The organism is Aliidiomarina sanyensis (assembly GCF_003987175.1).
GTDB lineage: Bacteria > Pseudomonadota > Gammaproteobacteria > Enterobacterales > Alteromonadaceae > Aliidiomarina > Aliidiomarina sanyensis.
Genome location: NZ_PIPM01000010.1, coordinates 1 through 57,349 on the forward strand (window position 1 = coordinate 1; position 57,349 = coordinate 57,349).

At 51.7% G+C, this 57,349-nt stretch carries 55 protein-coding genes (1 of these 55 cut by a window edge); 25 read left to right on the plus strand and 30 right to left on the minus strand.

Annotated features, from left to right (window positions below; genetic code table 11):
* Window positions 1-936: 936 nt before the first annotated feature.
* The 5 genes from CWE11_RS09190 to CWE11_RS09210 all read left to right on the plus strand — a co-directional run bounded on the left by CWE11_RS09190 (window position 937) and on the right by CWE11_RS09210 (window position 5,729).
* Window positions 937-3,345 carry a TonB-dependent receptor plug domain-containing protein gene (locus CWE11_RS09190; RefSeq protein WP_126777327.1) on the plus strand — a complete coding sequence of 803 codons (2,409 nt, stop codon included), beginning with the start codon at window positions 937-939 and terminating at the stop codon, window positions 3,343-3,345.
* 145 nt (window positions 3,346-3,490) lie between these two features.
* Entirely contained in the window at window positions 3,491-4,027 is a 537-nt protein-coding gene (locus CWE11_RS09195; RefSeq protein ID WP_126777328.1) for a type III secretion system chaperone family protein, read from the plus strand.
* A 134-nt stretch (window positions 4,028-4,161) separates the two neighbouring features.
* Window positions 4,162-4,455 (plus strand): hypothetical protein, encoded by a 294-nt coding sequence (locus CWE11_RS09200; protein WP_126777329.1) that lies wholly within the window; start codon window positions 4,162-4,164, stop codon window positions 4,453-4,455.
* Window positions 4,456-4,502: 47 nt separating this feature from the next.
* Window positions 4,503-4,958, plus strand: coding sequence for a copper chaperone PCu(A)C (locus CWE11_RS09205; RefSeq protein ID WP_126777330.1), 456 nt, complete (start codon window positions 4,503-4,505; stop codon window positions 4,956-4,958).
* Window positions 4,959-5,018: 60 nt separating this feature from the next.
* A complete protein-coding gene (locus CWE11_RS09210) occupies window positions 5,019-5,729 on the plus strand; it encodes a TIGR04219 family outer membrane beta-barrel protein (RefSeq protein ID WP_157981336.1) in 711 nt (236 codons plus the stop codon).
* A gap of 83 nt (window positions 5,730-5,812) precedes the next feature.
* Here the strand turns inward: CWE11_RS09210 and CWE11_RS09215 are convergent, their stop codons facing one another.
* The 5 genes from CWE11_RS09215 to CWE11_RS09235 all read right to left on the minus strand — a co-directional run bounded on the left by CWE11_RS09215 (window position 5,813) and on the right by CWE11_RS09235 (window position 10,104).
* Window positions 5,813-6,310: a DUF3299 domain-containing protein gene (locus CWE11_RS09215; RefSeq protein ID WP_241971766.1), complete on the minus strand. Its 498-nt coding sequence runs from the start codon at window positions 6,308-6,310 to the stop codon at window positions 5,813-5,815.
* Window positions 6,311-7,714: an ABC transporter permease gene (locus CWE11_RS12220; RefSeq protein ID WP_126777332.1), complete on the minus strand. Its 1,404-nt coding sequence runs from the start codon at window positions 7,712-7,714 to the stop codon at window positions 6,311-6,313.
* Complete coding sequence (locus CWE11_RS09225; protein WP_126777333.1) at window positions 7,711-8,430, minus strand: ABC transporter ATP-binding protein; 720 nt, start codon at window positions 8,428-8,430, stop codon at window positions 7,711-7,713. The genes CWE11_RS12220 and CWE11_RS09225 overlap by 4 nt, the downstream gene beginning before the upstream one ends.
* Window positions 8,431-8,466: 36 nt before the next feature.
* A complete protein-coding gene (gene ppa / locus CWE11_RS09230; RefSeq protein WP_126777334.1) occupies window positions 8,467-9,000 on the minus strand; it encodes an inorganic diphosphatase in 534 nt (177 codons plus the stop codon).
* Window positions 9,001-9,108: 108 nt separating this feature from the next.
* Window positions 9,109-10,104 carry a class 1 fructose-bisphosphatase gene (locus tag CWE11_RS09235; protein WP_126777335.1) on the minus strand — a complete coding sequence of 332 codons (996 nt, stop codon included), beginning with the start codon at window positions 10,102-10,104 and terminating at the stop codon, window positions 9,109-9,111.
* 233 nt (window positions 10,105-10,337) lie between these two features.
* Here CWE11_RS09235 and mpl point away from each other — a divergent pair, with 233 nt between their 5' ends.
* The 6 genes from mpl to panP all read left to right on the plus strand — a co-directional run bounded on the left by mpl (window position 10,338) and on the right by panP (window position 16,673).
* Entirely contained in the window at window positions 10,338-11,807 is a 1,470-nt protein-coding gene (gene mpl / locus CWE11_RS09240) for a UDP-N-acetylmuramate:L-alanyl-gamma-D-glutamyl-meso-diaminopimelate ligase (protein ID WP_126777336.1), read from the plus strand.
* Window positions 11,808-11,869: 62 nt separating this feature from the next.
* Window positions 11,870-12,508: a flavin prenyltransferase UbiX gene (locus CWE11_RS09245; protein WP_126777337.1), complete on the plus strand. Its 639-nt coding sequence runs from the start codon at window positions 11,870-11,872 to the stop codon at window positions 12,506-12,508.
* A gap of 27 nt (window positions 12,509-12,535) precedes the next feature.
* Window positions 12,536-13,480: an ABC transporter ATP-binding protein gene (locus tag CWE11_RS09250; RefSeq protein WP_126777338.1), complete on the plus strand. Its 945-nt coding sequence runs from the start codon at window positions 12,536-12,538 to the stop codon at window positions 13,478-13,480.
* A complete protein-coding gene (locus CWE11_RS09255; protein WP_241971767.1) occupies window positions 13,470-14,255 on the plus strand; it encodes an ABC transporter permease in 786 nt (261 codons plus the stop codon). The genes CWE11_RS09250 and CWE11_RS09255 overlap by 11 nt, the downstream gene beginning before the upstream one ends.
* On the plus strand, window positions 14,255-15,043 hold the full coding sequence (gene trmB / locus CWE11_RS09260; RefSeq protein WP_126777339.1) for a tRNA (guanine(46)-N(7))-methyltransferase TrmB: 789 nt from the start codon (window positions 14,255-14,257) through the stop codon (window positions 15,041-15,043). Before CWE11_RS09255 ends, trmB begins: the two co-directional genes overlap by 1 nt.
* Window positions 15,033-16,673 (plus strand): pyridoxal-dependent aspartate 1-decarboxylase PanP, encoded by a 1,641-nt coding sequence (panP, locus tag CWE11_RS09265; RefSeq protein ID WP_275540962.1) that lies wholly within the window; start codon window positions 15,033-15,035, stop codon window positions 16,671-16,673. Before trmB ends, panP begins: the two co-directional genes overlap by 11 nt.
* A 7-nt stretch (window positions 16,674-16,680) precedes the next feature.
* Here the strand turns inward: panP and panC are convergent, their stop codons facing one another.
* From panC to sfsA, 7 genes are all read right to left on the minus strand, one after another.
* Window positions 16,681-17,526 (minus strand): pantoate--beta-alanine ligase, encoded by an 846-nt coding sequence (gene panC, locus CWE11_RS09270; RefSeq protein ID WP_126777340.1) that lies wholly within the window; start codon window positions 17,524-17,526, stop codon window positions 16,681-16,683.
* A gap of 17 nt (window positions 17,527-17,543) precedes the next feature.
* Window positions 17,544-18,338: a 3-methyl-2-oxobutanoate hydroxymethyltransferase gene (gene panB, locus CWE11_RS09275; protein WP_126777341.1), complete on the minus strand. Its 795-nt coding sequence runs from the start codon at window positions 18,336-18,338 to the stop codon at window positions 17,544-17,546.
* Window positions 18,339-18,396: 58 nt separating this feature from the next.
* On the minus strand, window positions 18,397-18,885 hold the full coding sequence (gene folK, locus CWE11_RS09280; protein ID WP_126777342.1) for a 2-amino-4-hydroxy-6-hydroxymethyldihydropteridine diphosphokinase: 489 nt from the start codon (window positions 18,883-18,885) through the stop codon (window positions 18,397-18,399).
* 6 nt (window positions 18,886-18,891) lie between these two features.
* Window positions 18,892-20,202: a polynucleotide adenylyltransferase PcnB gene (gene pcnB / locus CWE11_RS09285; RefSeq protein WP_126777386.1), complete on the minus strand. Its 1,311-nt coding sequence runs from the start codon at window positions 20,200-20,202 to the stop codon at window positions 18,892-18,894.
* A gap of 194 nt (window positions 20,203-20,396) precedes the next feature.
* Window positions 20,397-21,323, minus strand: coding sequence for a tRNA glutamyl-Q(34) synthetase GluQRS (gluQRS, locus tag CWE11_RS09290; RefSeq protein WP_126777343.1), 927 nt, complete (start codon window positions 21,321-21,323; stop codon window positions 20,397-20,399).
* 3 nt (window positions 21,324-21,326) lie between these two features.
* Window positions 21,327-21,782 carry an RNA polymerase-binding protein DksA gene (dksA, locus tag CWE11_RS09295; protein ID WP_126777344.1) on the minus strand — a complete coding sequence of 152 codons (456 nt, stop codon included), beginning with the start codon at window positions 21,780-21,782 and terminating at the stop codon, window positions 21,327-21,329.
* A 121-nt stretch (window positions 21,783-21,903) separates the two neighbouring features.
* Complete coding sequence (gene sfsA, locus CWE11_RS09300) at window positions 21,904-22,614, minus strand: DNA/RNA nuclease SfsA (protein ID WP_126777345.1); 711 nt, start codon at window positions 22,612-22,614, stop codon at window positions 21,904-21,906.
* Window positions 22,615-22,763: 149 nt separating this feature from the next.
* Between sfsA and pepB the strand changes: the two genes are divergently transcribed.
* From pepB to mrcB, 3 genes are all read left to right on the plus strand, one after another.
* A complete protein-coding gene (pepB, locus tag CWE11_RS09305; protein WP_126777346.1) occupies window positions 22,764-24,056 on the plus strand; it encodes an aminopeptidase PepB in 1,293 nt (430 codons plus the stop codon).
* A gap of 79 nt (window positions 24,057-24,135) precedes the next feature.
* Entirely contained in the window at window positions 24,136-26,706 is a 2,571-nt protein-coding gene (gene hrpB / locus CWE11_RS09310) for an ATP-dependent helicase HrpB (protein WP_157981337.1), read from the plus strand.
* Window positions 26,703-28,991, plus strand: coding sequence for a penicillin-binding protein 1B (mrcB, locus tag CWE11_RS09315; protein WP_126777348.1), 2,289 nt, complete (start codon window positions 26,703-26,705; stop codon window positions 28,989-28,991). The genes hrpB and mrcB overlap by 4 nt, the downstream gene beginning before the upstream one ends.
* A 9-nt stretch (window positions 28,992-29,000) precedes the next feature.
* Here the strand turns inward: mrcB and CWE11_RS09320 are convergent, their stop codons facing one another.
* The 4 genes from CWE11_RS09320 to CWE11_RS09335 form a co-directional block, all read right to left on the minus strand.
* A complete protein-coding gene (locus tag CWE11_RS09320; RefSeq protein WP_126777349.1) occupies window positions 29,001-30,695 on the minus strand; it encodes an NAD-dependent malic enzyme in 1,695 nt (564 codons plus the stop codon).
* A gap of 159 nt (window positions 30,696-30,854) precedes the next feature.
* Complete coding sequence (gene hemL / locus CWE11_RS09325) at window positions 30,855-32,138, minus strand: glutamate-1-semialdehyde 2,1-aminomutase (RefSeq protein ID WP_126777350.1); 1,284 nt, start codon at window positions 32,136-32,138, stop codon at window positions 30,855-30,857.
* A gap of 14 nt (window positions 32,139-32,152) precedes the next feature.
* Window positions 32,153-33,166, minus strand: a complete 1,014-nt coding sequence (locus CWE11_RS09330; RefSeq protein WP_126777387.1) for an aspartate carbamoyltransferase — start codon at window positions 33,164-33,166, stop codon at window positions 32,153-32,155.
* An 87-nt stretch (window positions 33,167-33,253) separates the two neighbouring features.
* Entirely contained in the window at window positions 33,254-33,691 is a 438-nt protein-coding gene (locus CWE11_RS09335; protein WP_198675631.1) for a CopD family protein, read from the minus strand.
* A gap of 116 nt (window positions 33,692-33,807) precedes the next feature.
* On the opposite strand from CWE11_RS09335, the gene CWE11_RS09340 reads away from it, so the two are divergent.
* From CWE11_RS09340 to pepQ, 4 genes are all read left to right on the plus strand, one after another.
* Complete coding sequence (locus tag CWE11_RS09340; RefSeq protein ID WP_126777351.1) at window positions 33,808-34,518, plus strand: DUF6776 family protein; 711 nt, start codon at window positions 33,808-33,810, stop codon at window positions 34,516-34,518.
* Window positions 34,519-34,609: 91 nt separating this feature from the next.
* A complete protein-coding gene (erpA, locus tag CWE11_RS09345) occupies window positions 34,610-34,957 on the plus strand; it encodes an iron-sulfur cluster insertion protein ErpA (protein ID WP_126777352.1) in 348 nt (115 codons plus the stop codon).
* A 259-nt stretch (window positions 34,958-35,216) separates the two neighbouring features.
* Entirely contained in the window at window positions 35,217-35,621 is a 405-nt protein-coding gene (locus CWE11_RS09350; protein ID WP_126777353.1) for a DUF3718 domain-containing protein, read from the plus strand.
* Between the two features lie 108 nt (window positions 35,622-35,729).
* Window positions 35,730-37,034, plus strand: a complete 1,305-nt coding sequence (gene pepQ, locus CWE11_RS09355) for a Xaa-Pro dipeptidase (protein ID WP_126777354.1) — start codon at window positions 35,730-35,732, stop codon at window positions 37,032-37,034.
* Window positions 37,035-37,037: 3 nt separating this feature from the next.
* Here pepQ and CWE11_RS09360 read toward each other — a convergent pair whose 3' ends face one another.
* On the minus strand, window positions 37,038-38,162 hold the full coding sequence (locus CWE11_RS09360; RefSeq protein ID WP_126777355.1) for an anhydro-N-acetylmuramic acid kinase: 1,125 nt from the start codon (window positions 38,160-38,162) through the stop codon (window positions 37,038-37,040).
* A gap of 7 nt (window positions 38,163-38,169) precedes the next feature.
* Window positions 38,170-39,477: a peptidoglycan DD-metalloendopeptidase family protein gene (locus CWE11_RS09365; protein WP_126777356.1), complete on the minus strand. Its 1,308-nt coding sequence runs from the start codon at window positions 39,475-39,477 to the stop codon at window positions 38,170-38,172.
* 139 nt (window positions 39,478-39,616) lie between these two features.
* On the opposite strand from CWE11_RS09365, the gene tyrS reads away from it, so the two are divergent.
* Window positions 39,617-40,816, plus strand: a complete 1,200-nt coding sequence (gene tyrS / locus CWE11_RS09370) for a tyrosine--tRNA ligase (RefSeq protein WP_126777357.1) — start codon at window positions 39,617-39,619, stop codon at window positions 40,814-40,816.
* Window positions 40,817-40,830: 14 nt separating this feature from the next.
* On the opposite strand, the gene CWE11_RS09375 is transcribed toward tyrS, so the two are convergent.
* From CWE11_RS09375 to CWE11_RS09400, 6 genes are all read right to left on the minus strand, one after another.
* Window positions 40,831-41,643, minus strand: coding sequence for a symmetrical bis(5'-nucleosyl)-tetraphosphatase (locus CWE11_RS09375; RefSeq protein WP_126777358.1), 813 nt, complete (start codon window positions 41,641-41,643; stop codon window positions 40,831-40,833).
* Window positions 41,644-41,673: 30 nt separating this feature from the next.
* Window positions 41,674-42,048 (minus strand): Co2+/Mg2+ efflux protein ApaG, encoded by a 375-nt coding sequence (gene apaG / locus CWE11_RS09380; protein ID WP_126777359.1) that lies wholly within the window; start codon window positions 42,046-42,048, stop codon window positions 41,674-41,676.
* The gene (gene rsmA / locus CWE11_RS09385; RefSeq protein WP_126777360.1) at window positions 42,045-42,857 is read right to left on the minus strand and encodes a 16S rRNA (adenine(1518)-N(6)/adenine(1519)-N(6))-dimethyltransferase RsmA; all 813 of its coding nucleotides are present in this window, start codon (window positions 42,855-42,857) and stop codon (window positions 42,045-42,047) included. Before rsmA ends, apaG begins: the two co-directional genes overlap by 4 nt.
* Window positions 42,850-43,860: a 4-hydroxythreonine-4-phosphate dehydrogenase PdxA gene (pdxA, locus tag CWE11_RS09390; protein WP_126777361.1), complete on the minus strand. Its 1,011-nt coding sequence runs from the start codon at window positions 43,858-43,860 to the stop codon at window positions 42,850-42,852. The genes rsmA and pdxA overlap by 8 nt, the downstream gene beginning before the upstream one ends.
* Complete coding sequence (gene surA / locus CWE11_RS09395; RefSeq protein WP_126777362.1) at window positions 43,857-45,143, minus strand: peptidylprolyl isomerase SurA; 1,287 nt, start codon at window positions 45,141-45,143, stop codon at window positions 43,857-43,859. The genes pdxA and surA overlap by 4 nt, the downstream gene beginning before the upstream one ends.
* A 187-nt stretch (window positions 45,144-45,330) precedes the next feature.
* Window positions 45,331-47,706 carry an LPS-assembly protein LptD gene (locus CWE11_RS09400; protein ID WP_126777363.1) on the minus strand — a complete coding sequence of 792 codons (2,376 nt, stop codon included), beginning with the start codon at window positions 47,704-47,706 and terminating at the stop codon, window positions 45,331-45,333.
* 140 nt (window positions 47,707-47,846) lie between these two features.
* Between CWE11_RS09400 and CWE11_RS09405 the strand changes: the two genes are divergently transcribed.
* From CWE11_RS09405 to CWE11_RS09415, 3 genes are read left to right on the plus strand one after another with little or no spacing between them, the layout of a single operon-like run.
* Window positions 47,847-48,899 carry an aminoglycoside phosphotransferase family protein gene (locus CWE11_RS09405; protein ID WP_126777364.1) on the plus strand — a complete coding sequence of 351 codons (1,053 nt, stop codon included), beginning with the start codon at window positions 47,847-47,849 and terminating at the stop codon, window positions 48,897-48,899.
* Between the two features lies 1 nt (window position 48,900).
* On the plus strand, window positions 48,901-49,575 hold the full coding sequence (gene murU, locus CWE11_RS09410) for an N-acetylmuramate alpha-1-phosphate uridylyltransferase MurU (protein ID WP_126777365.1): 675 nt from the start codon (window positions 48,901-48,903) through the stop codon (window positions 49,573-49,575).
* Window positions 49,575-49,973 (plus strand): J domain-containing protein, encoded by a 399-nt coding sequence (locus CWE11_RS09415; protein ID WP_126777366.1) that lies wholly within the window; start codon window positions 49,575-49,577, stop codon window positions 49,971-49,973. Before murU ends, CWE11_RS09415 begins: the two co-directional genes overlap by 1 nt.
* Here CWE11_RS09415 and rluA read toward each other — a convergent pair.
* The gene (gene rluA / locus CWE11_RS09420) at window positions 49,952-50,602 is read right to left on the minus strand and encodes a bifunctional tRNA pseudouridine(32) synthase/23S rRNA pseudouridine(746) synthase RluA (protein WP_126777367.1); all 651 of its coding nucleotides are present in this window, start codon (window positions 50,600-50,602) and stop codon (window positions 49,952-49,954) included. The genes CWE11_RS09415 and rluA overlap by 22 nt on opposite strands.
* Before the next feature lie 187 nt (window positions 50,603-50,789).
* Between rluA and CWE11_RS09425 the strand changes: the two genes are divergently transcribed.
* Entirely contained in the window at window positions 50,790-52,175 is a 1,386-nt protein-coding gene (locus CWE11_RS09425) for a PhoH family protein (RefSeq protein ID WP_126777368.1), read from the plus strand.
* A 59-nt stretch (window positions 52,176-52,234) separates the two neighbouring features.
* Here CWE11_RS09425 and ruvX read toward each other — a convergent pair whose 3' ends face one another.
* From ruvX to CWE11_RS09445, 4 genes are read right to left on the minus strand one after another with little or no spacing between them, the layout of a single operon-like run.
* Window positions 52,235-52,645 carry a Holliday junction resolvase RuvX gene (gene ruvX / locus CWE11_RS09430; protein ID WP_126777369.1) on the minus strand — a complete coding sequence of 137 codons (411 nt, stop codon included), beginning with the start codon at window positions 52,643-52,645 and terminating at the stop codon, window positions 52,235-52,237.
* The gene (locus tag CWE11_RS09435; protein ID WP_126777370.1) at window positions 52,645-53,238 is read right to left on the minus strand and encodes a YqgE/AlgH family protein; all 594 of its coding nucleotides are present in this window, start codon (window positions 53,236-53,238) and stop codon (window positions 52,645-52,647) included. The genes ruvX and CWE11_RS09435 overlap by 1 nt, the downstream gene beginning before the upstream one ends.
* Window positions 53,239-53,253: 15 nt before the next feature.
* Window positions 53,254-54,207, minus strand: coding sequence for a glutathione synthase (gene gshB / locus CWE11_RS09440; protein WP_126777389.1), 954 nt, complete (start codon window positions 54,205-54,207; stop codon window positions 53,254-53,256).
* Between the two features lie 12 nt (window positions 54,208-54,219).
* On the minus strand, window positions 54,220-54,945 hold the full coding sequence (locus CWE11_RS09445) for a 16S rRNA (uracil(1498)-N(3))-methyltransferase (RefSeq protein ID WP_126777371.1): 726 nt from the start codon (window positions 54,943-54,945) through the stop codon (window positions 54,220-54,222).
* 81 nt (window positions 54,946-55,026) lie between these two features.
* Here CWE11_RS09445 and CWE11_RS09450 point away from each other — a divergent pair, with 81 nt between their 5' ends.
* Both CWE11_RS09450 and CWE11_RS09455 read left to right on the plus strand, forming a co-directional pair.
* Window positions 55,027-55,917 carry an ABC transporter ATP-binding protein gene (locus CWE11_RS09450; protein WP_241971768.1) on the plus strand — a complete coding sequence of 297 codons (891 nt, stop codon included), beginning with the start codon at window positions 55,027-55,029 and terminating at the stop codon, window positions 55,915-55,917.
* Window positions 55,914-56,921, plus strand: coding sequence for an ABC transporter permease (locus CWE11_RS09455; protein WP_241971769.1), 1,008 nt, complete (start codon window positions 55,914-55,916; stop codon window positions 56,919-56,921). Before CWE11_RS09450 ends, CWE11_RS09455 begins: the two co-directional genes overlap by 4 nt.
* Window positions 56,922-57,025: 104 nt before the next feature.
* Here CWE11_RS09455 and metK read toward each other — a convergent pair whose 3' ends face one another.
* Window positions 57,026-57,349, minus strand: the 3' portion of a protein-coding gene (gene metK, locus CWE11_RS09460) for a methionine adenosyltransferase (protein WP_126777373.1). Its footprint extends 822 nt past the window's final position; the window shows 324 of its 1,146 coding nt (coding positions 823-1,146); the start codon falls outside the window, past its right edge — the gene reads right to left on this strand; it ends in the stop codon at window positions 57,026-57,028.

Consider the following 57,349-nt stretch of genomic DNA (forward strand, 5'->3'; position numbering starts at 1 on the left):
AGAAGTGAAACATGTCAGCGCCGATGGTAGTGTGGGGCCTCCCCATGTGAGAGTAGGACACCGCCAGGCATCCAAATAAAATAGCCCTTCGCGAAAGCGAGGGGCTTTTTTATTTGTTTCACATCTGAGTGTCCTACTCTCGAGTAGGGCGGAGCAGGTTCTTGGTGAAGCCAACAGTTTGGCTTCACCCTGCGTAGCGGGGCGAGCTCTGCGAGTCCCTGGCAAACTGCCAGGCATCCAAATAAAATAGCCCTTCGCGAAAGCGAGGGGCTTTTTTATTTGTTTCACATCTGAGTGTCCTACCGTAGCCAACGCACGTTCCGTAACGGTGCGTTGGGCCAGACCTTCCAAAGCCCCGTTATGGACCATGCGTTGGTTACATCAATGCAATGCATAAGTCTTGGTGGTGTATTTAATTACGCTCCCAACGCGGTGCGTTGGTTACATCAATTCAATACATAAGTCTTGGTGGTGTATTTAATTACGCTCCCAACGCGGTGCGTTGGTTACATCAATTCAATACATAAGTCTTGGTGGTGTATTCAATTGCGCCCCCAACGCGGTGCGTTGGCTACGTCAATGCAATGCATAAGTCTTGGTGGTGTATTTAATTACGCTCCCAACGCGGTGCGTTGGCTACGTCAATTCAATACATAAGTCTTGGTGGTGTATTTAATTACGTCCCAACGCGGTGCGTTGGCTACGTCAATTCAATACATAAGTCTTGGTGGTGTATTTAATTGCGCCCCAACGCGGTGCGTTGGCTACGTGATACTTGGCTCCCAACGCGGTGCGTTGGCTACGTCACTTCATGTGAATGCGTTGGGTGCATGAAAAATACGGGGTTAGAAGTTATAACTTGTAGCGTTTTGATATTGGGACGGGAGCAGAGAAGTGGTAATGTTTTTCCAATAATAAATGAAAAAGGGAAAACATATGAAACGAACGTCACTCTCGCTCGCTTTAGCTTCTGTGTTTGCTGTTCCCATGACCGGCTTTGCGCAAAGTGGAAGCACAGGGGAATCGGAAGTTAGCACAGCGGATCGCATCCAAGTGATTGGCTCTCGATTGAGTTTGCGAACCGCTACGGAAAGCTCCGCTCCGGTGGATATTATTACCGGAGAAGAACTCTTAGCGGCTGGTTTTACTGAGACCGGAAGAGCACTCCAATATGCAATTCCAAGCTATAACTTCCCAACATCCTCTATCACCGATGGCAGCGATGCGGTGCGCCCTGCCTCTTTACGTGGATTATCTCCGGACCATACCTTAGTCCTGATTAATGGAAAGCGCCGTCATACCAGTGCTTTGGTTCACTTAAATGGAACGACAGGACGCGGAAGTTCAAATGCAGATTTAAACGCAATTCCTATTTCAGCGATCAAACGCATTGAAGTTCTACGCGACGGTGCTGCAGCCCAATATGGGTCGGATGCCATCGCAGGCGTTATTAATATTGTCTTGCGGGATCAGACCGAAGGAGGGCACTTTGGTGTCTCTTATGGGCAAACCTATCAGGGCGATGGGGAACAGATAAAATTGCAGGGATCGTTGGGAATTAATCTCTTTGATCAAGGCGGTCTTACGCTCTCGTTTGAATATCAGGATCGGAACCGTACAAACCGCGCAGGCTTAGATCCGCGTCAGCAGTATCCCCTGCTGGAAGATGGTTCTCTTGATCCACGGGAAGAAGAATTTAACCGCCGTAGTCATCATGTAGGTGATGCTGAATATACGAATTCGTCCCTGTTTTTTAATACCTTCTACCAATTGGAACATGGTGAGCTATACGGCTTTGGTGGGTGGAGCGCGCGGACGACTGAATCGGGCGCATTCTATCGGCGCGCCCTTGATGAACGAAACTTGATTGAGGTTTACCCAGACGGTTTTTTGCCGATTCTTCAACCAGATGTGAATGATGCTTCCGTTGCCGCCGGTTACCGCTTCGACTTGGGGGATTGGCATGCTGATGCGAGTGTGGTGTATGGGGAAAGTGAGTTTATCTACAATGTGAAAAATACACTAAATGCTTCCCTAGGTCCGGACTCTCCGACAGAATTTAATGCAGGGACCTTGGTTGCTGATGAATTCACGGCAAACTTCGAGATTTCACGTTCTTACCCATTTGCGAACTACTCAGAGCTTTCAGTCGCCTTGGGGACGAGTTACCGTCGCAATAGCTACAAGATCATCGCAGGCGAAGAAGAAAGCTACCTGGACGGTGGATTTGAGGATCGTCCTGCAGGAAGTCAGGGCTTTACCGGGTTTAGTCCTGATTCGGAGATTCGCCAGTCCCGGGATAATATTGGCGTCTTTGCTGAAGTGGAAAACCAATTGACCGATCAGTTCCGTTGGGGTGCAGCCCTTCGATTTGAGGATTACTCGGATTTTGGCAGCCATACGAGCTGGAAACTCTCGGGTCGATATGATGTGACCGATCAACTCGCTTTTCGTGCAACGACCAACACAGGCTTCCGGGCTCCGAGCGTGCAGCAGCTGTACTTCACGAATATCTCGACCTTGTTTGTGAATCGCGATGGTGAGCTTGTGCCTGAACAGTCAGGAACATTTAATAACGTCAGTGCGGTTGCCCGAGAATTGGAAATTGGTAACCTTCAGCCAGAAGAGTCACGCAGTTTAAGTGTCGGTGCGGTATGGAACGGCGACAATGGTTTGTCTGTTTCAGTGGATGCTTTCCAGATACAGATCGATGATCGCATTATTCTCTCAAGCTCCCTCATTCCGAGTGATTCCGAAGCGGTTGCTTCGGCTCTTGCGGCAGCTGGGGCCGATAACGCTCGCTTCTTTGTTAATGCGGTGGATACGACCACGCGCGGCATCGATGTTGTTGTAGCGCAACAGTATGATCTTGGTGCGTGGGGTCGCTTACGGGCACAGGCTGCTTACGGCTACAATGAAACAGAGATAGACCGCATTACCGTGCCGGAAATTCTGGGTGGTCTTGAGTCACGTTTGTTCGATAATGTTGAGCGGACTCGAATGACAGAAAGTGTCCCTCGCCATACTGGGAGCTTGAGTTTCAACCATCAGTTGAACGCTTGGACGACGCATCTCGGCTTCACTTACTTCGGTGACTATACCTTGGAAAACAATCAAGGCTTGCGAACTACATTCAGTGGCAAGTGGATTACCGATCTGAGTTTTCAATATCAGGTGTCTGAACGTTTGACCGCGAAGTTTGGTGCGCAAAACCTATTTGATGTATATCCGGATAAGCAGCGGCCAGAGAATCAATTCAATGGCATTTTCTTGTACCCAAATACCAATGCGCCTTTTGGGTTTAATGGCGGCTATTACTATGCAGAGCTCCGTTATCGATTCTAGTACTAGCTTGACGCCACGTGATAACAGCCAATAAGCCAAACCCCTCAAGTACTGAGGGGTTTTTTTGATGGCGAATCTATTCAAGGCCGATTTTTTGACTTATATAAGAAGAGAGTCATGGTGACTCTATTTAGAGAAGCTTCTTATGCAAACAATAATCAATCCCCTTCTCCTTCTTGCTGCCCTCAGCATGATGGCAATACCAACTATTTCGACCGCACAAACAGCGTCAGACGATAGCAAGGGATCGCGGCTTTATACGCGCGCTGATCAAGCGCTCGCTAGGCAGCTTATTCACGAGTTCGGTGCAACTGTGGTGGAGTCCACGGCTACGGATGATAGCTTTCAAATGCGTGCAAATGATAGCGAAGGCTTTATTTTTGAAGTGATCGGCAAGATTTGCTCCGAAGGAGAGTGTCTCGGATTAGTATTTTCTGTCACATACGAGATGGATGGAATGGTCGATTACGGGCGACTGAACACCACAAACCTTCGATGGGCGGCTGCTAAAATCGTGATTGACGAGGATGACTTTATCGTGACCCGTTACGAGATCATGGATTATGGCCAAACATATGACAATCTTGTGGCTTCACTGGACAACACGCTTGCGATAGCCAAAGCATCCGCCGAGTATTACTTCTCCGCATGGGATGACGACGATGCTTACGACTGGTGGTAAGAATTACGAACGGTTGGTGGTTTTTCCCACTTACTGTCGAGTGTTTTTTATTTAAATTATGTATTATCAGTCACTTAAATAATTGGCACTGTTTTTGAATGTTCTCCTGTATAACTTTGAAAGGAGATCACTCAATGCGTACTTTACTGATTATCTTGACCGTCGTTTTGGCACTCGCGCTGTTTGGACCAGCAATTTTCACCTTGGCGGTGGAAGGTGTCCTCGCGCTTCTTGTCCCAGTTCTCGTGGTTGCTTTGCTTGCTGGCGTTGGCTTCTTTGTCGGTGCTGTCCTCCTGGGCAGTACGGTCATTGGGGGGCTGATTGTCCTTGGGGTTTTGCTGATGGTGGGTTTCTCGGTATTCTGGCCACTGCTTCTGATTCTGTTTGTTGCATGGCTTTTCACTCGAAGCCGTACACAACAAGCGTAATTTGGGATAGAGTATTTTCCTCAATAACAATAATGAGGAAATAAACCATGAAGTGGGCTCTTCTCTTACTGGCAAGTTTGGTCGGATTCACAGCCGTTGCGCAATCGGTCCAAGTGGATGCTGATGATCTATGGCTTCGTCAGTCGATTCCGGGGCAAGCGAATGGTGCTGGATTTGGAACCATTCGTAACCTAGGCGATGAGGACCTCTTGCTCATTGGTGGAAGCATTGCCATCGCAGAGGATGTCGAAGTACATCGTCATGTTCGTGAGGGCGACCAAATGCGGATGGAAGCCATGGATGCTTTAACCATTCCTGCAGGCTCATCAGTGGAACTACAACCCGGTGGGTACCACCTTATGTTGATGGGATTGAGCGAGCCTTTGGTCGTGGATACCGATCATGATCTCACGCTGGTCTTCAGCGATGGTTCTACGCACACAGTTAAAGTTCCCGTAAAGGAACTCGTGCAGCGCCAACATCAGGGGCACCATGGACATTAAGGATACCTGTAAGTGTGGTATGCTTAGTTCACCCCCCAGATGACAAAAAGGTGTTCCCTTATGAGATTAACGCTTCCCGCTGCACTTGTTTTAGCGAGCACGGTTGTATTTCCTGCCCATGCCGACCTCTTCTCGATCGAAGCAGAGGCGCAGTATTGGAATCCAGATGGTTCGGGATCGGACTCGTTGACGGATATGGGCGAAGAGATGTTCCCTGCTAATTGGGATCGCAATGGGCAGTTGCGTCTTTCAGCTTCTTTTCAGCATTTTATCCCCTTGATCCCAAATGTTCGATTGGAAACGCAGGAACTGGAATTCACCGGATCATCCAGTGGTTTCGACGGTCGTCTGGACTTGGGGCATGATACCTTCACATTGTTTTATGCGCCGTTAGATAACGATCTGACCCGGCTACATTTTGGTGTCAGCTTAAAGCGGGTACGCGGTTACTTGGAGCGCGACATTGTCGATGGACCAACGACCCGTGATGACATCGATGCAGATATCCCGATGGTATATTTGTTGCTTGAGACTTCACTTCCATTTACTGGACTCTCGGTGCAAGGCTCAGGTCACTTTTTCTCATTTGACGACAACGAAGTTCAGGATATTGAGGCAGCTATTCGCTATCGTTTTCTTGATAATCGGATGTTCGAGGGATACATCAGCGCCGGCTACCGGAGTCTGAACTTTAAAATTGATGAAGGGCAGCGTCTGCAAGCAGATTATGATTTCCGCGGCCCCTTTGTTGCGGTGAACTTGCGGTTCTAAACACGCACTTCAAATCACTTGAGCATAAATAAAGCCAACACGGGTTCACCGGGTTGGCTTTTTTGTGACCATAAGGCAGCGTCTTAGAAGTAAGAAATGACTTCTGCGGCTTCCATTTGATAACCGACGAGAGCGATGTCTGCATCTAGGTGCTCAACTTTCATAGTCCCCGTAACCCACACGGCGTCATATGTAACTGGGTAGGGCACACCCTCAGGAAAGCGAACGTGGATGATTTGATTCGGTGGCGGTGGTGGAACATGAATGCAGGCACCGAAGTAAGGAACGAGTAAGAACTCAGTGACCCGGCGGTCATCGCCTTCCAGTTGCACCACATACCCAGGAATTTTAACCTTTTGTCCGTCCAGCTCGGGAACCAGAGGTGCGTCCAAGTTTGTCTGGACCTGAGCTTCAGGGTTCATTTCATAGTACATGGGGTCACGGACTGGAGGCGGTGTCCAATCCGCTGGGCGTAATTCGCGCCAATCTAACTGCCGGACGTCGGCCATGGCTGCGGAACTCATGAGTCCGAAAGCAACCCAAATGCCCATGCAAGTCACTAGATGTACAACTTTTTTCATTTAAAGCCTCACTGATAAACCATCGGTCAACGAGTTGCGATACGCACGCCAAGCCGGTACGAAACTGATCACTAATCCAGCAACCAAGACGATCCCCATGCGCACCCACTCAGGGAAACTCAGGCCACTGACCGCAAGGACGATACCAAATGACTGCTGAACCCATGGTGCAAGAACCAACAAGGCCCCGTACAAGAGTGCAACGCCGAGGACGATTCCCGCAAGGGTCAACGCGACCGCTTCACTGACCAATAAGGTGAACACCGTACCTGGGCCTGCACCAATGGAACGTAAGACCGCCATCTCACGTCGTCGTTCCCGTAGACTGGCCAACAACATAGTGAGCATCCCGATTAACCCCGTCAGTAGGACGAACGCTGAAACAACTGTCAACGCGCGCTCAAAGCCACTCAAAGTGCGCCAGAGATCTTGTAATGTCGTTCCGGGCATAATGGCTGTCAGCGGTTCATCACGATAGGTATTGATTTCTCGTTGCAAGAATATAGCCCGCGGACGTGAGTCCAACCCGACTAAAAATGCACTGATTCCGGGGATTGGGGGTGGCGCATGGGCTTGTTCTTCATGGGAGTGTGCTTCGCCATGTTGCCCGTGATGCGCGTGAGCCTCATGGGAATCACCAGTATGCGTGTGATCTCCGTGACCATGGCTATGACCATGTTCGTGATCTCCGTGGTCATGGCTTTCATGGTTATGCCCCTCGTGGCCTGAATGCTCATGCGCTTCATGACCATGCTCGTGATCGTGAGAATGTCCTCCATGCATCATGTCTAAATCACGCAAGTGAATATACACGGCTTGATCCACCGGCGTTCCGGTGCGAGCGAGGACGCCACTGATCACAAGTGGGTGATCATCATGTTCGTGAAAGCTGACAGAGCCGGTTCCATGGGCGACCACCAGTTCGCTGCCGAGTTCAAGGCCGAGCCGCCGAGCAACTTCTGCGCCAATCACGGCTTCGCCAATTTCGAAGGGACCACCATGCTCAAAGGCGAGGTTTTGTTGGCGACCGTAACGGAAGTGTTCAAAGTAACGTTGGTCTGTCCCCACGACTGGGAAGCCTCGGACACTATCACCGAGTGCGATAGGGACGGTCCAAGCGATATGTCGGTTGTTGTCCCAGTGCTGATAGGTTTGCCACGTGATGTTATTGGTTGGATTGCCAATATGGAAAACCGAGAACAAGAGAAGATTTGTTGAGCCGCTGCGAGCGCCGACGATCAAGTCTGTCCCAGAAATTGTATTGGCAAATCCTGCGCGAGTTTCCTGACTTACACGTTCTACACCGAGTAGGAGGGTGACGGAAATGGCAATGGCAAACACGGTGAGGAACGCATTGCTGGCTCGACTCTTTAAACTTGCGAGGGCGAGGCGAATTAAGTTCATACTTTCACCTCCGATGCACCGGGATGGCCCAGGTTGATTTGATGAAGCTCAATCACGCGATCAAAGTGTTTGCTCAACGTGGCATCATGCGTGACAAAAAGCAGTGTGATTTTCGCTCGCTCACACTCCGCCTTCAATAAGGCGAGGAAGTTATCGCGTGCATCGGTATCAAGCGCTGAGGTGGGTTCGTCAGCGATCAATAATTCGGGTTGTCCAATCAATGCGCGTGCGGCAGCAACTCGCTGCTGTTGCCCCACACTGAGTTGACTAGCGGGCTTCTCCCACAACTCTTGTGGGATTCCCAGTGCCGTTAGCAAGCGCTCACACTCGGCTTGAGCCCCTGTGTTTAAAGATTGTAATCGTGCGCGGCGGGCCTTGGAAAACTCAAGTGCTAAGAGGACATTGCGAGTGACGGATAGAAATGGCAACAAATTGAATTGTTGAAAGATGTAGCCGATATGATCGGCACGGAACCGGTCACGGCGCCGGCTTGATAAAGTCTTCAATGAGGTACCGAGTACCTGGAGCTCGCCTTTTTGCACGTCATGTACGCCGGCAAGCAATGACAGCAAGGTTGATTTTCCACTTCCGCTTGGGCCACGCAATAAAACGCGCTCTCCGCGCTGAATGGTGAGTGCCGGGATGTTTAGTGTCGATTGATGTTGCCCAGGCCACGTAAATACGAGGTCCTGGGCAGAAATGCAAACGTCTGTCATGGAACCAATGTCCTCAAGTTGACGTTGGGTGAGCGTTTACTTTTGCTCTTGCGCGCGCTGATAGGAAGACAAAATTTCTGCTTTTGCTGCGGCAGCATTTGCCCATCCTTCAACTTTGACCCACTTGCCTTTTTCAAGCTCTTTGTAGCGCTCAAAGAAGTGAGTGATTTGCGCTTTTAACAGCTCCGGTAAATCGTTCACATCTTGAATATGATCATACTCTTTGCTGAGCTTGCTGATTGGAACGGCAACAACTTTTGCGTCTTCGCCGGACTCATCGCTCATGTTCAGTACACCGACTGGACGGCAGCGGATCACAGAACCAGGCAGGAGTGGGTATGGCGTGGGGACGAGCACGTCGACTGGGTCGCCATCGAGCGATAGGGTGTCGTTCACGTAGCCATAGTTGCATGGATAAAACATCGGTGCCGACATGAAGCGATCAACCCAAACCGTGCCGGTGTCTTTATCTACTTCGTACTTGATCGGATCCGCATTTGCTGGGATCTCGATGATGACATTTACTTCTTCTGGCAGGTTCTTGCCTGCAGGTACAGCGTTCAGACTCATGGTCTTGTTCCTTTCAAGTTCGCTAAATTTTTCATAACCGCGCAAGTATACCGAATCTGGGGGCATAAGCTCAAAAGGATTCCGGTGAATGGCGCGAATATGCGGTATTTATATACTGTCGGGTCGAGTGCAGGGATGTTGTTTAAAGTATCCCAAACAGGTATCGACCTCGTTGCGCGAGCCCATAATCACGGAGACGCGTTGATGAATGTGGGTTGGCTGAATCGACATAATGCGCTCATAGCCTGTAGAAGACCGCCCGCCCGCTTGTTCCATGAGGAAGCTCATCGGCATGGCTTCGTAGAGTAGCCTCAGCTTGCAGGGCTTCTTGGGGTCTTTGTAATCCATTGGATAACTAAAAATTCCACTGCGCGTTAGAATTCGATGGACATCGGACACCATGGCCGCGTTCCACCGCATATTGAAATCTTTCTTGCGCGGGCCGGTGCTGCCTGCCAACAGATCAGCAATGTACTGCTGCATTGGCGGGAGCCAGAACCGCTGGTTTGACATATTGATGCCAAACTCTTGAGTATCTTGTGGAATGGTGATCTTATCGACGGTAAGGAGGAATTCGCCAACCGTGTGGTCGAGCGTAAAGACGCGCACGCCACGCCCGGTCGTCATCACAAGCAAGGTGCTTGGACCATAGAGGATATAACCGGCCGCTAGCTGCTCATCGCCGGTTTGCAGGAACAACTCGGTGCCCTCTGCAGGATGATCTGGTTTTTCAAGAATGGTGAAGATAGTCCCAACCGCGCCATTAATATCAATGTTTGAGCTGCCATCGAGTGGATCGTATGCCACCAAATATTTTGCGTCGGGGTTGCCCATCACGACGTCGTCTTCTTCTTCAGAAGCGACCGCGTGGACAAGCCCGGTTTCAAGGAGCATATTCTTGATGAGCTGATTGGACACCACATCCAGTTTCTTCTGGACTTCGCCTTGAATATTCGCGTCGAGGGTTGACCCGAGCGTTCCTGCGAGACTTCCTTGATGGAGGCGGTGAGAGATTTCTTTTGCAGCGGTGAGCAAAGTGTTGATCACGGAAATTAAGTGTAAGGGTACGTGATCACTATTCAGAACGGGAATCAGGCGTTGCATGATTAGCCTCGGGTCCTTGTGTCGTTTTTAGGTCATTGCCGGAAACGCCCGCTAGTGTACCTGAAATCCCTTCCAGATGCTCCCTTTTTGCGCACATGGAATGCGGATGAATCGGTCTAGATGTAGTGATACAATGGGCGGTTACTATTTAAAAGTTAGACGCCGAACAGCGTGATGCCCCGTCACAAGACCATGAAGCAAGTTAATTTGTTGAAAGGAATGCCGAAATAATCATGTCGAACGAGTCATCATTACAGGATGGGGCGGAGAGCCGCCGAATCGTTACACCGTCCACGAAAGGTCATCTTCATATTCTTGGCATTTGTGGCACCTTTATGGGCGGTATTGCCGCGCTTGCGAAGGCGCTTGGCTATCGGGTGACAGGTTCTGATAAAAATGTGTATCCCCCGATGAGCACGCAACTTGAAAAACTCGGGATTGCATTGCACCAGGACGATGACCTCACACAGCTTGAACCTGCTCCGGATCAGGTCATTATCGGCAATGCATTAAGCCGCGGGCATCCGCTGGTTGAAGCGGTGTTGCAACGTCGAATTCCATACATCTCGGGGCCACAATGGTTGGGTGAAACCTTGTTGCGCCAAAAACATGTTTTGGCGATCGCAGGAACGCATGGCAAAACCACAACGGCTTCGATGCTGACATGGATTCTGGAGCAAGCTGGAAAATCACCGAGCTTTTTGATCGGTGGGGTGGTTCAACCTTTTGGGCAAACGGCGCGGTTGACCGACAGTGACTACTTCGTGATTGAAGCCGACGAATATGACACGGCGTTTTTTGATAAACGCTCCAAGTTTTTGCATTATTTCGCTGATACCTTTGTGGTGAATAATCTGGAATTCGATCATGCGGATATTTTTGCTGATCTCGCGGCGATCCAACAGCAGTTCAAGTATGCGTTGCGAACAGTGCCACAAGATGGGCATGTGTTATATCCCATTGATGAGCCTGCAGTAGCACCAGTGGTGGCTTCGGCATCCTGGGTCGAATGTCAGGGGGTTGGCCCTGGGGCGGCTTGGGATTTTGAACTCAATGCAGATGATGGAAGCCACTTTCACATCATTCAAAATGGTGAGCGTGTTGCGCAGGTCCAATGGAGTCTGATTGGCGTACATAACGTTCGCAATGCTTTAATGGCGATAGCAGCCGCGGCATCGGTGGGAGTGTTGCCGCAGGTTGCGGCTCAGGCGCTTGCCAGTTTCGAAGCGCCAGCGCGCCGTTTGCAATTGCGCGGCCAAGGATGTGGTGTAGCTGTGTTTGATGATTTCGCACATCACCCAACCGCCATTCGCACCACACTCGAAGCAATGCGTGCGCGCGTTGATTCCCAACGGGTGGTTGCGATTTTTGAACCACGTTCAAACACCATGAAAGCGGGTGTGCATGCGCAAACACTAGGGCCGGCGTTTCGTGAAGCCGACGCTATTTATGCGCTACAACCGGACGGTGTTGATTGGCCTTTGGCCGCTCAACTCGAGGCGAGTGGAAAACCGGTATATGTCTGCGCCTCCGTTGCAGCGTTGGTTGAGTGTCTGTTTGCGAATGAGGCGCCTTATTTGGGGGCTCAGGATGCATCGATCGCTAATCATTGGGTGGTCATGAGCAATGGTGGTTTTGGTGGCATCCATGACCAGCTGCTCAACGGTATCATGGCAAACGACCCGGTTCCTACCGACGGGTAACACACGAGTTGTCGTTTGGGCTCTCACCAGCGCGAACTCACCAGAATAGAGGATTGAGTGGAATGACACATCAGTCACAACAAGACGGGCGTATTACACTGGCGATCACCGGCGCATCAGGGGCTCCCTATGCGCTTCGTTTGCTCGAGTGTCTCTTGGAACAAGATCAGCAAGTCTCGTTGCTGATTTCAAGTGCAGCCCGAGTGGTTTTTGCTACGGAAGAAAATATGAAGTTACCGGGCTCTCCTGAGAGTATCCAGGCGTTCTTCTGTGAACGATTTGAGGTGACCTCAGAGCAATTGCGAGTGTATGGCCGTGAAGAGTGGTTTTCACCGGTGGCTTCAGGGTCAGCTGCGCCCAAACGTATGGTGGTTTGTCCGTGTTCAACAGGAACCCTCTCTGCGATCGCGACGGGAGCCAGCGACAATTTAATTGAGCGTGCAGCGGACGTGGTTCTCAAAGAGCGGGGACAGTTGATTCTGGTCCCGCGCGAAATGCCATTGCATGCAATTCATCTGGAACACATGCTGAATCTTTCTCGGCTGGGGGCGACCATTATGCCTGCAGCACCAGGTTTTTATCATGCGCCAAAACAAATCTCAGACTTGGTCGACTTTGTGGTCGCACGCATCCTTGATCACTTGGGGCTTGACCAAAATATTATGCAGCGGTGGGGTTATCAGCCCGACGACAAAGGCTAAACTGCTGCGCAGTGATTGGAGTCATACATGACATTTGCACTTGAAATAACAGGCTTAAGAAAAGTCTATCGGGGTGGTTTAGAAGCCCTGAAAGGATTAGATTTGACGGTTCGTGAAGGCGATTTTTACGCGCTACTTGGACCAAATGGGGCAGGGAAGTCGACAACAATCGGTATCATTTCTTCGTTAGTGAACAAAACCGAGGGGCAGGTTCGGGTCTTTGGGTACGACCTAGACACGCAAATCAACGAAGTGAAACAGCATATTGGACTGGTTCCACAAGAGTTCAATTTCAATCAATTCGAAACCGTGCTCCAGATTGTGGTGAATCAAGCTGGATACTACGGCGTTCCGCGGGATCTAGCGAAAGAGCGGGCCAAAAAGTATTTGACGCAATTAGGTCTATGGGAAAAGCGCAATGACCGCGCACGAACCCTGTCCGGTGGGATGAAGCGGCGCCTGATGATTGCGCGCGCGCTTCTACATGAACCCAAACTCCTCATCTTAGATGAGCCAACCGCGGGTGTAGATATTGAATTACGCCGCTCGATGTGGGATTTCCTAACACGCATCAACAAAGAAGGCGTCACCATTATTTTGACCACACATTATCTCGAAGAAGCAGAGATGCTTTGTCGTCACATCGGGATTATCGACAAAGGTCAGATTATCGAAAACACCACCATGAAGAGCTTACTCAGTAAGCTCAACATTGAAACCTTTGTGCTCGATTTAGCGCCCGTTGAAAAGATACCAGCGATCACCAGTGCGACGATGCGGGTCATTGATGATCACACCCTTGAAGTGGATGTAGCCAAATCGGCTGGGTTGAACTCGGTGTTTTCCGAGCTCACCGAGCAAGGCTGCAAGGTGCTCTCAATGCGCAATAAAGCGAATCGTTTAGAAGAGTTGTTTGTTACCTTGGTTGAACAGGGTCGTGACCGCAAGGAGTCTGTTACCCATGGCGCATAAGATGCAAAACCCGATTCACTTCACCGCGTTAAAGACCATCTGGATTAAGGAGTGCACACGCTTTTTGCGTATTTGGGTGCAAACTCTGGTGCCGCCCGCTATCACGATGACCCTCTACTTCATCATTTTCGGCAGCTTGATTGGGAGCCGAATTGGTGAGATGGGGGGAGTAAGTTACATGGAGTTTATCGTACCAGGCTTGATCATGATGTCGGTGATCACCAATGCTTACTCGAATGTCGCATCGAGTTTTTTCAGTGCCAAGTTTCAGCGGAACCTTGAGGAAATGTTGGTAGCGCCGGTCTCAAATATCACGATAATTCTGGGATATGTTGGAGGTGGTGTGGCCCGTGCCCTTCTGGTGGCGGTTATCGTCACCTTGGTTTCTGGCTTCTTTGTCGATCTTTCGATTCAAAGCTTCGGGTTGATCCTGTTGACGGTATTGTTGACCGCGACATTGTTCGCAATGGGCGGTCTACTCAATGCCATGTTTGCAAAAACCTTTGATGACATTTCAATCATTCCGACCTTCGTGCTGACTCCCTTGACGTACTTAGGCGGGGTTTTCTACTCGATCAGTCTTTTGCCGCAGTTCTGGCAAACCGTGTCACAATTCAATCCGATTATTTATATGGTCAATGGCTTCCGCTATGGCTTTATTGGGGTGTCCGACATTGCCCCTGCGGTTGCGATTACCGTTCTGCTTGCCTTCAATGTCGCATTCTTTTTGCTGGCCTGGTGGCTCTTGAAGCGCGGCACAGGAACACGGACCTAATGTCCGAGGCTAGATCACGTCGTATTACGAGCAATCAAAGCGGTCCTCATGAAGAGGTTCCCGCGTTGGTTGCTCGTTATTGGCAGAGCGAATTCAAAAAGCCTGTGGCTGATCATAGTCGTGAGGCGTTTGCACAGGTCGCTCAGCGTGTCCAAGAATGGGATGGTCCCCTGATCATGGATTCGTGCTGTGGTGTGGGCGAGAGTTCGTTGCGTATTGCCGAGGAACATCCGGATGCCTTGGTCATTGGGGTGGATAAATCAGCCCATCGAATCGGTAAGTTTACCGGCATGGAACCGCACCACGAACCGACGAACCTGATCATTGTGCGGGCGGATCTCAATGATTTTTGGCGTCTGGCTGAGGGAGCAGGCTGGCGCCTCGCCCATCACTATTTACTCTATCCGAACCCGTGGCCGAAGAAGAAACACGTGGGGCGTCGCTGGCATGGCGCGCCAGTTTTTCCCGCGTTGGTAAACTTGGGCGGTCAGCTGCATATGCGAACCAATTGGCCTTTGTACTTGCAAGAGATGCAAATTGCGTTACGGACACTGCAGATTGACAGTGAGATTGTTGCGCTTGCGTTCCAAGCGCATCCGTTTACGCCATTTGAGCGTAAATACCAAGCCAGCGGACAGCCACTTTGGGCGCTCAACGCACGTTTAGATCACCCAAAACTTGCGTCGATCGAACAGCGAGAAGCGCTCAGAAAACTAGCCGAATCAACCGGGGATATGCTAAAGTCCCCGGCTCGCAAAAACAGGCCAGGAGAATCGTGTGGGGCCTAAACTCACCGCAGAAGTCAGTATGGAATCACTCTTTCGGATCTTCACTGTTCCGGAAGCGCCTGACTCTACCCTTGGGAAAATTGAACGGCATTTGTCAGAGAATCTAGAGGATTTTCTGTCGTCGCACATTGTCGCGCAAGAGCGCCCATTGCATGAAATCGAACAAGACTTTGCAGCGAGTGGCATCCCTGAGCAGCCTGAGTTTGTCTCGACTCACACGGAAAAACTCCTCCACACCTTAGTGGCGCAATCGGTTCACACGGCATCTCCTCGTTTTATCGGCCACATGACGTCGGCTTTACCTTATTTCTTGCTGCCATTAGCGAAGCTGATGGTTGGCTTGAACCAGAACCTTGTGAAGATCGAGACGTCGAAAGCATTTACGCCGTTAGAACGTCAAGTGCTCGGTATGATGCATCATTTGGTGTACGGTGAAAGCGAGGCGTTTTATACCCGTTGGATGCATAACGCCGACCATTCATTGGGTGCATTTTGCTCCGGCGGTACGATTGCCAACATCACTGCGCTCTGGGTGGCTCGCAACAATTTGCTTGCCCCATCGGACCAGTTTGCGGGCGTCTCAGCCGAAGGTTTGCCGGCCGGTTTACAATATTATGGTTATAACCGATTGGTAATCTTAGTCTCTGAGCGCGGACACTACTCATTAAGCAAAGCGGCTGATGTGCTTGGTATTGGTCGGAAGAACATTATCGCTGTCCCCACAGACGCAGAGAACCGTATTCAAATAGATGCGCTACGCCGCATAGCGGATGAAGTCGAGCAAGGGGGTGGTCGGGTGATGGCCATTGTCGGCATTGCCGGCACGACTGAAACTGGCCATGTGGATCCGCTCAATGAAATGGCTGACATAGCTCAGTCGCTCGAAGCGCATTTTCATGTGGATGCTGCTTGGGGCGGCGCCACCCTGATGTCTGAAAAACACCGCCCTTTATTGCACGGAATTGAACGTGCGGACAGTGTGACCATTGATGCACACAAGCAAATGTATGTGCCTATGGGGGCAGGCATGGTGTTGTTTAAAGATCCGGCGTTGGTGAACGCCATTGAGCACCATGCGGAATATGTGATTCGTCGGGGCTCAAAAGATTTAGGAAGCCACACCATTGAGGGTTCGCGGCCCGGCATGGCCATGCTTGTTTATTCAGCGTTGCATGTGATGGGACGGCGTGGATACGAGCTCTTGATCAATACGAGTATTGATAAGGCCCACTTTTTTGCAGGATTCATTGAGCGACAGCCGGATTTTGAGGTGGTTACCCATCCGGAACTGTGCCTACTCACCTACCGGTACATTCCTCGCTCGTTGAAAAAGCGACTGCAAGCAGCGACACCCGAGCAAATTGCCCAAGTGACGCCTAGCTTAAATGTGCTGACCAAATATATTCAAAAAACCCAGCGTGAGAATGGACGCTCGTTTGTTTCTCGAACGAAGCTAACCCCTGCACAGTATCATCGGGAACCAACCCTTGTGTTCCGAACCGTGCTAGCAAACCCGCTGACGAGCGAGAAGATGCTCGCCGAGATTATCGAAGAGCAACGGACTATTGCGGAAAGTGCGCCAAGTTTGTTGCAGCGCGTAATGGACGCAGCGACTGAAGCAGGACTTTAAGTGGCGCTTAGCGCCACACTTCCAAGTTATCAATAAGTCGGGTTTTCCCCAGATAGGCAGCAACAAGAATCACTAAGGCTTCATCGCTCGCTTCTGCCGGTTGTAAATCAGCTTGACGTCGAATTGCGACATAATCTGGTTTAAATCCCGCATCAACCAACGCTTGTTGACCGCGTACCTCGAGTTCTGCAATTGCCTGGCCGGCTTGCACACCGGCCGCAAGCGCCTGCATAACCTGATAGATTTGTATCGCCTGCGCCCGCTCTTCCGCGCTCAGATAGCCATTGCGTGAACTTAAAGCCAAACCATCATGGGCACGTTCTGTGTCGACGCCGTGAATCGCAATAGGAAGGGACAAATCTTCTGTCATTAAGCGAATGACTTTTAGCTGTTGATAGTCTTTTTTACCAAACACTGCATGCTCGGGCTGCACCATATTGAAGAGTTTGCAGACGATAGTCGCCACGCCACGAAAATGACCGGGACGAGCGGCGCCACATAGAATCTGACTAATCTCTGGAACCTCGACGAAAGTTTGTGCGGCAAGCCCTTTGGGGTACACGAGCGCAGAGGTTGGAGTAAACACGCCATCAACACCTCGAGCTTGGAGTGCTTCACAGTCGGCTGCGAGCGTACGCGGGTAGGCATCCAAGTCTTCGTTCTGACCAAACTGCATGGGGTTCACAAAAATACTAACGATAACCCGGTCTGCGAGCGTCTTCGCATGGTCTACCAAACGGAGATGGCCTTCGTGTAGATTACCCATTGTGGGGACGAATGCGACGCTCTCGCCCAGCTGACGGTATCGTTGGCGAAGGTTGCGAAGTGCCTCTAACGTCTCAAGATGCTGCATAGCCAGTTCAATCCTGCTTAATTAAACGTATGTTCTGGGCCAGGGAACTCACCCGAGCGCACTTCGGCAACGTAGGCGCGGATCGCTGCATCAAGGCTGTCACTGCCTTGCAGAAAGTTCTTGGTGAACTTGGGTAGGTAATCGGCATTCAGACCAAGCATATCGTGCATGACCAGAATCTGACCATCCGTCTGATTCCCAGCACCGATGCCGATCACTGGAATAGTGAGTGATGCGGACACACGGGCGCCGAGTGTTGCGGGAATGCATTCCACGACTAAAAGCTGCGCACCGGCCGCTTCAAGCGCCTTGGCGTGGGCGATCATTTGATCTGCTGCCGCCTCTTCCCGACCTTGGATTTTGTATCCGCCAATCACATTGACCGATTGAGGAAGTAAACCAAGATGAGCACATACTGGAATTCCTTGGCGGGTGAGTGCTTCGACTATCGGGACCAGCCAGGTCTCCCCTTCGAGTTTCACCATGTTGGCGCCTGCTCGCATGAGCTCAGCGGCATGCTCACACGCGCTCGCGACGTCCGGATAGCTCATAAACGGCATATCTGCGATAACGAACGCTTCAGGAGCGCCAGCACGCACACAACGGGTATGGTAGGCTACATCGGCCACGGTGACAGGAAGCGTGGAGTCATGGCCTTGCAATACCATACCAAGTGAATCGCCAACGAGCATGACATCCACACCGGCTTCTGCGATTAGTTTGGCAAAGCTGGCATCATAAGCGGTGAGAGCGGTGATTTTAACGCCCTCGCGTTTCATCTTCATGAGTGCTGCGGTACGGATACGGCTCATCGATTGAATCCTGTGTCATGCGGCGAATGTATCGAACTGATGTGTGTACACAGTGCGCTTAGGGCGCGGGTGCAATTTTCACCAATCCATTTAATGGAATGCGTTCAGCCAGAGACTTTACTGATTTACCCGAGGGCAGATCAAGTGTTGGAGCTATTTCAGCGAGAGGAATCAGAACAAACTCGCGAAGCTCAAGCCCCACGTGAGGGATATTTAACCGCTCTGTGGCAATCTGCTGCTCACCATAGAGTAGTATATCGATATCTAGTGTGCGCGCTCCCCAGCGTTCTTTTCGAACACGTCCATGGGCGTGTTCTATTTGTTGCACGACATCCAAGAGCGCCTCTGGGGGCAACGATGTGTATCCTCTGACGACGGCATTTACATAATCGGGTTGGTCTTGCGGCCCCATGGGTTTACTCGCGTACAGCGCTGAACAGGTGACGTTGTGCAAACCAGGTGCGGCGCGTAACGCCGCAACAGCACGATGGAGCGTCTCGATTGGATCCCCAAGGTTGGCGCCTAGTCCAAGGTACACTGGGCTCATTTGAGCTTACCCGTTGTTACTGCTAGGTTTGCGGCGACGCGGGCGGCGACCACGGCGAGTTCCGCTCCGCGAGCGTTTGTCCTGAGGTGCACTCTCGAGTGCTTGCGGGTGCTCTTTTTGCAGGTCGGTCCAGAATTTACCCAAGTCACGTAATGAGGGGTGGTTCTCTACACGGGCACGGAGTAAAAGGAAGTCGTAACCTGCCCGGAATTTCGGATGCGAAAGTAACCGGATGGCACGACGTGGTTGCTTCTGACGTAACCGAAGTTGCAACATCCAGATGTCCCGCATGGGCAAACTAAACCGCTTCGGAATGGCGATACTACGCACTTGTCGACCAACCACGTCGGCCGCGGAGATCGCAAAGGCATCAAATTCCGCCAAGCCGCCTTCGGCCATAATTTCTTCTGCGTGAGCTTGCACTGGGTACCACAAAAGAGCAGCAAAAAGGTAAGCAGGGTTGACTCCCTTATCTTCGCGAAGGCGCGCATCTGTGTCCGCAAAGACCTGTTGAGTCATGCGGTATTCAAAACTCTCAGGCTGCTTGAGCGCTGATTTCAGCATCGGGAATAATTTAGTAAACAGGCCGTATTCGTGCAACAACTCAAAATTTGCTTCAGCGCGCTGGTGTAAGGTGAGTTTCAAGAACTCCTCAAACAAGCGTGCTGGTGGAATATTTTCCAGCAGGGGGGCTAAGGTTTTGATTGGTGCTGCAGTCTGCTCTTCGATGCGTAACCCTAATTTGGTTGCAAAACGGACAGCCCGTAACATGCGAACCGGATCCTCGCGGTAGCGCTGTTCTGGGTCGCCAATGAGGCGCAGTCGTCCCGCTTCGAGATCAGCAATACCATTTGCGAAATCGTAAATGGCGAAGTCAGCAATGGAGTAGTAAAGCGCATTGACGGTGAAATCGCGGCGTTGTGCATCTTCATCAATGGTTCCGTACACATTGTCGCGTAATAACAGCCCCTGATCGTTCTGCTTGGCATGCGGTTGCACACTGCGCCCTGAGTCATCTTCATCTTCTGGGTGATGTCCGCGGAAGGTGGCTACTTCAATAATATCTTTGCCGTAGACAATGTGCGCAAGCCGGAACCGTCGGCCGATCAAACGGCAGTTGCGAAACAGGCCTTTGATTTGCTCTGGACTGGCATTGGTTGCCACATCGAAGTCTTTTGGCGTCACGCCAAGGAGTAAGTCACGGACGCAGCCACCCACTAAATAGGCTTCAAATCCGGCTTTGTGCAAGCGGTACAACACCTTTAACGCGTTCTCGGGAATATCATCGCGGGAGATGGGGTGTTCCGAGCGCGGGATCACGGTGGGTTTTGGTAAGGTGCGCGCAGGCGTGTTTTCCTGCTTGGAAGGCAGGACTCGCTTGGCGAATGAGGCTAAACGCTTGATAATTGCCGAACTCCTTGTCAGTTCACGCGGCTAAATGAGGCGCAATTTTAACCTAGTTTTTCGCTTCCTGCCACGCCTCAATACAAACCGTTCCCGTGGGAGACCTGTTATCCCTGCTGCGTTTTGTTTTCTGTTGTCTTAGTCTGGCTCCAGAGGGCCTGAGCGTGAGTTAAAAGTTCATCAATATCCGAGTAGGCATGCAGTGGCTCGGGGACCAGTCTGAGCGCTTGTACGGCATAATAGAGATTTTCTAATGGTTTGGTTTCATCCAGCGCGGGCGCGTGGTTCTGTTTGCTCAATTTGCGTCCATCAGGACCATAAACTAACGGCAGGTGTGCAAGGTGCGGTAAGGGAACCGTGCTTGCTCCCAGAGCATTCAACTGGCGCCATAAGGTTAGTTGCCAGGCACTGGCATGTAATAGGTCTTCACCGCGGACCAGATGAGTGATTCCCTCGGCTCGATCGTCAGCGACAACCGCCAATTGGTACGCCCACAAGCCATCGCGGCGCCTTAACACAAAATCTTCGTGGGCGAGGGCGGTCTCGCAGATCACCTCACCATGAAAACGATCCTGAAACGATGTGACTGGCTGCGTATTGTGTAATCGCAAAGCAAAACGACGGGACGAGGTCAGCACGCTAGACTGACGGGTGCGGCAAAAACCGTCATAGTGGGGTGCTCGGGCTTTAATCTCTGCCCGGGTGCAGTGACAGCGATACACGAATTCGTGTTGCGTCAGTTGCTCGAGGACTGCTTGGTAACGCGCACCGTGTTGGTGTTGCCAAGTGACCTGCCCATCCCAATGCAATCCATGGTTCTCTAGTTGCCGTAAGATTGTGTCCGCCGCACCTGCCACCTCGCGTGGAGGATCGATATCTTCTATCCGCACCAACCAAGTGCCGGCGTGAGCACGGGCATCGAGGTAACTCCCGAGGGCCGCAACGAGCGAGCCCGCGTGAAGCGGGCCCGATGGACTCGGGGCAAATCTGCCCCGATAGTCAGATAAAGATTCAGCAGCAGGCTGCACCGCCATGCACTACGAACCTTTCATTTGCTTCTCACGGATTTCTGCAAGGCTCTTACAGTCAATGCATAAATCTGCGGTTGGACGCGCTTCAAGGCGACGAATTCCAATTTCAATTCCGCATGAGTCACAAAAACCGAAGTCGTCACGCTCAATAGCTTCGAGAGTTTTCTCAATTTTCTTAATCAGTTTGCGCTCGCGGTCACGTGTCCGTAACTCAATAGCGAACTCTTCTTCTTGTGCTGCGCGATCCACTGGATCCGCATAGTTCGAAGCCTCTTCTTTGAGGTGGCCGACCGTCCGGTCAACTTCTTCACGCAGCTGCGCACGCCAAGCTTCCAGAATACGTTTGAAGTGAGCTCGTTGGTGCTCATTCATGTATTCTTCGCCATCCTTTTCCTGATAGGGCGCAAGCTCTGCTAGCGCCAAAATCCCGTGCGCTTTTCTTTCCTTAGTCGCATCCGTCATAACGTTTTCCTCCAGGAGGCAAATGAACCCGTCCCATAAAAAAGAGGGGTATGTATATCAGAATAAAATTTCCTGCGCAATTCGCGTACCGGGCGGTTTATATGGGCGATTGTCCTCGAAATCAAGTGTTTTTCTTCAAGTTCGTACGGGGATTAGAGATTTCGTGCGGAGAAAGCGTGAAAAACAGCTCGATGACCTCAACGCCCTGCTGTTTGGCATCCTCGAACAACGCGGCATACCGACCGTCGATATGTACAGCCGGCGCCACGTTTTGGATCTCTGAGTGGAGGACGGCGTAGATTAAAATTGCGCGATATCCTTGTGAGCGAACCGTTGCGAGCTCGGTTAAATGTTTCTGCCCACGAGCGGATACTGCATCCGGAAAGTACCCTTGTCCAGCTTCATTCAAGGTGACGGACTTTACTTCAATGTATGCGTCGGGTGCTCCATCAGACGCATCACTGAGTAAAAAATCGATGCGTGAACCTTCACCGTACTTCTGCTCTGCTCGGATTGTTTGATATGAGGCGAGGGATGAAATGGCACCCTTGTGCAATGCCTCCCCGACCAATTGATTGGCTCGACCTGTGTTGACACAAATCGTTGCGCCCGATTGAGTTTGCGTGAACTCCCACGTATGCGCATATTTGCGTTTGGGATTGTCTGATGTGCTATACCAGACGGTATCGCTAGGTTCTGCGCAGCCGGTCATGGCACCGGTGTTTGGGCAATGAATTGTTAATTCATGGCCATCTGCAGTTTTAATATCTGCTAAGAAACGCTTGTAGCGTCGGAGCAAGGTGCCCTGTTCGAGCGGGGGAGAAAATTTCATCTGCAATAGCCCTGTAATGGATGGAAACCAAAATCAGTCGCTCAGATTTTCTAATCTGGACTGCTTCCTGATACACTAAGAGGTCTTCATCTATTGTTCTGGTCACGGAATGTTCCGTGGCGCCAACACCTTACGAAAAGAGGAATATCATGTCCAGTGCAGTCAAGGTATACCTAACTGAGCAGGCCGCGCCTGAGTCTTTCAAAGGCAACACGCGTCATTATATGAATGAGGCGGGCATGCAGATTGTGTTGCAAAATGACGAAGCGAGCCTTTTGCGGACGATTCAACAGGCCGGTCGCAAGCTCGATCAACTCGGTGTGCGTCTTATTACCCCAGCGGGCGATGGATGGTCGCGGGATCGCCAATGGGCGCTGTCACTTGGTTTCACGGACACGCTGAGTACCAATCAAGTTCAGTTTACTGGAGATGACAAACAAGCCCTCGACATTTATGCCGATGCATTTCGTTGGACCCGGCAACTGATTAATTTGCCCTCGTCAGAAATCTATCCAGAGTCATTGTGTGATCGCGTTGCAGAAAAGCTGCAAGACGTCGCAGGCGACCAGGTCTCCTGGCGTGTTGTGGCAGGTGACGAACTTCTAAAAGAAGGCCGGATGGGAATTCATACGGTCGGTCGTGCCAGTGCCAAACGACCGGCTTTGCTGGAGCTCGACTTCAATCCTACCGGAGCAGATGATACGCCAATTCATTATGCGTTGATTGGCAAAGGCATCACGTTTGATACCGGCGGTTACAGTATCAAGAGCAGTGAAGGCATGGTGGCGATGAAGTGCGACATGGGCGGTGCTGCTACCGTTGCGGGCGCACTCTTGGTAGCGATTCGGATGGGTTTGAAGAAGCGCGTAAAACTCCTGCTCTGCTGTGCGGAGAACATGATAGATGGAACCGCTTATAAAAACGGAGATATCATCACGTACAAAGACGGTCAGACCGTTGAGATCGTAAATACCGACGCTGAAGGTCGGCTTGTGCTGGCGGATGGACTGCTTCGTGCAGGTGAGCTCGGTGCAGAGAAAATTATTGATGCGGCCACCCTGACGGGCGCAGCGCAAGTGGCGGTTGGTACCGAATACAACGCGTTGTTTAGCGTGGATGATGAGGCAGCGCAGGCGGCATTGCAATCTGCGGCTGACGAATCCGAGCCGTTGTGGCGTCTGCCGCTCGCGGCGTTCCATAAAGATAATTGCCCATCACCGTTTGCGGATACCGCGAATAGTCGGCCGGTTAAAGGGGGTGGCGCAGGTGGCGCAAGTAACGCTGCTGGATTCCTGCTTCGCTTTGCACCGAATGGCGGTAAAGGCTGGACTCACTTTGATCTAGCAGCGGCTTATCAAACCCAAAACAACGCCTTATGGCCGGCGGGAGCAACAGCTTTAGGCGTTCGTTCCATTGCACGAATGATGCTGGCGGGCCGGTAAACGAAGCAAGCGTTAATCTTCAGTAAATAAGCCGCAGGTTAAATACGGGCCTGCGGCTTTTTTGTGGCATCATATGAACATGAATTCAGAACTCCCCGTGATGCAATTACTTCCAGCCGTGCGCGCTGCTTTGCCCGCACGCATGGTGGTATTGCAAGCGCCGCCTGGTGCAGGGAAATCCACGGCTTTGCCACTGGCATTACTCACGGAAGGGGCGTTTTCAAAACAAATTATTTTGATCCAGCCGCGTCGCGTTGCGGCGCTTAACATCGCACGTTATCTCGCTCAACAACTGAACGAACCCGTCGGTGAAACCGTCGGTTATTGGGTTCGTCAGGACCGGAAGGCCACTGAAAATACGCGCTTATTGGTTGTTACCGATGGCATGTTCACGCAAATGATCCAAGGTGATCCCAGTCTTTCGAATGTTGACTTGATTATTTTTGATGAATTTCATGAGCGTAATTTAGCCTGCGATTTGGGGCTGGCATTGGCGCTGGAAGCCCGGGAGTTGCGGGATGATCTGGGTGTTCTTGTGATGTCTGCGACCATCCCCGCCGATGCCTTGGCAACCTGGTTGCAAGGACCGGATTCAGACGAACCCTGTGAAGTATTGGTCAGTGAAGGACGTACTTTCCCGGTGTCGATTCATTACCGTCCCGCACTTCAGATGCAGCGGTGGTTTGATGCTTTGTCATCGGTCCTTGAAGAGGCCTGTCAGTGCGCGACACAAGGCGTCCTGGTGTTTTTGCCAGGCATCCGTGAAATCAATGGATTAAGACAGCGGCTTGAATCGAGTGCATGGCTGCAAACCGATTCTTGGCGCATCATGGAACTCCATGGTCGTCTCCCACTATCGCAACAAGCTCAGGTCCTCGCGCCCCTCGGACACAAGAGTCAGCGGAAATTAGTGTTGGCGACTAACTTGGCTGAGACCAGTGTCACCATTCCGGATATCGATGTTGTGGTGGATAGTGGAAGGGAGCGGCAGGCGCGGTATCTGGATAAGTATCTGCAAACCCAATTGCAGACACGAATGATTTCGCTCGCCTCCGCTGAGCAGCGCGCCGGACGTGCGGGACGAGTCCAAGCGGGACATTGCTTCCGTCTGTGGAGCGAAAGCCAATCTCAAGGAATGGCAAAATTTTCCTCTCCGGCCCTCGCGTTGAGCGATCTCACACCGATTATTCTTGAGGCAGCGGTTTGGGGTGTCGGCCTTGAACAATTGCGTTGGTTTTCTGCGCCGCCAGCAACGTCGATTCGACGGGGTGTTGAACAACTCCAGCGGCTCGGTCTGATTGATGCGCCTGATCCCGCTGTGCTGGCTGGGAAAAAAGCACCAAATCTGACCGCAAAGGGACGTCGCGCCCAGCAATTTGGCACTGAGATTCATGTTGCCGCATTGCTTGCCGAGGTTCAAATCACCGACGATCCTGCATTAAAAATGCATGCGGCATTGCTTGCTGCGCATCTGGACGAAAATGAGTGGCAACGAGGTGTCGATGTATTGGTGGGCCTACATGCGATCCTGACACAACCCAAAGTTTATCCCCGGAGCACGCGTCGTTTTCACTACTGGTGTCACCGACTCCAAATAGAGCCAAAAGGTAACTTTGACTCCCGTTATGTGCAAACCCTTGCACTGCAGTTAGAGCCTTTGTGGTTAGCCCGTGCTGCCATAGGCACTGACGGATCTCCTCAACCTCGGTTCCAACTCGCTACAGGGCTCGCCGCAGAAGCTAGCGCTGAGTTAGTGAGTGCGAGTGCACTCAGCAACCATCGAGCCGACAAATCCCGAAATGCATGGGTGGTGGTTACGCAGCTGACATTGCAAGAGGACCAAGCAAACGCAATGATTCGTCAAGGGATCCCTTTGCAAGAAGCGCAACAATTTGACCAACTTCTGGCCTCTGCGCAGAAACAAGAGCACTGGCAGTGGCAAGGCAGCCAAGGCCGGTTGGTGTGTACTACGCGCTATCAAATCGGCGCGCTCACCGTGCATGTAGACCCGAAAGAGCGGGCTGCCACAGCGGAGGAACGGGAGCATGCACTGGTGTCAGCGATGCAAGACGACCCAGGATTGGCGCTTTTTGCCTCTGAGCATGTGACTCAGTTTTTGCGTCGGGTTGGCTTGGCAGCGCAGCATTTGGGAATTGACCCGGCAGATTGGCAACCACCAAAATTACTGGCGGAACTTCCCGCTTGGGCAGCGCTCTATTTGCGAGATTGTTCGACCTTGCGAGCCGCCCGAGCGTGGGACCCGTTACCGGCACTCCAAGCATTACTTGGGTACGACGAGCAGCAACAGCTCAACCATTTACTGCCCATCCGTTGGCAGGCACCTAGCGGTCGTTCCCACGCAGTTGCTTACGACGAGCATGGCGCCGCGGTTGTGCGCTTGAAGTTGCAGGAAGTCTTTGGCGAACCCAATACGCCAATGCTCCTTGCGGGGACACTACCGATGACGTTTGAACTTTTATCTCCGGCTGGACGCCCTTTGCAGCGGACTCAAAATCTCGCCTCGTTTTGGCAGGATGGGTACCCTCACGTGCGCAAAGAGATGCGTGGCCGGTATCCGAAACATCCATGGCCTGAGGATCCGCTCCAAGCACTCCCTAGCCACAAAACGAAACGAGCGTTAGAACCGTGAACCGAGTTGGCCATTTATTGAATCTTTTTGCAAAGCTTGCGCTAATTGGCGGCGTAACGCTGCTATTTTACGTGATCTACCTCGATTCCGTCGTAACGAAGCGTTTTACAGAAGCGCGTTATGAAGCGCCGGCTTTGTTGTACAGCCGAGCCCTTGAATTGCGCGTTGATTATGGTGTCTCCCGGGAAGAGGTTCTCCGTGAGCTCCATGCGCTTGATTACCGAGAAACCCGCTATGCACGCAACCCTGGGGAATTTCAACAGCAAGGGCAGCATCTACTATTGCATCGGCGAGCGTTTGATTTTCCGGACCAATATGAGCATGCCCAGCGCGTCCGGCTAACTTTCGATGCCGACGGGTTTATCCAAGAGTTGGTGCAGTGGCCTACACAAGAGCCGGCACCTCCTTTGCGCCTTGAGCCTCAGTTGATCGGCCGATTTGCCTCGGATAATAACGAGGACCGATTGCTTGTTGGGCTCGAGCAGGTCCCCGTGCTGATGCAGCAGACTTTGTTGTTAGTCGAAGATAGGGAGTTTTATCACCATCATGGGGTGCGTCCGAGTGCAATTCTCCGCGCAGCGATGGCAAATCTGCGGGCCGGACGCACGGTACAGGGTGGCAGTACCATTACCCAGCAGCTCGTGAAAAATATGTTTTTGTCCATGGATCAACGCATGACGCGCAAGATCAATGAAGCGATTATGGCGTTGAGCTTGGATTATCGCTTCAGCAAGGACGAGATTCTCGAAGCGTATTTTAATGAGGTATTCTTTGGCCAAGATCGAGGCCACGCAATTCATGGTGTGGGATTGGGCAGTCAATTTTATTTTGGCAAAGCGCCGGAAGATTTGAATCCTGCAGAGATTGCTCAACTGATCGGCATGATTCGGGGCCCAAGTTTATACAATCCATTCCGACACGCGGAGCGGGCGCGCGAGCGCCGTGATCTGGTGCTTCGTCTGATGTTTAGCCATGATTTAATCAGTCAAACTCAGTATCTTGCAGCGCTCGAAGCACCAGTCGTAGGGCGCCAGAATACGCGCTTGATGGCGATGAGTCGCCCCGACTACGTGGATCTGGTGCAACATGAGTTACGCCGCCTGATCCCGGGTCGTGATTGGCAAGAAACTGGCTTGCGAGTCTTCACCTATTTTGACCCTTATCTGCAACAGCAGGCAGAAGATGCGGTGACCGAGCGGATGCATGAATTTCCAGATACCGCAATTCAGACCGCTGTCGTGATCAGTGATTATCGCGATGGGACGGTACGGGCTTTGATTGGTGGGCGTAGCCGAGTCAACGCAGGATTTAACCGTGCGTTCCAAGCGCGTCGGCAGATCGGCTCGTTGATGAAGCCCTTCGTGTATACTTTGGCCCTCGAGAACGAGCGAGCATTTACTTTAGGATCGGTTCTGATGGATGAACCGCTGAGTTTGCGCAACGAACGTGGCCAGCTATGGGAACCAAAAAACTTTGATGATGAATTTGTTGGGCCGGTCACCCTCTACCGGAGCTGGGTCGACTCGCGGAATATTCCTGCGATTCAAGTGGGCCTCACCGTTGAGCCACAGCGGATTCGTAGTCAGCTGCAACAGATGGGAATGACCGGAACCATTCACCCGTATCCATCGATTGCGCTCGGCACCGTTGAATTGACGCCACTGCAGATCACGCATTTGTATTCCTATCTAGCGAACCAAGGGAAGGCTTACGCGCCGACAACGATTGCAGGAATTACCACGCATCGCGGTGATCATCTGTATGTCCGGGAGCCTCGTGCAGTGCGCGGCTTCTCAGAGGAAGCGGCGTATCTGGCGCGCTATGCAAGTCATGGGGTCATGCAAGAGGGTACGGGCCGACAGATGCAGCGCATGATTGGCAATTCCGCCCAGGGCCTTGCAGGAAAAACGGGGTCAACCAATGACTTACGGGACAGTTGGTTTGTTGCCTTTGACGAGCGTTATGTGATGACTACTTGGATGGGCCGAGATGACAATCAGCCGATTGGATTGACCGGGAGCCGTGGTGCTTTGGTTACCAGTGCGGGAATTTGGCGGGAAACAGGTGTCGTGCCGCTTGATTTGGAACCTCCGGCTGGAGTCCAGACGCTCTATTGGCACCGCGAAACAGGCGCGCCGATGGGTGCCAATTGTCCGGACACCCTGGCATTTCCAGGCAAAGCGATTTCCGCAGCGCAATTGACCCCCTGTGCTGAACCATCACGCGATGCGGAAGAGGATAGCGAACCACGGCGACGCCCATGGTGGCGTCGCGTGTTCAATTGAGCGGGTTGACTAGATCGAAACGCGCTTGTACTGACGGTACTGGGGTTTCCAGAATTGATCATCGATGCGCTGTTCAAGCACATCATCGGGCAACTCGAGTGCATGGCCTTGCTCTTGCGCCACTTTTCCAACAGCAAATGCAATGCGTTTGCTTAGGGCAGCAATCTCAGTGATTGCAGGTAGTAAGTGTTCACTCTCGCCTGCCGCGAGTGGTGAGCTCTCTGCCAGCATTCGGCTAGCCGCCATCAACATCTCTTCTGTAATGCGATTTGCTTTGACCGCTAGCACGCCTAAACCAATGCCCGGAAAAATGTAACTATTGTTGCACTGAGCAATGGGATAGGTCGTGCCCTGATATTGGACAGGGCTAAATGGCGAGCCGGTCGCAACAATCGCTTTTCCTTGGGTCCAGCGAATCACATCGGTGGGAGTGGCCTCAACTCGCTTAGATGGATTCGACAGCGGGAAGATAATCGGCTCTGGGGTGTACTGCTGCATAGCGTGTACGACTTGCTCGGTAAATAATCCTGGTTGACCTGAAACACCGATCAAGACGGTCGGTTGAGCACAATGCATCACATCCAACAACGAAGCGAAATCACCACTAAAGGTCCATTCCGCGACCACCGATTTGGGTTGAACGAGCGCTTGTTGGAAGTCTCGTAGATCGGCCATGCCCTCAGTTAACAAACCGAATCGGTCGACCATGAAAATTTTTGCTTTGGCTTGCTCTCGAGTCAAACCCTCCGCGCACATGTGCGAGATAATGTGTTCTGCAATCCCACACCCTGCTGACCCAGATCCGACGAAGACAATGCGTTGCTCAGAGAGTTTTTGTCCTTTTGTTTTACAGGCAGCTATCAGGGTTCCTGCCGTGACCGCCGCAGTCCCTTGAATGTCGTCGTTAAAGCAGCAAATTTCGTCTTGATATCGCTTTAGAATGGGCATTGCCGTTTGCTGCGCAAAGTCTTCAAATTGAATCATGGCGTTGGGCCAACGACGCTTTACTGCTTGGATAAAGGTTTCAATGAACTCGTCGTACTCCTTGCCGGTTACGCGCTTGTGGCGCGCCCCCATGTACATGGGATCATTCAATAGCTTCTCATTGTTGGTTCCCACATCCAGCATAACGGGTAAGGTATAGGCCGGGCTTATACCGCCACAGGCCGTGTACAATGAGAGTTTTCCAATGGGAATGCCCATGCCGCCAATCCCCTGATCACCAAGACCAAGAATTCGCTCCCCATCGGTGACCACAATGACTTTCACATTGCGTTTGGTGGCGTTGCGCAAAATATCATCCATTTGGTCGCGCTCGGCATAGGACAAGAATAAGCCACGAGAACTCCGGTAAATATCGGAAAACTTCTCACATGCGTCACCCACGGTTGGCGTGTAGATGATCGGCATCATTTCTTCGAGGTGATCGGAAACGAGCCGGTGAAACAAAGTTTCATTGTTGTCTTGAATAGCGCGTAAGTAGATGTGCTTGTTAAGTGCCGTATCGAAACTTTGGTACTGCATGTACGCCCGTGAAACCTGCTCTTCAATGGTTTCGTAGCGTGGCGGAAGCAACCCCGTCAGGTTGAACATAATCCGCTCTTCACGGGTGAATGCACTGCCTTTATTGAGCAACGGGGTTTCCAACAGGGAAGGACCTGCATGGGGAATATATAAAGGGGCTTTGGTTCGCACGTTACTCATGGCTGCTCCGTCATGTTGGACTACTGCTTTGCTCGCGTTGTGTGGCAAAAAGTCATACGCGACTCACACTAAGAATTCATATCAATAAAAACGGCCCGTTCGGCTTCTCTCGCTCATGCGACAGGAAAACCGAACGGGCCGTATAGTGTACCTTAAACCTTAGAGAGAATTAAATGCGTGCTCAGCGACTTGCAGAGTCTCTTCTATATCCCGCTCGGAGTGTGCATATGACATAAATCCAGCTTCGTATGCGCTCGGAGCTAGGTACACACCGCGCTTCAACATCTCATGATAGAACTTTTTAAAATGTTCCATATTACAATGAGTTGCTTGCTCGTAGGTGGTGACCTTTGGCGCGTCCGTGAAGAAGAATCCAAACATACCACCCGCTTGTGCAGTCGTCATCGGAATCCCCTTGCGTTCGGCAAGCTCACATAAACCAGTGGTCAGCTCAGTGACCCGTGCTTCGAGTTGGGTATACAGTCCCGGGGTATCGAGTAAATTAAGCGCAGCGAGACCCGCGGCCATCGCAACCGGATTGCCCGAAAGTGTTCCCGCCTGATAAACGGGCCCAGTTGGAGCAATATAATCCATAATCTCGCGCTTTCCGCCGAATGCGCCCACCGGCATACCACCACCGATCACTTTTCCAAGGCAGGTGAGATCAGGTTTTACCCCAAAGAATTCTTGAGCACCGCCTCGTGCAACGCGGAACCCCGTCATGACCTCATCGAAGATCAGCACACTGCCGTACGCGTCACAAATTGCGCGCAAACCTTCCAGGAATCCCGGTTCGGGCAAGATGCAGTTCATATTTCCAGCGACTGGCTCCACGATAATACAGGCAATATCCTCTCCGACTTCAGAGAATACCTGCTTCACCTCGTCTAGCTTATTAAAACCAACGGTTAATGTGTGCTTGGCGAAATCTTCTGGGATCCCTGGAGAATTTGGAACTCCGAGGGTCAGCGCTCCTGAGCCTGCTTTCACCAACAGGGCATCCGCGTGGCCATGGTAACACCCTTCGAACTTGAGGATTTTATCACGCTTGGTGTAACCACGGGCGAGGCGGATTGCACTCATGGTTGCTTCCGTTCCGCTGTTGACCATGCGTACTTTTTCGATTGAAGGTACCATCGAGATGACTTTCTCGGCCATGGTGATTTCTGCCGCAGTGGGGGTCCCAAAACTGAGTCCGCGTTCAGCTGCTTCAATCGCTGCATCACGAATATCTGGGTGGTTGTGACCTAAAATCATCGGGCCCCAGGAACCGATGTAATCGATGTAGCGGTTGCCATCGACGTCAAACAGATACGCGCCTTGCGCACGCTCAATAAAAATCGGGTGTCCACCGACGCCTTTGAATGCGCGAACCGGTGAGTTTACACCGCCAGGAATGGAGCGTTGGGCAGCCTCAAATAACTGCGCGGAACGAGATGCCATAGTTACAACCTCTATTAACTGTTTGCTTTGTCACTGTACCAAATCACATCGGTATCGTAGCGACTGACTAAATGCTCAACCCCTAACGTGAGCGCGAAGAGCGCCATACGAATCAACACGCCGTTGTCAGCCTGGCGGAAGATCGCCAGGTTTGGGTTCTGATTAAGATCATTATCAAGCTCGTTCGCTTCCGCGCGAGAATCACGGGGAAGCGGATGCATGATCACGGTATTTGGCTTGTAGTGCCGAGTATAAATTTCACTGTTGAGTCGGAAACGCCCGCGGTATTGGGCTGCCTCTTCTTGGCTTGCGAACCGCTCTTGCTGAATGCGCGTCTGATACACGATGTCGGCATCCAACGATCCGTTTAAGGCCTCGACCCGATCCACGCGGTGCCCTGCACGCTCCAATGCATCGACGATGCTATCTGGCATAGCGAGTTCAGGAGGGGATACGAAGGTGAAACGAATTTGGTTGAACATACAAAGCAATTTTGACAAGGAGTGGACGGTTCGTCCGTATTTCAGGTCGCCAATCATGCAGATATGCATTCCGTCAACGCTGCGTCCATGATGGGACAGCTCTTTTTCAATTGTATATAAATCGAGGAGTGCTTGTGTGGGGTGTTCGTTGGCCCCATCGCCGCCATTAATCACTGGAACCCGGCTTCCTTCGGCAAACTCGGCGACACTGCCGGCTTTCGGATGGCGCATGGCGATTATATCGCTGTAACTCGATAACACGCGCGCCGTGTCATACAGCGATTCGCCTTTCGCAAGTGCCGAGCTTTCCATGCCGGTCGTCTCACGGACCTCGCCGCCAAGCAAATTAAAGGCGGTACCAAAACTCACTCGTGTGCGGGTCGAGGGTTCAAAAAAGAGGTTTCCGAGGATAGCGCCATCAAGAACGCGGGTCCGTTTCCGGCGATGCGCGTAGGGTTCCATGATATCGGCAATCCGAAAAACGTGCTCGATTGCATCTCGATCAAACTGATCGACCGAAAGAACATGGGAACCGATAAATTTCATCATGTGCGCTTATCCAACGTGGTGAGGTGTTGGGATGGAATGATAACAGATGCAAGGCCGGCGCTGAATATATCCGGCCAGTTTGTTTTAGGGTTTGAGCACGGCCAGAATCACAATGGCAAATAGCAAAATGACAGGTGCTTCATTAAACACGCGAAACCAACGCCCTGACCGAGTGTTACGATCGGCTTTGAAATCTGCCAGGAGCTTGAAGCAATACAGGTGATACCCCACGAGGAGCAACACAAGTGCGATTTTTATGTGTAACCAGGTGCTCAAACGGAACCAATCCATTCCGTAGATGCCAATTATGGCAACACCGAAGACAATCGTCAGCACCGCGAACGGGGTGACAAAATACAGCAATCGCCGTTCCATCACTTTCAACTGTGCGTGCACAATGGGCTCGTTCGATTCCGCGTGGTAGACAAAAATGCGCGGTAGGTAAAAAATTCCTGCAAACCAAGCCACCATAAAGGCGATATGCAGCGCCGTGAGCCATTGCAACAAAAGCAGTTCGTTCATTTCTAAACCCTGAAGGTGAAGGCTGCGGACGCAGCGAAAAAATTCGGTTACACTGCGCTACTATATCGCCATTTGTGGCTTTGCTAAATAGTTAACGAACGGATTGGGAGACCTTCATGACCGCCACGCCAGAGCAAGGACGTTTTTATCAGTTTCTGCGATACGCGGGCGTTGCCGTGGTGTTTGTTATTCTCGGTTTTTTTGGTGGAAATGCGCGGCTGAATTACCTTGAGCAAAGCACGCGCTTACAAGAAAATCAGCGCCAGACGCTCCACCAGCGTGTTGATCGCTTGGAGTATCGAAACAATATTCTACAGGTAGAGTTGGATGTTGAGCGTGCGGCGAATCGTGCATTGCAAAACGAAATTCGCGAAGCATTGGATGAGAATGCCTCGATTCGGCGGGAGCTCGCTTTTTATCAACGGGTGATGGCCCCCGAGTTGGATGCCGATGGTGTGACCATTGATTCGTTCCATATCAGCCCAATTAGCGCAGATCGCGGGTTCTATTTCCGGCTTATCTTATTGCAGTTGGAACGAATCGAACAGTTGATGACGGGGACCATTGTGGTAACCGTGCGCGGGCACCAAGGCAATCAGCGCCGTGACTTAAATCTACTGGAGCTCGCGGGGCTTGAGGGAGATGCGAATCGGTTTGCGATGAATTATTTTGCTTTGACCGAAGGAAGTTTTGTTCTGCCCGAAGGTTTTGTTCCGGATACGGTACAGGTCCAAGTTCGTGCCCGAGGCGGACGGCAGACCGAGCGATATTTCCCATGGGACGATCTGATTTCTGAGAGTCTACTCCCCGAATCACCGGAAAGTTGATTGTCACGCTCGGTTAAGCGAAAATAAGGAATCGAAATACACGGTGTTATTCCCGTGTAGATGTCACACGTGATGTAAATGAGAGTCTGGAATGAGTGCAGTAGAACAGGCAATGCCGATTGAGTTTAGCGAAGCTGCGGCAAAACGCGTCCTCGAATTGATCACGGAAGAAGAAAACGCTGAACTGAAACTTCGTGTTTTTGTTACGGGTGGGGGATGCTCAGGGTTTCAGTATGGCTTTACCTTCGATGAGAAAGTAAATCCCGATGACATGCAGATTGCGAAACAAGGCGTTACCCTTGTTGTGGATCCCATGAGTTTGCAGTATCTCGTAGGTGGTGTCGTTGATTACGAAGAAGGCTTACAAGGTGCGCGTTTCTTCGTGAATAATCCAAATGCAACGACCACATGTGGTTGCGGAGCCTCCTTTGCGGTGTAGCCGCAGTGCATGGGTGTATACCCCTGTTGATTTTTTGTGCACTCCGTAAGCGCCACACGGATAGCCCCTCCCGAAGACGAGGGGCTTTTTTGTGGGCAAAATAAAGCGTGATTGCATAGTTTCAACTCATTGAAATTTAACAAAATGGTTACATGAAATTGCTTGCTTTCAGTCGCTTAAATCTCAAAAATAAGGACGCTCAAAGAGTGCGAAGGCCGTTTCCTCGCACGAACGCAGGTAGACTGGAGTAGCTGTATTGATGGCACGAAGCTTGGTGAAAGGATGGATTGGACTGACCGCGATTGTATTCGCAAGTCTTACGCCGTCGAGCCAAAGTTTGGCGCAAGGGGAAGATATTGCGCGCGCGATTTGTTACGAAATTAGTAGTGACAATTTGCGGGAGTTGAGTGCCATTATTAATCGTCACAACCTGCGTCTGCGCAACCTCTACAGCTCAGTACGGTGCAATGGTTATTCGATGCTGCAATTCGCGATTACCGCAGAAGCCGAAGACGTCGGTCGAATGCTCACTCGGTCACTCCCAGCGCGTATGATTCAAAACGATGATGTGGACGGGGTTCCTTTGCTTCGTTGGGCCGATGCGACGGGCTACAATTCATCGCCGATTGTTGAAGCAGTGCGTCGCCGCCTCGGCGAAATCTAGTCATACTCAATCCGATCTCATTTCTTCGGGCGTCTATCGCACCGGATTTCTTCGGTTCCGTAAGTTTGCTACACTAGCGTCCATTTCTTGCTCAGCAAAGAGGACGTTATGAGTCAATATGTCGACCACCTTCAGGTGGTGCAAAAGCGGTTTGACGAGGCCCTTGAGGCCAACGGTTTTGACAGCGTATTAATTTATGCAGGTCACCCTCGTTATGCATTCCTAGATGACAACCCGTATTCATATCGGGTGAATCCTATGTTTAAGTACTGGATTCCCGTCACCGAGAGCCCCAAAAGTTTTATCTTTTACCGCCGTGGCGAAACGCCGCGGGTTTTCCTCTACCAAGCCCGTGATTTTTGGCATGCTCAGCCCCAATTGCCTCCGGGAGAGTGGCAGGAAAAGTGTGATGTAACCTTAATTGACAATATTGATCAGGTGCGCGCAGCACTTACTGATGAACTGCCGCACGCCGCCTTGATCAGTGAGCCGCTTGAGCCACTTGATCGCTGGAATGTAAAAGCACTTAATCCACAAGGGTTGATTGATCACCTGCATTATCAACGGGCGAACAAAACAGCGTGGGAAATGGCCAATATGCGCAAGGCAAATCTTCTTGCAGCACGGGGGCATGAAGCGGCAAAAGCAGCATTCTTCGCGGGAAAATCGGAACTTGAAATTAGCCATGCGTATTATGGCGCAATGAAATTCCGGGAAAGCCAGGCGCCGTATAACAGTATTATTGGTCTGAACGAGCACGCAGCCGTACTCCATTATGATGTGTATGAAACCGAAGCCCCGGCTGAGCATCGTTCGTTCTTAATCGATGCCGGTGCCTATTACAACGGATATTGTGCTGACATCACGCGAACTTACGCAGCAAAACCAGGTTTCTTCGCTGAACTCGTTGAGGCCGTGGACCGTGCAGAGCAGGAAATTATTGCCCTGATTAAGCCGGGCGTGCAGTACTATGATTTGCATGTGGAAACCCACCGGAAGATCGCTGCTATTTTACATGAATTCGGTTTCTTTAAAGTGGATGCGAATACCATTTATGAGCGCGGTTACACCAGCGCATTCTTCCCGCATGGATTGGGTCACTACATTGGCTTGCAGGTTCATGATGTGGGTGGTTATTTGAAAAACCCGAAGGGCGAGAGCTTTGAGCGTGATGCACGTCATCCATTCTTGCGCCTGCGCCGAGAGGTGGAAGAAGGGAATGTTTTCACCATTGAACCGGGTCTGTATGTCGTGGATCAATTACTGGAAGCGTTTGATGGCAACGAAGATTTCAACTGGCAACGTGTCGCTGAGTTGCGGCCGTTCGGTGGTGTTCGAATTGAAGACAGCGTGATTGTGACCAAAGACGGTAGCGAAAACATCACGCGAGATGCATTTGCAGCCCTGAACTAAATCTCAATCTTTTGGAAAGTAAGCACCGAGGCGAGCCGGCCGGCTCGCTCCGGTGACCGCGGTTAGATCCAATGTAAGTCCTTGCACATAAGCCCACGCAAGCCACGCAAACAAAGTTCCCTCCACCCAATCTACGTTAACGCCCAATGTATCGGTGGTCTGCAGCGACACATCCGGCAACAGTGCTTTGCAGCGCGTGATGAGCTCACTGTTGTGCGCGCCTCCACCGCAGATATAGACGGTCATTTGGGAATCGCTCAGGTGGCTTTGAATGGCCGTGGTGAGGCTCTGCGCGGTTAACTCGAGTAGGGTCGCTTGAACATCCGCTGGTGCAATCGACTCAAAGCGTTCTAAGCGCTGGTGAAGCCAGTTCGACGTGAAATATTCGCGCCCGGTGCTTTTAGGTGCGGATCGGGCAAAATAGGGATCACTGAGCAAGGTCGCCAATAACCCCTCGTGGACGGTGCCACTCGCAGCCCAACGGCCTCCGACGTCGTAATGTTGTTGATGGTGATGCTGGACCCAATGATCGAGCAGGGTGTTGCCCGGGCCTGTATCGTAACCGAGGATGGGCGTATCGGAGGTTTTTGGCGGCAGTACACTGATATTCGCAATACCACCAATATTCGCCACAATGCGCGTCTCGCATGTGTCAGCAAACACCCAATGATGAAAGACCGGTGCGAGTGGCGCCCCTTCACCACCAAGCGCAATATCTTTTTGACGAAACTGACCGATCACATCAATTCCAGTCTTCGCTGCAAGGGTATGACTGCAGCCGATTTGCAGACTGAAGCCTGGATCAAGCTCAGGATGGTGACGAATGGTCTGCCCATGATGACCGATTGCTCGGATGGCACTGGCATCGAGCGCGTTGCGCTCCAGAAGTGTCTGAACACCCTGCGCCACGGCTTCGGCAAAGCGCCGGTCCGCTTGCCCGAGGTGGATGATTTCATCCGAACCGGGTGTGCACAGACGCTTTAAACTGTTTCGGAGGTGCTCTGGGAATGATGCATTGAAGGCATCAAGTTGCCGAATCTCGCCTTGCGCGGAAATCTCAGTAAGGACCAAATCAATCCCATCCAGACTGGTCCCTGAGAGTGCACCGATAAAGCGTTCGGCCGCCATGATTCTGCTATTCGCCGTTCATCGCCAAGAAGAACCGCTTGCGGCCTTCGATCATTGCGAGCTTTTCTTCGGCGATTTTTTTAAATACGGCCATTTGTGCTTCTGGTAATGGCTCCGCTTTCGGAAGCTCCACGGTGCGTGGGTTCCGGTGTACGCCATCGACCAAAAATTCATAATGTAAGTGCGGACCCGTTACGCGGCCGGTCGCTCCGACTTGACCAATCACTTGCCCTTGACGCACGCGCTCTCCTTGTTGAACGCTCCGGCGATGCAGGTGCAAGTATTTTGTCATGTAGCGCTCACCATGCTGTATGAAAATGTAATGACCATTTAAGTTGTTGTAAGCACTGCGAACCACACGACCATCGCCGGAAGCCATGACTGGGGTTCCAACCGGGGCCGCGTAATCGATTCCACGGTGCGGCGCCACGCGGCCTGTGACCGGATGCATCCGGCGCGGGTTAAATTCGCTTGAGACCCGGTTGAAGGCAACTGGTGCGCGCAAGAAGGTTTGTCGGAGGCTTCGACCTGCTTCTGTGTAGTAACGTCCATCCTCGTGACGCACGGCAGTGAAGCGCTCCCCTTGGTTGTAAAATTCGGCGGCGACAATGCGCCCGAAGCCAACAAACTGCCCATCGATGTAGTTACGCTCATACAATACGCTGAATTGGTCACCCGCTCGGATATCAAGGGCGAAGTCGATATCCCATCCAAACAGCTCGGCAAGACTCATAATCAAGCCTTGCGTGAGGCCTGCACTGACGCCTGCATTCCAGAAGTTATTGCGAATTTCCGCATGAGCAAATTCGAGCCGAGTATCAATGACCTTTTCTTCCCGATCACTGATGTAGCGTCCTTCATCGTCGCGTTCAATGATGAGGGTCTCGGTATCATTGAGTCGGTAATGAAGGGCGATCAAATTATTGTCTTCGTCGCGCGCAAAGCGCAGGGTGTCGCCTGGGTGAATCCGACGCAATACGTTTGCATCGGGAGCTTGTGTGAGGTCATGAAGTTGACGCGCCGAGAAACCGACCCGTTGGAAAATGCGGGCCATGCTATCGCCTGAGCGCACTTCGTATTCAATCCAAGTGAGTTCTTCACCATCATCGCTGAACGATGAGGATTCGCCGAGGTAAAGTTCGAGATCGTAGCGGACGCCTGGCTCAAGTGGTTCATAGGCCGCCATGTCGCGGGACGCGCTGGCTTTTTCTGATGGCCATACCAGCAGCACGAGCATTAAAATACTCACGGAAATAATAATAAGTTGGTGTCGTTTCGGGAGCTGTTGCAAGAAACGTTGTATCGGTTCGACCATAAAACCAAGAGCCCTCTGTACTTCTTTGTGTTATATCATAGCATTTTCTTTGTGCAAGCATAAACAGCGCGCTTAAAAGCGGCCGCTGAATCAAGTAGAATGCTGCTTGGCAAAAAAGTTCAGTCATTGTGGAGTAAAGATGAGTAAAGGCGTAAAAGATGCACTCGAGCTAATTACGCGGGGTGTCGATGAGGTTCTGCTTGAGCAGGAATTAAAAGACAAACTAGCGGAAGGGCGACCCTTGGTGGTCAAAGCTGGCTTCGATCCGACCGCCCCTGATCTCCACTTAGGCCATACAGTGCTGATCAATAAACTCCGTGTGTTCCAAGAGTTGGGGCATACCGTGGTCTTTTTGATTGGTGATTTCACGGGCATGATTGGCGACCCCACCGGGAAGAACGTGACACGTAAGCCGCTCAGCCGCGAAGACGTTCTCGCGAACGCAGAAACCTATAAAGAGCAAGTATTCAAAATTCTGGATCCAAGTAAAACGCAGGTTCGCTTTAACAGCGAATGGATGAACACACTCGGCGCCGCGGGTATGATCAAACTCGCAGCACGGCAAACCGTGGCTCGGATGCTCGAGCGGGATGACTTTAAAAAGCGCTATCAAGGTGGGCAACCGATTGCCATTCACGAATTTATCTATCCGCTCGTGCAAGGGTGGGACTCGGTTGAACTGAAAGCTGATATCGAGATGGGCGGAACCGATCAAAAATTTAATCTGTTGATGGGGCGTGAACTGCAAAAAGAAGAAGGGCAGCGTCCACAAACCGTCATCACGGTTCCGTTGCTTGAGGGGCTCGATGGTGTGCAGAAAATGTCCAAGTCACTCGGTAACTACGTTGGGATTACCGACGCGCCGAATGACATGTTTGGCAAGATCATGTCGATTTCTGATGAGTTGATGTGGAAATATTTTGATTTGCTAAGCTTCCGCCCAACGGAAGAACTCACTGCGCTGAAAGCTGCGGTGGAAGCTGGCGCCAATCCACGCGATGCGAAAGTCGCGCTGGCGAAAGAAATCATTGCACGGTTCCATGATCAAGCAGCAGCAGATGCGGCTGAGCAGGACTTTGTTCAGCGGTTCCAGAAGAACGCGATTCCAGATGATATGCCGGAATTGACCCTCACGCTACCTGCTGATCAACGGGGTCTCGCAAATGTCCTCAAAGAAGCTGGACTCGTCGCCTCAACGTCTGAAGCGATGCGGATGGTTAAGCAGAATGCAGTGCGGATTGATGGCGAAAAGGTCACGGATGCTCGCATCGATTGCGCAGCGGGCCCTGCAGTATATCAGGTCGGAAAACGCAAATTCGCGCGGATTACTTTGGTGTAAGGCGTTCCGACCGATTAAGTCGAGCGAGCCGTTTGGACGATTCGCTCACCGGATTCAACATTGATCATGGTGAGCGCTTCGCCCCACACACAACCGGTATCAAGCCCAATGATATCAGGCCGCCCGGTTTCGCCCATTAATGTCGCCCAATGGCCAAAAAATAACGTCCAGCCGCGCGCAGACCATTGCTCATACCAAGGAATAAATACTTGTCTATCGACGTCTTGCGGATGCGCTTTCTGACTGAAGTCGAGCGCCCCATCGGGCGTTAGATAACGCATACGGGTGAAGGTGTTAATAATAAAGCGGTCGCGTTCAATGCCAAAAAGTTCATCACGCCAACGGGTCGGCTCGTTTCCATACATTTCCTCCAGCAGACGCACATAATGGGGCCCAACGAGCTTCGCCTCGACTTCGTGAGCATACTGGGATGCTTCGTCAATGGTCCACGCCGGGTGGACGCCTGCATGAGAGACCACGTGTCCAAGCTGCGGATCAACGAGCATCAGGGGCTGTTTGCGTAGCCAATCAATCCAGCGGTCCCGATGTTTACTTTGCAACAGCTCGAGCGTGTTGTCTTTGTTATGCGGGGCGCGAACCTCACACAACACCGCGAGGGTATGAAGATCATGGTTACCGAGGGTGCACTGAAATGCGGGTCCGAGGTCTGCGAGGAATTCCAATGTTGCCAAAGGCTGAGGACCGCGACCTATCAAATCACCCACCGACCAAAGTTGGTCGTGGCGAGGATTAAAGTCGACTTGCTGTAACAATGCTTTGAGGTCGCTGAGGCAAGCATGGATGTCACCAACAATGTACCGAGCCAAAAGTGCCTCCTGCGTTCTCGTCGATTGGAATTAATGGAGGATATTGGGTTTTGCAAGGCGGAAAACGGGAATAGAAAGCTGCCACTTCGTGCCATCCTCATTCACCATGGCGTATGAACCTTCCATGAGACCAAGCGGCGTTTTAAGAACGGTACCGCTGGTGTACTTAAAGGTTTTCCCGGGTTCAATTCGAGGCTGTTTACCCACAACCCCTTCGCCCATCACTTCGGTTACCTTGCCATTGGCATCCGTAATAATCCATTTGCGGCTAAGGAGCTGAACCGGTTGGTCACCTTTATTTGAAATGGTGATGGTGTAGGAGAATACAAATTGCTCCTGATCCGGCTCAGATTGGTCGGTCAGGTACTGTGTTTCAACGTCGAGTGCGACATCTGTACGGCTCATAGTGTCCTCTCGTGTTCGGTAACCCAATTCGCGATGCGAACGAAATCTCCTACATTTAACGTTTCGGGACGGGCGGCTGGATCAATACCAATTGATTCGAGCTCATCGGCGGACATCAGCTTCTTCATGTTGTTACGCAGGGTCTTCCGTCGTTGATGAAAGGCCATGTGACATACATGGTTTAGGGTAGCGCGATCTTTCACAGGCCAGGGAGACTCAGAATAGGGGACTAATCGTGCAACGGCTGAATCGACCTTAGGGGCAGGATCGAATGCCTCTGGCGGAACTTCGAGAACTGGGAGCACCTGACATGCTTGTTGCACCATGACGGTTAGGCGACCAAAAGCTTTCGAGCCTGGCTCGGCCGCCATCCGTTGAATCACTTCTTTTTGCAGCATAAAGTGCATGTCACTGATGGTATTCACTTGGGACAGTAAGTGAAAAATGAGTGGGGTCGAAATGTTGTATGGCAAGTTGCCAAAAACCCGAAGGGGCTTGCCCTCGGTCGCGGCGAGTTCGGAAAAATTAAACTTGAGGGCGTCAGCGCGGTGAACCGTCAACTTCCCTTGGAACTCAGTGGCGTTCTCGAGCCGCGTGGCAAGATCTCGGTCAAGCTCGACCACATGAAGATGGCCGGCCCGCTGCACCACAGGGCGGGTTAGAGCGGCTAGTCCTGGGCCAATCTCGACGAGCGGCTGACCGGGTTCGGGCGCGATTGCATCGACGATAGCATCAATGACGGTTTCGTCTTGCAAGAAATTTTGGCCAAACCGTTTGCGCGCGCGGTGCCCTTGTAACGCTTTACTCATGAAATTCTTTCTGTCCTTGTGCTTGTTGCGTCGCCATGTGAATCGCCTGTTGTAGTGCGATTTTCAGACTGCCAGTGTCGGCTTGTCCGGTGCCAGCGAGATCGAGCGCCGTCCCATGATCGACGGATGTACGAATAAATGGGAGGCCCAGGGTAATGTTTACCGCATCGCCAAACCCCTTGTATTTTAACACGGGAAGCCCTTGATCATGGTACATGGCGAGAATAACGTCAGCATGCTGCAGATATTTCGGTTGAAAAATTGTGTCGGCGGGCAGCGGACCCATCAACTGCCAGCCATGCTCTGTGCGCAGTTTCTCGAGCACCGGCTGGATGACGGTGATTTCTTCATGGCCTAAATGCCCACCTTCACCTGCATGTGGGTTGAGTCCGCACACATAAATTCGTGGGCGTTCAATACCGAACTTCTGCACCAAGTCATCATGCAAAATGCTGATTACTCGCTCCAAACGAGCCGGTGTCAGAGCCTTAGAAACATACGCCAAGGGGATATGGGTGGTGACCAATGCGACGCGCAACCCGGTGGTCGCGAGCATCATCACCACGTCTTTACAGTTCGCCTGCTGAGCGAAATACTCGGTATGGCCGCTGAACGCAACGCCCGCTTGGTTAATGATTCCCTTATGCACCGGTCCGGTCACAATGGCTGCAAACTCACCGTCAAGATTTCCTTGGCTGGCGCGGCGTAATGTTTCAACGACATAATGCCCGTTGGCTTCGTTCAACACACCGGGCTCAACGTCAGCTTCCACTGGGATATGACATACCTTCAGTGTACCCGGCTGATGCGCGTGAGCCGGCTGCTCAGGGTCATAAGGATGCAGGTGCAGAGGGAGATTTAATTGCTGTGCACGTGCTTTCAGTACGTTTTGATCGGCACATACAACGAGCTCAGCAGGCCAAGCCTGCTGAGCGATTTGAATAATCAGATCGGGACCAATGCCCGCCGGCTCACCGGGTGTCACCGCGATGCGTGGGATCATTGCAAACGATATTCGACATAAGCGTTATCGCGAATCTCTTGCAACCACACCGCCAATTCTTCTTGGAACTTCCGGCGATACAAAATGTTTTGAGCTTGCTCGCGTAAACGTTGGTCCGTGATGTCTTGCTGGCGACGGTCAAGAACTTCTAAAATGTGCCAACCAAACTCCGTGCGGAAAGGCTCAGAAATAACACCTTTTTCAATGCGGTTTACCACGGACCGGAATTCCGGTACGAACATATCCGGTGGCATCCAGTCCATTTTTCCGCCATCGGCTGCAGAGCCAGTATCGCTTGAGTGCTGACGGGCAACTTCTTCGAAGGTTTTCTCGCCACTTTGGATTTGTTGGCGGAACTCCCGCAACATTTGCTGAGCGCGGTTATCTGACAAAATCACCGAAGGACGGATTAAGACGTGGCGGACCATCACTTCATCTTCAACAGCACGTTGAATACCACGAATCTCATGAACTTTTAGAATATGGAAGCCGAGGCCGCTGCGCAGAGGGCCAATAACGGAGCCTTCTTGCTGGTCTCGGACATTCGCAGCAAACAAAGTCGGCATTGCGTTCAGTGACATGAAGCCCATATCACCCCCTTCAAGGGCGTTCGCCGCAGCCGATGCACTGATGGCAAGCTGTGCAAAGTCATCGCCCGCGTCAAGCCGTGCAATAACATCGCCTGCACGCTCCCGCGCAAGGGTTTCATTCTCGCGGCCTTGCTCGTCCTGTAAGCTAATCAAGATATGACCAACGCGATACTCGGTATCCTGCGCGCCTTGTTGTTTGATCAGGTCAACCAACAAATTAATTTCTTGTGGGCTCATGTACAAACGGCGTTGCACCGAGGCACGTTGAACTTCTGAAACAATAATTTGTGTTCGGATTTCTTCACGGTAATCGGCCCAACTCTGGCCTTCTCCTGCGATTTGAGCCCGAAGCCCTTCGACGGTCATATTATTATCGGAGGCGATGGATGCAATGGCTTGGTCGAGCATGGCATCGTTAATCCGAATCCCCATGCGTTCGCCCATTTGTTTTTGCAGTGTCTGCAAAATGAGGCGCTCAGCAACCTGCGTTTGGAGCGCGCTGTCAGAAGGCATCTGCCCACCATTTTGTGCTAAGTCTCGGCGCACATTCGTGAGCATGCTGTCCATTTCGCTTTGCAGGACAACTTTATCGTTAACCACGATCGCAACCCGGTCGAGCAATTGCTCTGCAGTTGCAGCGGTGCTTGCCAGCATGGCAACAACCCCAAAAGCCAAGCTTGTAATTTTTCTCATAGAACGTCCAATCATTGTGTATTTCGGAGGCTTTAATGAGCCTCTGTGTGATATTTAATGGTTGAGCCGCTTGCTCTTCTTGATGCTTCAAGTTTACAGCGTGTCTGTGGCGGCACTGCACGGCGTGTTCATATTGAGTCCAAAATGAGGAAAAAATTCCGCTCTCGCGCGGAATTATTCCGTTTCATTAATTATTCAAATAAAACGGCCGGCGATATCCAAAGATACTTTGTTGCAACATGTCGAGCATTTGAGGACCAGAGCCGCCCAATCCCGATAGGATAAACTGCAGACTAACACCATTGTCGAACTCAGCTTCAGGAAGTGGCTCACCGGGGATCGCAAATTCGTAATTCCGATTCACGCGCCGGTACGCGCTGACGCGAATGGACCAACAGCATCGATCATATTGCACGCCGAACATGGCGTCCATAGTCCGGTTTGAATTCAAATCTTGATACCAATGGCTTGCGAATCGCCAGTTCTGCGCCATTTCCCATGATGCAATCAGCCCCGCTTGTTCCACCTCCTGCTCGGCAGCCAACAGGCCTCGAACGCGACGGTGATTTAACTGTATCAAGTTCCCGTCACTTTGACGATACTCCAATGCTGCACGACTCTTTCGTACTAAACTCAAATCCGTATCGTATTGCAAAGCGGAGCTTGCGAACCAACGGCTACTCAGTCTGAAATCAAGCTCTGCCGCGAGCTCCGAATTGTTGCCTGTGATCCGGCTTGTCTCATCAAATAGCTGGGTCCGACTTTCATCAAGGTAGATGATCTGACCCAAGCTAAGCCGCATCCGCTCTTCAGCTTGCGAGTCAAAAAAGCTTGTACTCCCACCAATGGTGACTTGGTGCGCGTCTGCGATACGATCTAAGCCGGTAAACCGACGAGGCCGGAACAGACTGTGGTAATCATCTTGCATCAAGATGGTGTCATAGATGCCTATCCGGCTTTGATCGCGAAACGGCACATAGAGATATTGGATCTGTGGCGTGAGAGTTTGAAACCCATCGCTATTTTGGAATTGCCGCTCCAGGTGAATTTGGCCATGCCACCGATATTGTGGCAGGAAGCGGCTAACTGACGAATCAACTTCGGGCCGATCAGATTGTTCGTAATAGGTCATCAAATAACGGACATCAGCCGTCCAATCCCAGGCCGGTCGAACCATTCTATATTGCAGTCCGGGTTCGATATGGGTACGGGTTGCATGGTCAAAGCTATTGTCGGGCCGGCGAAAATGGGTGAACTCTGATTCCACCGAAAACTCGAGATTTGTGGCCAAGGGCTGCACATGATGAATCGCAATGCGTGGGAGTGTCCGGTATGGCGTTTGGAATGGCCCCAACATTTGAAAATCTTCAAATTGAATGCGCGCGCGGGTTTGCTCCGCACGGTAATCGAATTGCGCTCTGCGGTAGAGGTTTGAATCGGCTCGGTTCGCAAAGGGGGCTCCAAAATCATTGATGTACGAGACATCGCTGACTTGCGCGAAATCGACATAGCCAGTCCAGCGATCCGACAACGTCGAGCGCTGCTCCACCCGCATTAACGAGCGGCTGTTGTCTGCCGCGAGACTGCGGTCATTATGCAAATACTCGACGTAGGCGGTTCCTTGATGATTTTCCGTGAGGTAACGCCCCTCGGTCATGGCCATGATACCGCGTTCGGTTAAAAGTCTCGGCGTCAGAGTGAGATCATAGTTGGGTGCGAGGTTAAAGTAGTAGGGGACCTCAAGTTCAACACCATTGCGCGACGAACTGCGAATGGTCGGATACAGCAGGCCTGATTTCCGCTCGTCGGTGAGCGGGAAGCTAAAGCGTGGAATGTAAACCACGGGGACATCAAAGATACGGAATTGGGCATGATGGGCGGTGCCCCAACTCTCATTTTCATTGACCGTAATTTTATTCGCTTGAATCATCCACGCCGGGCGCTCACCGGGACATGTGGTAAAGGTTCCACGATGCAAAGTAACTTCGCGTTCCCCCGTAGCTGCTAGAATATCAATCTGCCCAGCCCGTCCGATAGCTCCGGTGGGAATGAGAACATACTCCGATTCCAAGATGGTGATCGCGTGATTCAGTTGATCCGCATTGATTTCATTGGCACGAACCGCGATATATCCGTCGCTGTAGGTTAGGCCGCCCGAGGCATTTACTTGCCCAGTTTGTTGATCGACTTCTGCTCGGTCAGTGCGAAGAATTTGTCCCCCTTGAAACAGATTTACGTTCCCAGTGAGGTACGCAAATCCGCGACCATCAAGCTGGGCAAAGTCAGCACGGGCTCGTATTTCATCTGGGTCGTCGGTGGGAGTACCGTTGTACTCTGGGAGGTCGAGCAACCAGGCTGGGAGCACGCGGCATTGCGCATTAGCAAGCGGGTTACTGTCTTCACTTTCAGCTTGTAATCCTGAATCCGTTGCCCCGGGTGGAACGCTCGACGAAGGCTCTTGTGCTCCGATCGATGAACTCCACGCACCCGCCCCCGCAAGCGTCACTGCGAGTGAAATTGCGAGTAGCGAACGGCGGTGCGATGGCAAAAGCGAAAACGTCATGTAAACAAGCTTACATCCAAGCGGGTGATTGTGGATTGTATGATAAAGCAATTTCCTTCCTTGGGCTATTTGCTAAGATGGGTTCTTCACGATTTAGGTTCGAATTTATCGGTTCGAGCACGTTCCGGAGTTTTTCGAGAATGACACGATTGCAAACGCTCACTCGATGGGCGGAAACGGTATTGGCACGTACGGATATTGAAGTCCAACCCCTGGCTGGAGATGCGAGCTTCCGTCGATATTTTCGAGTGTGGTCTCATAAGCAAGACGCATCATGGGTTCTCGTGGATGCCCCACCACCTGAATCACTTGAGCCTTTTGTTTCGCTCGCCCTTGCCTACCGAGAGCAGGGAGTTCACGTCCCGGCGATTATTGGGACGCATCATGAGCTAGGCTCCATGTTACTGGAGGATTTTGGCGATGCACTCTTCCATAGTGCGTTGAATCCTCAAACGGCACCGTCTCTTTATGCGAGAGCCTTGGGAGAGTTGCCAGCCATCATGCAGGTGGTGACGCATCGAAATGGCAAAATCCCGCCTTATGATCGTGCACTTTTAGAACGCGAAAATAGCTTATTTCGTGATTGGTTGTTGGGCACCCATTTGCAACTCTCCGTGACACCCGGAGAAGAAAAACTGTGGCAGTCGGTATCTGAACGGTTGATTCAGCAGGCTCTTGCGCAGCCGCAAGTGGGCGTCCATCGGGACTATCACAGCCGTAACCTAATGCTGACCGAGCAGCAGACAATCGGGGTTATCGATTTCCAAGATGCAGTGCGCGGACCCATTACCTATGACGCCGTCTCTCTGTTACGCGATTGTTATGTGCAGTGGCCTTCTGAGTTTGTTCAAAAACTATCGCAACAGTGCCGAGAACTCCTCCAAGCCCGTGGGCTCCTCGCTGCGTCAGTCAGTGCAGATGAATGGCAAGTGTGGTTTGACTGGATGGGACTGCAACGTCACACCAAGGCCAGCGGGATTTTTGCACGACTCTATCACCGGGATGGGAAAGCCGGCTACTTAAACGATATTCCAAATACCGTGGGCTATCTTGAATCGGTGGCGGCCACTTACCCCGAACTGGCGTCATATCGTGATTGGCTCGTGGAACGGATTATCCCTGCCATTCTTGCGAAACATGAGAGGCTGGAGAACGCGCAGCCTGGAGCTAAACCCATTCCAACAGGAGCCTAGTATGCGGGCGATGATATTGGCGGCAGGTCGAGGGAAGCGGATGCGCCCTTTGACTGATCACACTCCGAAGCCGCTCCTTTCGGTTGGTGGGATGCCGCTCCTTGCTTGGCATCTGGAAAAGCTTCGCAACGCAGGTGTGACCGACATCGTCATTAATACCGCATGGCTCGGAGCACAGCTCGAGGCGTATTTTGGTGATGGTGCGGAATTCGGTGTATCGATTCGATGGTCTCATGAACCACCCGGAGGCCTTGAGACGGCTGGAGGGATTATTCAGGCACTTCCATTGCTGACAGATGGCCTTTCGTCAGAACAACCGTTTTGGGTTATCAATGGGGATATTTGGACGGATTATGATATGAATCGCCTTCCGCGTGATCTACGCGGAGATCTGGCGCATTTAGTGTTAGTGGATAACCCAAAACATCACCCGCACGGTGATTTTGCCCTTCGTGGTCAACGAGTTGTTGCTGAGCCAGGGCTTACATTTAGTGGCGTGAGTGTGCTCTCTCCTGAGCTTTTCGCCGGTGTCGCGGTAGATTTTTTGCCGCTCCGACCGTTTTTTGAACGCGCCATCGCGCAAGGACGAGTAGCAGGGGAGCATCATGTGGGGCACTGGACCGATGTGGGTACGCCAGAACGACTTGCGCGATTAGAAGAGGAGTTAAGGCAATAATGTTTGGTCGATTACTCGGCGCGTTGTTTGGTTTTGCCGTAGGCCGTGTGTTTGGCGCGATTTTAGGATTTCTCATGGGTTGGTGGTTTGATGCCTTAGCCAATGAGCGCGCGCAAGCGCACCGAGCAGATAAGGCGAAGCGTACGGAGAAAACTGCCCAGAATGCTAAATCTGTTCGAACCATTGACGAAATCTACGAGTTTTTTGATGTGCGACCCGATGATACCGATCGTGCGATCAAAAAAGCCTACCACCGAAAAATGAAAGCGTGTCATCCGGACCGAGTGGCCGCTCAAGGCGAGGCGGCGCGTCAGGCCGCAAAAGAAGCGAGTCAGGAAGTGCAGGACTTGTACGAAAAACTCATGCGTCACCGGGCTCAAAATGGCGCGGGGCAGTGAATTTCAATGCGAGTTTGTGTGCGTGGATGTGTAAACGCTATCCATTCCGCGTGCAACAATAAACGGGGTGCTGCGCTCGTACTTTCGTGCGTTCCGTAGAGGCGATCGCCAAGGATTGGGTGACCCAACGAAAGCATGTGGACGCGCAATTGATGCGACCGGCCTGTGATTGGATAAAGCGCTACATCGGAGCTGTTTTCCGTCGCTTCAAGGCGCTCGTAACGAGTTTGTGCAGCTTTCCCGTGCTCAAAACACACCATCTGTTTTGGCCGATTCGGCCAGTCACAACGAAGGGGTAAATCCACGACGCCCTGGGCATCCGCGAGCACGCCCCAGACCCGAGCTTTGTACCGCTTCGCCACCTGCCGACGCTCAAATTGTTGACCTAGTTTTCCTTGTGCTTCTTTGTTCAACGCCATCACGACAATCCCCGAGGTTGCCATATCGAGCCGGTGTACAATCCGCGCCGTTGGCAATACGCGCTGCACGCGTTTTTCCAGACTATCCTTATGCTCCGGAGCCTTGCCTGGAACGGTGAGTAGTCCTGCCGGCTTGTGCAGGATCACATAATCGTCATCGCGCCAAAGGATGGTGAGCCAAGGGGTGATTGGAGGGTGATATTGAAACATCGGCGTGGGCAAATTCTAGGTCAAGTTCGCTGCAGTTACGTCAGCAAAAATAGATGCAAAAATCGGACTCAAAACAACAACCGTCAGCATAACAGATTTTTATCGTAAAAATTTCAATTTCGTCATACCGCCTTCACACGATTGGTCTACTATTAAAAAAAACAACAACAAAACGACGAGGTCACATATGAGTGAATCCGGACCCAAGTATTACATCCTGGATACCAACATCCTCCTGCACGAACCACTCGCATTTCTCAACTTTCAAGAACATAACGTCGTTATTCCCATGGTGGTCCTTGAAGAACTCGACCACATCAAAGACCGCCAAAAAGATGTCAGCCGTGACGCACGGGTTGCGATTCGAGCGCTGGAGGAGGCGCTGCACGAAGCCACACCGGAGCAGATTATTTCAGGGGTTCCGCTCACTCGGATCACCGGAGAACACCAGGCAGAAGGACACATCTCGATCTTTCCCGATTACCAACTGCGACAAACCGAGAGTGCACTCTCATTAAACGAAAATGACCATCGAATTATCCAGACTGCATTGCAGCTGCAGATTGATCGTGCACCCAGCAAAGTTGTCTTGGTAACGAAAGATATTAATATGCGCCTGAAAGCGAAAGGGGCAGGCGTAAAGTGCGTTGAAGACTATCGCACGGACCAGTTAATTGATGATATTCGACTCTTGGCGAAAGGCTTTTATACCTTTGAAGGCAACTTTTGGGATGCGGTTGGGGAGGTAAAGACAGAGCAAGACGGCCGCGATACCTACCACTTTATTTCACGGGAGCTGTTCCCCTCTTTGTACCCGAATGAATACTTGCTCGATGAAACGGAAACCTTTGCGGCGCGTGTTGAAAGCTTTACGGATACCCACGTGAAGATTTTAGATATTGGCCGGGAACGTTTGATGTCTACTCGGGCGTGGGGCATCACGCCAAAGAACATTTATCAAGCCATGGGTATGCACGCGTTGCTCGATCCCACACAAGATCTGGTTATTTTGACGGGTCCGGCGGGTTGCGGAAAAACCTTGCTGGCGCTTGCAACGGCCCTCGAGCAAGTGGTGGAGAAAGGGTTGTACGAGAAGATTATCGTCACCCGGAATACCCCTGAAATTGCTGAATCGATTGGCTATTTGCCGGGCACGGAGGAAGAAAAAATGGCGCCGTGGCTGGCGGCGATTACAGACTCCCTCGAAGTCTTGCACAAGCAAGATGAGAATATGGAGTCGAGCATGAATTACATTATGAATAAGGCCAATATCCAGTTTAAATCATTAAACTTCATGCGCGGACGAAGTATTCAAAATGCCGTGGTTTTGTTGGATGAAGCGCAAAACCTGACAGCTTCTCAGTTAAAAACCATTGTTACCCGCTGCGGAGCAGGCACCAAGATCATTTGTTCTGGGAATCTTGCGCAAATCGATTCCTATTACTTAACCGCTGTGACGTCGGGCCTGACTTATATTGTTGAGCGCTTTAAAAACTACCATGGCAGTTCGACGATGAACCTCAATGGCGTGGTACGTTCAAGCTTGGCGCAATATGCGGAGGAAAACCTGTAACAGAATGGCGCCGGTTGCAGCGGTCGAGTTGCAACTGACGCCGTCATGTCGGGTTAGGTTTAGCCATGTTCAGAAAAGTAATCTTCTAAAATCACACAGGCCGCGGCGCTATCGACGCGGCCTTTTTGTAGCTCGCGATACCCACCGCGATCAAAAAGCTCGGCCCGCACACTGGTCGTGGTGAGCCGTTCATCTTGTAAGTGAATTTGGACCCCAAAGCGGCCATGGAGTCGATTCGCAAACTTCTTGGCTTGGGTGGTGAGTGTCTGCTCACTCCCGTCCATATTCAAGGGCAGCCCGACCACGCAAACCGTGGGCTGCCATTCTTTGATGAGCTTTTCAATGAGGTGCCAGTCCGGAACGCCTTCTTTTGCTTTCAGCGCAGGTAGCGGGGTCGCCGTACCGGTAATTAGTTGGCCAACGGCCACACCAATGCTTTTTGTCCCAAAATCGAATCCCAGAACCGACATTAAGCGTGGCCCGCTTCACTCGACAGCTGAGCAATATCGAATCCGAGACGCTCGGCAGCTTTGCTCCAGCGATCCGCCGTTGGCGTGTGGAACATTAACTCGGCATCGGCGGGAATGGTCAGCCAGCTGTTATCCGCAATTTCTTGCTCAAGTTGGCCCGCTTCCCAGCCGGCGTAACCGAGGGTCAGGATAAAATGTGGTGGAGCCTTGTCTGAACCAAAGGATTCCAAAATATCCTTTGACGTCGTGATCATGATGTCATCCCCCAGCTGCAAGCTACTGCGCCAACCCTTTTGTGGGGTATGCAAAACAAAGCCCCGGTCAGTCGCAACCGGGCCACCGGTCAGCACTTGGGCTAATTCCAGCGCTTTACTTGGCGGAACTTGGATTTCAATCTGCTCAAGTAAACTGGCAACCGTCAGACCGACCGGCTGGTTGATGATTAGTCCCATCGCGCCCTCTTCGTTGTGCTCGCACACGTAGGTAACGGTCCGATGAAAAAACGGATCGTCGAGTCCCGGCATGGCAATCAAAAAATGATTCTGCAAGCTCGAGAATGTTTCTTTCGGGGTCGCGTCTACTGCTTTACTCATGTACTCACTTCACCATCAGGATGTCGCAGGAAAATCTGCTTCGATCGCCTCGAAGAGCTGACCGGCTATGTTGATATTATACGCATTCTCAATCTCACGCATACAGGTAGGACTGGTCACGTTGATCTCCGTGATGCGATCGCCGATGACATCCAAGCCCACGAGGTAAAGTCCTTTTTCCTTGAGAATTGGCCCGGCCGCGCGGGCTAAGGCAAAATCTGAATCACTCAACGGTTGAGGACGGCCACTGCCGCCGGCCGCTAAGTTCCCCCGCGTTTCGCCTGCGGAAGGAATTCGGGCCAGGGAGTAGGGTACCGGTTCACCATTGATAATAAGAATCCGCTTATCGCCGTCTTTGATGGCGGGCAAGTATTCTTGCACCATGGCGAAGCGCTTTCCATGGGCGGTCAGGGTTTCGATGATCACGCCTAAGTTAGCACCGCTCTCGTCCACTCTGAAAATGGATGCACCGCCCATGCCATCGAGCGGCTTCAGGATGACGTCTTTGTGAGTCGCATAAAATTCCCGAATTTGCGTCGCGTCGCGACTAACCAAGGTGGCAGGAATCAGCGATGGGAACCAAGCGGTGAACAATTTTTCGCTGCAGTCTCGCAAACTTTGGGGACGGTTGACGACCAATGCGCCGTCACGCGCAGCAAGATCAAGGATGTGCGTGGCGTATACAAATTCAATATCAAATGGCGGGTCTTTGCGCATGAGGATGATGTCAAAGTCACTCAAGGCTTCAATGGCGGGCTCGCCGAGCGTGTAAAAGTCACGCGCCTGATCACGGACGTTGAGCGGGCGCACGCGAGCCATCGCCGTGCCACCGTCAATAAACATATCCTTCAGCTCGAGATAATACAGTGTATGTCCTCGGGCTTGGGCTTCGAGTGCTAAGCGAAAGCTCGTGTCTTTGTGGGTCTTCACCGTCTCAATCGGGTCCATCACAATAGCTACACGGATCATCATTTACTCCTCTTAGAGATCGCCAAAATGGGATTGTAACGCAGTAATGGCTGCGAGTGCCGCAGTTTCGGTACGCAACACCCGAGGCCCGAGTGCAACCCCCGTGCACTGATGCTCAGCGAGCAGCCGAACTTCAGCGTCAGAAAAACCCCCTTCAGGGCCAATTAACAGCGTGTACGTTGCGGCGGGCTGAATTGTTCGAAACCGTGTGTTGGCATGGGGATCGAGAATCAAGGCTTGACCCGCTCGCGGTTTTGCTAACCACTGCGCCAAGGTGCATGCCGGATGCACGGTCGGTACGGTATTTCGGCCCGACTGTTCACAGGCGCCAAGCACAATTTTCTGCCATTGATCCTGTTTCTTCTCCAACCGCTCACCGCTTAACTTCACGTTGCATCGCTCGGTAAACACAGGCGTGATTGAGGTCACGCCCAACTCCACGGACTTTTGCAGCACAAAATCCATTCGGTCACCCTTCGAAATTCCTTGCACAAGGTGAATTTCAAGTGGGGATTCACGAGCGTCATAGTGTGCTTGAATAACATCAACGGTGACTGATTTTTTGCTCACGGCTTGGATAACCGCCTCGAAGCGATGATCATCGCCAGTGAACAGCTCCAAGGCTTGGCCAACCTGCATCCGCAAAACGCGACCAACATGGTGGCTCGCATCATCGCTCAGGGTGACCTGAGTTCCGGCTTGGAGTGGTTCAGGATGAAAAATCCGTGGGATTCGCATGGTGAGTCCGTATATAGTGAACGTATTACATTGGGCCATGTTACCCGTTGCACACGAGTCAGACAATCAAGGACCTTTATTGTGGGTGAATCTATTTTAACAACCCGAGGATTGACCAAAATCTATAACGGGATTGCGGTCGTGGATCAGCTCGATCTCGATATTCCTGCAGGGATTTGCTTTGGACTATTAGGCCCAAATGGTGCCGGCAAGACCACCACGATTGAAATGCTCGAAGGCATTTTAAAGCCAGATGGCGGTGAGATTTATTATCAGGGTGCACCTGTCGGTACCGGGTTTTATCAAAAAGTAGGTATTCAATTTCAGCACACGGCGCTGCCCGACTTCTTGAAGGTTAGTGATGTGCTAAATCTGTTCTCACGTTTCTATGATGCACCGTTGCCGCGTGATGAATTGATTGCATGGTGTAGTTTGGAGGATTTGCTAGACCGCGATCATCGCAAGCTCTCTGGTGGACAAAAGCAACGCTTGCTCCTTGCATTGGCTCTAATGAACGATCCAGATTTACTGTTTCTCGATGAGCCAACCACCGGTCTGGATCCTCAAGCGCGTCGAAATTTTTGGGAGTTAGTCCGCTCGGTGCGGAGCCGAGGGAAAACGGTTCTGCTCACCACACACTACATGGATGAAGCCGAGCAACTGTGTGACCAGATCGCAGTGCTGGATAAGGGCACTATTATTGCTGAAGGAGCACCGCGTGCATTGCTCAATCAACATTTCCATGGTGCGCTGATTCGAATTCCGGTGGGGAATTTTCAGGGTGATTTGCCTGAGTTCTTTGCCCATGCTGAGTTGCAAGGAGATTTCCTCCAGCTGCAGGCCACTGAAGTCGATAGTACGCTCGGTGAGCTCATGCAAGCCGGGATTCCACTCACAGGCCTTCAAGTGGAGTCTGCTAATTTAGACGATCTCTTTTTGAAATTAACCGGCCATGAGCTACGAGGTGAATGATGTTCTGGAAACGTTTTTACGGCGTACTTACGGCTCGGAACCTTGAGTTCTGGCGAGATAAAGAGGCGCTCAGTTGGAATTTAATTTTCCCATTGGTGTTGGTGGTTGCGTTCGCCTTTCTATTTGATAGTGATGATCGCACCTTGTTGCGCGTTGGGGTGGTGGGTGCTGAGCAGGTCGAAGAATTGCAGACCCTCGGTTACGTCAATCAAATCCCCTATGATGATCTCAGTCACGCCAAACGACGCTTAGAGCAGCATCAGCTGGATCTAGTGGTGTCACCGATGCAAGGTGCCTATTGGTATAACGCCCAATCGAGCGGCAGTGCATTGGCAGCAGAATTATTCCTGGCGCGTACTGTGGATTATCAGGCGGAGCAGGTGGAAGGCCAAGCGTTGCGCTACGTGGATTGGGTGTTACCGGGCATCCTCGCCATGAATATGATGTTTAGCTGTCTTTACGGTGTGGGGTACGTCATCGTGCGCTATCGCAAGAACTCGGTATTAAAACGGATGCAAGCCACACCGTTGTCCGCTTTTGAGTTTTTGTTAGCACAAGTGGTCAGCCGAATTTGGCTCGTGATGGCGACGTTGGTGGTGGTGTATCTGATATGTCATGCCATTTTTAACTTTGTCATGGAGGGCAGTTATTGGCTGCTCTTATTGTTGGGCCTCATTGGTTCCGTATGTATTGCTGCATTGGGCCTGATGGTCGCCTCTCGCACGCGCAGTGAAGAGCTTTCAAGGGGCTTACTCGATTTCATTTCGTGGCCTATGCTGCTGCTTTCTGGGGTTTGGTTTTCCCTTGATGGCTCGCCGATTTGGGTGCAGCAACTCGCGCAGATTTTCCCATTGACTCATTTGATTGATGCGGCACGTGCGGTCATGTTTGATGGCGCGGGACTTGCGGCGGTCTTACCGGAGATCGGCATTCTCTTGCTGATGACGTTGGTCTTCCTCGGAGTGGGCGCTTACTTATTCCGCTGGACTGGAGATGGTCGATAGCGTGGTTTGCGACAGCGTGAGGCATGCATAAAAAAAGGCCAACTCAATAAACAAATCTGCGTTGGCCTTTTTGCAAACTGGCTTTACTTTAGTGGGGCGCGGTTTTAGCTCAGTGAAGCCTGAATTGCCTCCACTTTATCGGTGCGCTCCCATGGGAACTCGTCCCGGCCGAAATGGCCGTACGCTGCAGTCGGCAAGTAAATGGGTCGCTCAAGGTTGAGCATTTGCAAAATGCCATACGGGCGCAAGTCAAAATGCTCGCGCACGATACGAATCAAGGTTTCTTCGTCGTACTGGCTCGTTCCGAAGGTTTCGATGGAAATCGAAGTTGGTTCAGCTACACCGATCGCGTAAGAAACTTGCAGCTCAAGACGTTCCGCCAAACCAGCCGCGACGAGGTTCTTGGCCACATAACGCGCTGCATAGGC

Excerpts from the sequence above, each read along its gene's own strand:
- CWE11_RS09405 (WP_126777364.1), top strand. The coding sequence starts at position 47,847 with ATGACACGATTGCAAACGCTCACTCGATGGGCGGAAACGGTATTGGCA.
- CWE11_RS09335 (WP_198675631.1), bottom strand. The coding sequence starts at position 33,691 with ATGAACGAACTGCTTTTGTTGCAATGGCTCACGGCGCTGCATATCGCC.
- CWE11_RS09360 (WP_126777355.1), bottom strand. The coding sequence starts at position 38,162 with ATGGCGGCCGAACGCTTTATCGGTGCACTCTCAGGGACCAGTCTGGAT.
- ruvX (WP_126777369.1), bottom strand. The coding sequence starts at position 52,645 with ATGTCGGTTCTGGGATTCGATTTTGGGACAAAAAGCATTGGTGTGGCC.
- trmB (WP_126777339.1), top strand. The coding sequence starts at position 14,255 with ATGTCCGAGGCTAGATCACGTCGTATTACGAGCAATCAAAGCGGTCCT.
- CWE11_RS09340 (WP_126777351.1), top strand. The coding sequence starts at position 33,808 with ATGACCGCCACGCCAGAGCAAGGACGTTTTTATCAGTTTCTGCGATAC.
- CWE11_RS09330 (WP_126777387.1), bottom strand. The coding sequence starts at position 33,166 with ATGAAATTTATCGGTTCCCATGTTCTTTCGGTCGATCAGTTTGATCGA.
- CWE11_RS09210 (WP_157981336.1), top strand. The coding sequence starts at position 5,019 with ATGAGATTAACGCTTCCCGCTGCACTTGTTTTAGCGAGCACGGTTGTA.
- CWE11_RS09415 (WP_126777366.1), top strand. The coding sequence starts at position 49,575 with ATGTTTGGTCGATTACTCGGCGCGTTGTTTGGTTTTGCCGTAGGCCGT.
- mpl (WP_126777336.1), top strand. The coding sequence starts at position 10,338 with ATGTCGAACGAGTCATCATTACAGGATGGGGCGGAGAGCCGCCGAATC.
- CWE11_RS09425 (WP_126777368.1), top strand. The coding sequence starts at position 50,790 with ATGAGTGAATCCGGACCCAAGTATTACATCCTGGATACCAACATCCTC.
- rsmA (WP_126777360.1), bottom strand. The coding sequence starts at position 42,857 with ATGAGTAAAGCGTTACAAGGGCACCGCGCGCGCAAACGGTTTGGCCAA.
- gshB (WP_126777389.1), bottom strand. The coding sequence starts at position 54,207 with ATGATCCGTGTAGCTATTGTGATGGACCCGATTGAGACGGTGAAGACC.
- CWE11_RS09400 (WP_126777363.1), bottom strand. The coding sequence starts at position 47,706 with ATGACGTTTTCGCTTTTGCCATCGCACCGCCGTTCGCTACTCGCAATT.
- gluQRS (WP_126777343.1), bottom strand. The coding sequence starts at position 21,323 with ATGGCGGTGCAGCCTGCTGCTGAATCTTTATCTGACTATCGGGGCAGA.
- rluA (WP_126777367.1), bottom strand. The coding sequence starts at position 50,602 with ATGTTTCAATATCACCCTCCAATCACCCCTTGGCTCACCATCCTTTGG.
- CWE11_RS09245 (WP_126777337.1), top strand. The coding sequence starts at position 11,870 with ATGACACATCAGTCACAACAAGACGGGCGTATTACACTGGCGATCACC.
- CWE11_RS09435 (WP_126777370.1), bottom strand. The coding sequence starts at position 53,238 with ATGAGTAAAGCAGTAGACGCGACCCCGAAAGAAACATTCTCGAGCTTG.
- folK (WP_126777342.1), bottom strand. The coding sequence starts at position 18,885 with ATGAGCCCAGTGTACCTTGGACTAGGCGCCAACCTTGGGGATCCAATC.
- CWE11_RS09445 (WP_126777371.1), bottom strand. The coding sequence starts at position 54,945 with ATGCGAATCCCACGGATTTTTCATCCTGAACCACTCCAAGCCGGAACT.
- CWE11_RS09205 (WP_126777330.1), top strand. The coding sequence starts at position 4,503 with ATGAAGTGGGCTCTTCTCTTACTGGCAAGTTTGGTCGGATTCACAGCC.
- dksA (WP_126777344.1), bottom strand. The coding sequence starts at position 21,782 with ATGACGGATGCGACTAAGGAAAGAAAAGCGCACGGGATTTTGGCGCTA.
- CWE11_RS09250 (WP_126777338.1), top strand. The coding sequence starts at position 12,536 with ATGACATTTGCACTTGAAATAACAGGCTTAAGAAAAGTCTATCGGGGT.
- pepQ (WP_126777354.1), top strand. The coding sequence starts at position 35,730 with ATGAGTCAATATGTCGACCACCTTCAGGTGGTGCAAAAGCGGTTTGAC.
- erpA (WP_126777352.1), top strand. The coding sequence starts at position 34,610 with ATGAGTGCAGTAGAACAGGCAATGCCGATTGAGTTTAGCGAAGCTGCG.
- murU (WP_126777365.1), top strand. The coding sequence starts at position 48,901 with ATGCGGGCGATGATATTGGCGGCAGGTCGAGGGAAGCGGATGCGCCCT.
- CWE11_RS09455 (WP_241971769.1), top strand. The coding sequence starts at position 55,914 with ATGATGTTCTGGAAACGTTTTTACGGCGTACTTACGGCTCGGAACCTT.
- panB (WP_126777341.1), bottom strand. The coding sequence starts at position 18,338 with ATGAGCCGTATCCGTACCGCAGCACTCATGAAGATGAAACGCGAGGGC.
- sfsA (WP_126777345.1), bottom strand. The coding sequence starts at position 22,614 with ATGAAATTTTCTCCCCCGCTCGAACAGGGCACCTTGCTCCGACGCTAC.
- pepB (WP_126777346.1), top strand. The coding sequence starts at position 22,764 with ATGTCCAGTGCAGTCAAGGTATACCTAACTGAGCAGGCCGCGCCTGAG.
- CWE11_RS09235 (WP_126777335.1), bottom strand. The coding sequence starts at position 10,104 with ATGCAACGCCTGATTCCCGTTCTGAATAGTGATCACGTACCCTTACAC.
- CWE11_RS12220 (WP_126777332.1), bottom strand. The coding sequence starts at position 7,714 with ATGAACTTAATTCGCCTCGCCCTCGCAAGTTTAAAGAGTCGAGCCAGC.
- hemL (WP_126777350.1), bottom strand. The coding sequence starts at position 32,138 with ATGGCATCTCGTTCCGCGCAGTTATTTGAGGCTGCCCAACGCTCCATT.
- apaG (WP_126777359.1), bottom strand. The coding sequence starts at position 42,048 with ATGAGCCGTACAGATGTCGCACTCGACGTTGAAACACAGTACCTGACC.
- CWE11_RS09255 (WP_241971767.1), top strand. The coding sequence starts at position 13,470 with ATGGCGCATAAGATGCAAAACCCGATTCACTTCACCGCGTTAAAGACC.
- CWE11_RS09200 (WP_126777329.1), top strand. The coding sequence starts at position 4,162 with ATGCGTACTTTACTGATTATCTTGACCGTCGTTTTGGCACTCGCGCTG.
- CWE11_RS09365 (WP_126777356.1), bottom strand. The coding sequence starts at position 39,477 with ATGGTCGAACCGATACAACGTTTCTTGCAACAGCTCCCGAAACGACAC.
- CWE11_RS09215 (WP_241971766.1), bottom strand. The coding sequence starts at position 6,310 with ATGAAAAAAGTTGTACATCTAGTGACTTGCATGGGCATTTGGGTTGCT.
- CWE11_RS09320 (WP_126777349.1), bottom strand. The coding sequence starts at position 30,695 with ATGAGTAACGTGCGAACCAAAGCCCCTTTATATATTCCCCATGCAGGT.
- CWE11_RS09195 (WP_126777328.1), top strand. The coding sequence starts at position 3,491 with ATGCAAACAATAATCAATCCCCTTCTCCTTCTTGCTGCCCTCAGCATG.
- CWE11_RS09225 (WP_126777333.1), bottom strand. The coding sequence starts at position 8,430 with ATGACAGACGTTTGCATTTCTGCCCAGGACCTCGTATTTACGTGGCCT.
- ppa (WP_126777334.1), bottom strand. The coding sequence starts at position 9,000 with ATGAGTCTGAACGCTGTACCTGCAGGCAAGAACCTGCCAGAAGAAGTA.
- CWE11_RS09350 (WP_126777353.1), top strand. The coding sequence starts at position 35,217 with ATGGCACGAAGCTTGGTGAAAGGATGGATTGGACTGACCGCGATTGTA.
- tyrS (WP_126777357.1), top strand. The coding sequence starts at position 39,617 with ATGAGTAAAGGCGTAAAAGATGCACTCGAGCTAATTACGCGGGGTGTC.
- hrpB (WP_157981337.1), top strand. The coding sequence starts at position 24,136 with ATGAATTCAGAACTCCCCGTGATGCAATTACTTCCAGCCGTGCGCGCT.
- panC (WP_126777340.1), bottom strand. The coding sequence starts at position 17,526 with ATGCAGCATCTTGAGACGTTAGAGGCACTTCGCAACCTTCGCCAACGA.
- pdxA (WP_126777361.1), bottom strand. The coding sequence starts at position 43,860 with ATGATCCCACGCATCGCGGTGACACCCGGTGAGCCGGCGGGCATTGGT.
- CWE11_RS09190 (WP_126777327.1), top strand. The coding sequence starts at position 937 with ATGAAACGAACGTCACTCTCGCTCGCTTTAGCTTCTGTGTTTGCTGTT.
- surA (WP_126777362.1), bottom strand. The coding sequence starts at position 45,143 with ATGAGAAAAATTACAAGCTTGGCTTTTGGGGTTGTTGCCATGCTGGCA.